Genomic DNA, 57,480 nt, shown 5'->3' on the forward strand with positions numbered 1-57,480 from the left:
CGGCGCGGGCGCGCTCGAGTTGCTCGGGACGCAGCGCGTTGGCGATCTCGTCGCGCTTGGCGGCAGCGTCCTTGTCGCCGGTCTTGGCGACGAGCGCGAACCATTTGTAGGACTCCTCCAGGTTCTGCTTCATGCCGACGCCCTTGGCGGCGAGGATGCCGAGATTGAACTGGCTGTCCTTCACGCCGAGATCGGCGGCCTCCTGGAACCAGTGCGCGGCCGATTCATTGTCGGTCACGCCGTCCGCGGCCATGGCGAACAGCACTGCCAGATTGTGCATTGCGCTGGCGTTGCCCTGCTCGGCGGCGAGCTGGTACCAGGTCTTCGACTTCTTGATGTCGCGCGGGACGCCGATGCCCTTCTCGTAGAAATTGCCGATGCGATACTCGGCCGGAGCGAAGCCGAGTTCCGCGGACTTTTCATACCATTTGGCCGCGGCTGCCATGTCTTCCTTGACGCCGCGCGCCTCGGAATAGCGCGAGCCGATCTCGAACAGCGCCTTGGCGTCGCCGGTGGCTGCGGCGTCGCGCAGTGCGACCGGGCCTGCATCGGCGGGAATGTCGAATTTGGCCGGGGCCGCGGGAGCGCCGGCGGGCACGACGGCGCCGGTGCTGTCATTGGCCATGGCCGGTGCAGCCACTGTCGGTTGGATACCGCTGTCCGCATCCGTCGTTTGCGCCCCGCCGGCGGCAGCGGAAGGTGCCGGAGAAGAAAGAGCCGCTGCGACGGAACCGGCGGAAATGGGTTCTGCCGAAGCCATCGCGTCGGAGCCTGCCGCACCCGAGCCGGCAGGCATGACGGGAGCCATCGCCGTCGGAGCCCGCTCCGCCGTCGGGCCAGCGTTCGTCGGCCCATCGCCGTCCGACGGCATGGCGAGCGCGGTCTGCGCCACCATGTCGTCCTCGGCCGCCGGAGCGGAGGGCTCGGCCTGCCTGACCTCACGGGCCGGTTCGCTGTTCGCTGCCGCCAACTGGGTTTCCGGCTTGGGCGGGCTCGCGGCGTCGACGGATGCGGTTTGCAGCGGCTGCGAGGCAACGGCCGGCGCGTCATTGCTTGCCACCTGGGCGGGATCAGCGAGGAACGCCTTGCCAAGCTGCAGGCCGGCAAGCGCCAGCATGATCGCAGCGGCCGCCATCAGAATCGGCTTGCGCCGCGCCTTGAGCAGGTCGCCGATCCTGAGCGCCTTCACCGGTCCCTTCATCGTCGACTGGCGCTTCAAGGCGTCGGCCTCGGCGGCGGCGGCCTGCGCCGCGCGGCGGGCCGCAGCGATGAAGTCCGATTTTGCGGCATCGCTGTCGCTGAGCTTTGCCGGTTGCCCGCGCTCGTCGCGCACGCGCTTCATGATGGCGTTGAGGTCGGGCGCGCCGGAGCCGGGCTCCAGTGGCCGGTTGGCCATTTTCGGGTCAAGCGGCTCGTCGAGATCGACGCTCGGGATTTCCGGACCCGGCATCGAGCCCGCCAGCGGCGGAACGTCTGCTTCCTTCTTGCCCTTGAAGGCGCGCGCCAAGCCGCCCAGCATCGATTTGCGGCGGCCGGTCGGCTCGCCCTTCCCGGCGATCGGATCGGAACCAAGCGCGGCCATGGCGGCGGCGGCCGCCGCCTCCGCGGGCGAGCGCGCACCCGGCCCGCGTGGCGAAGCAGGCTGGCTGCGCATGATCGCGGCGGCGCGGCCATCGAGATCGGCCATGTCCCCGGTCAGCGGCATGGGCTCGTCGATATCCATCGACGGAGCGTCCACGGCCATCTTGCCGGCTCGCGCACGGCGCTTGCCGATCGCTTCATCCGGGCGTGCGTCCAGGAGTTCGCTCATCGCCTCGGACGGTTCACCTGGTTCCAGCGAACCCAGCCTGTCGACGATCTTGAGCAGCGTGTCATGGATGGCCTCGAACGTTCTCGAGTTACGCTCGTCGGAACGGCGTGTCAGCGTCTCGAGTGTCTTCAGGTCCTGGGCAAGGCCGGAAACCGCCGACGTGTCGGCGCCTGAGCCGGCCAGCGAGCGCACCGCGTTCTCGGCCGCCTCGCGCGCCGCGCCAAGGATTGAGTCGCGCGTTCCCGCCAGCGCCTTCTCGATTTCATTGAGGCGTGGGCTGATGTCCTCGAACTCCGGCAGCGGTGCGCTGGGCCTGGACAGGTGGGCGGACAGGCTGGCGACTTGCGCCTCCAGGCTGCGGATCAGCGCCGGATCGATGCCGGCGACTTGCGCGGCGGACGAGTCCAGGCGGCTCGAAATGTCTTCGAGCCGGCTTTCCAGGCCACGGATCGCGGCTTCGCCGGCGGGGTCGGGAATGCGTGTTTCCATGCGCTTGGCGAGCGCCATGAAGCGGGCATCGATGGCTTCCATGATGCCGGCGCCGTCGACTTGCGGCATGCGCCGGTCGAGCCGGTCGGCAACCTCGTCCAGTCGGCGCTCAAGGTCGCGGAACAGCATGTTGCCCTGTTCGATGGCGTCGCCCTGGCGCCGTTCCATCATCGACGACAGCACGTCGAAGCGTTGCTCAAGCCCGTGGAAGATATAGTCGGCGTCGGGCATGACCGGCGCCCGGTCGATCTTGTCGGCGATGAGCGCGATCTGCTTGGCCAGCCGTTCCATCGCCTGCTCGGGCAGGGCGGCGCGGCCGGCGAGTTCGTCGACCCGGCTTGACAGCGTGTTCAGCCGGTCGACGACGGCGTTGCCGGGGTGGTCCTGCGCCACTTCCTCGATCTGCCGGGCGAGCGAATCGATCCGTTTCTCGATGCGCTCGAAGGCTTCATGGTCGAGCGTATTGGCCTGTGCCGCGACGGTCGAGGCGACGATGGCGCGGGAGATCTCGTCCAGCCGCTCGTCGATCATGGCCAGCGTGCTGCCGCCGCGATTGTCCTGCTGGCTGGCGAAATGATCCACGGCGCTGGCCAGCGTGCGGACCTTTTCCTCCAGCGAGCGCAGGGATAGCGATTCCGGCAGGTTGTTGACGGCGTTGCTGATCTGCTCCAGCCGATCGGTCAGGCCCGAAATGGCGGGGTCCGGTGAGCGGTTGCGCTGGTCGGCGTCGACGCGGTCCTCGAAGGCTGTCCAGCGACGATCGAAATCGTCCCAGCGGCGGTCGACCTTCTGCACGCTCTCCTCGCGCGCCAGCGTGTCGAGCGCGGCTTTGACCTGTTCGAGTTCGAGCCGCAGCATGTTGACGCTTCTGTCGTCGCTTTTTTCCGACAGCGTCTTGATGGCGCCGGAAAGCCGCTCGAATTCGAGGCCGAGTTCGGCGCTGCCCTTGCCCGAAGCGCCTGACTTGGCGTTTGCCAGCAGTGCGCGGTCGATGTCCTTGCGCAGCGCCTCGAATTCGCTCTGCAGCCCGGCAGTCATCTGGTGGCGCAATTCCTCGCGCATGCCGCGCAGCTCGCCGGCGATCTTGCCGACCATGGCAACGCTGTCTTCCTGGCCGCGGATGCGGTCGATATCGCGGGCAAGGTTCTGGTAGTTCTGGCCGACGGCCGGCGCCGGCATCGGGGCCTCCGGATGCGGCGCGGGCTGCGGATCCTGATACCAGCGCGGCCGAGCCGAAGGCTGTGCTGCGGGATAGCGCGGTTCGGCGCCATATTGGCGGGGATCGGGACGTGCCATCGTATCCTCGCGCGTCCTCTCCAGCCGCTGTTCAAGCGTCTCCAGCGAGCGGTTCAACTGCTCGAGCGTGGTCTGAGGCCTGCGCTGCCTGCCGGCGTTGAGTGTGTCGAGGTAGGACCGCTTGCTGTTCATCGGTGCGTCCGTCTTTCAGATTGGCCGGTTTGCGACCAGCTCCCCAAATCCTCGCCGGAACGAAGGCGACCGCACACGGTGGAAGACAAGCTTCCCGGGGTTCACCCGCGCTCCGAAAAACCGTGAAAAAATCGATACAGGATAAACACGGGTAGCCGACATGCGCACAATTCGCCCAACGTGGTAAACAACGCGTTAACCAAGCTTAAGAAGTTGCGACGAAGTTCGCGGTGAACCGGCCGCTGCGGCATAAAGCGCCGCCCGCACAACGCCCTTGCGTCATGAGAAGGCTATCGGTATAGAATTGACGTAAACGTAAAAGGCGCATCAAGCGTGCTGTTTGCGATTTGTTTGTCGAAACCACGGCTGGAAGCACGCCCCCGCTTTCAGTCAGGCATCGCTTGGTCCAGGACCGCGACGCCACAGACGGGGAAAGCCAGTGACCATGAAGCTTATCTCGGCCGGCGAGACCGCGGCCAATACCAACACTATATCCGTTGACTCGGGCGAGGACCTCGTCCGCATCGGCGAAATGGCCAAGAAATACGGCGTGACGCTGCGCACGCTGCGTTTCTACGAAGACAAGGGCCTGCTCAACCCGCAGCGCGACGGTTCAACCCGCCTCTACACGCGCCGCGACAGGGTTCGGCTGAAACTGATCCTGCTCGGCCGCAAGGTCGGGTTCTCGTTGCGCGACGTCAAGCAGATGATGGATCTCTATGATCCCACCGGCTCCAACACCAAGCAGTTGCGGCTGGCATTGGACAAGTCGGAGAAGCAGCTTGCCCGCCTCCAGAAGCAGCGGACGCTTATCGATGACGCCATCAGCGAGTTGAGCACGTCCATGGCTGCCGTCCGGCAGATGCTGGTCGAGCGCTCGGCGCCGCAGGCGAGCGTCGCCGGCTGATTTGGCCCGCCGCCTTGCGGCGCAACATCCATGATCGAAAAAAGCCGTGTGGCGAGTGCCACGCGGCTTTTTTCATTGAGGGTTCCACCACATGCACTGCATCGCCTCCGGTTTGCTGCAGTGCAGGAGAAATTTTGTCGCATCGGCTGAATTGACGTTTACGCAAACGTCAATTTTTGTTATCTCCCGCTGAACACGGGTCCGCATGCCGCCTGACAGAATTCAGGGGTTCGGATCAGGTTCGCAGGGTGGAGAAGAGCATGCCGATCTACAGGGCGCCGGTGCAGGATACGCTGTTCGTGCTCAACGAGGTGCTGGGCTACCAGCGCTATTCCAATCTCCCCGGCTTTTCCGATGCAACGCCCGACGTGCTGGAGGCGATCCTCGTCGAGGGCGCCAAGCTCGCGGAAAACGTCATGCATCCGCTCAACCGTGTCGGCGACATGGAAGGCTGTGTGCGCCATGACGATGGCTCGGTGACGACGCCGAGGGGCTTCAAGGAAGCCTTCGATCAGTATCGCGAGGGCGGCTGGATGGGGCTGGCGGCGCCCGTCGAGTTCGGCGGCCAGGGCCTGCCCTATGCCGTGCATACCGCCGTGGCCGAGTATATGGTGTCGGCCAATATGTCGCTGATGATGTATCCGGGCCTGACGCAGGGCGCGATCGCGGCGATCATCACCCATGGCACCGACGAGCAGAAAGCCAAATGGCTGCCGAAGATGGTCGAGGGCGCCTGGACCGGCACCATGAACCTGACCGAGCCGCATTGCGGTACCGATCTGGGCCTGCTGCGCACCAAGGCCGTGCCGAATGGCGACGGCACTTACAAGATCTCGGGCCAGAAGATATTCATCTCGGCCGGCGAGCACGACATGGCGGACAACATCGTCCACCTGGTGCTGGCCCGCATCGAGGGAGCGCCCGAAGGGGTGAAGGGCATCTCGCTGTTCATCGTGCCGAAGCTCAAGCTCGATGCTTCTGGCAATCCCGATGAGAGGAACACCGTCTCCTGCGGTTCGATCGAGGAGAAGATGGGCATCCACGGCAATTCGACCTGCGTCATGAATTATGACGAGGCGCAAGGCACGCTGCTGGGCGAGGCCAATGGCGGCCTCAAGGCGATGTTCACGATGATGAACGAGGCGCGGCTCGGCGTCGGCCTGCAGGGGCTTTCGCTGTCGGAGATTGCCTACCAGAATGCCGTCGCCTACGCCAAGGACCGCTTGCAGGGCCGCTCGCTGTCGGGACCGAAGGCGCCGGACAAGAAGGCCGATCCGATCATCGTCCATCCCGACATCCGCCGCAGCCTGATGACCATGAGGGCCTTCAACGAGGCCGGCCGTGCGCTGGCGCTGTGGACGGCGATCAAGTCGGACATCGCCCATCGCTCCGCCGACGACAAGGACCGCCAGGCGGCCGACGACTACACCGGGCTGATGACGCCGGTGGTCAAGGGCGTGCTCACCGACAAGGGCTTCGATCACGCCGTGATGGCGCAGCAGGTGTTCGGCGGCCATGGCTACATCGAAGAGCACGGCATGAGCCAGTTCGTGCGCGATGCCCGCATCGCCATGATCTATGAAGGCGCCAACGGCATCCAGGCGCTCGACCTCGTCGGCCGCAAGCTGGGTCTGAACGGCGGCCGCGCGGTGCAGTTGTTCTTCAAGGAAGTCGGCGAGTTCTGCGAAGAGAACCGCGCCGACGAGAAGATGGCCCCCTTCACCAAGGCATTGAAGAAGAGCCTCAACGATCTTCAGACGGCGACCATGTGGCTGCTGCAGAACGGCATGGCCAAGCCCGACAATGCCGGCGCCGCCTCGACCGACTACATGCATCTCTTCGGCCTCGTGGCGCTCGGCTATATGTGGGCGCAGATGGCCAGGGCCGCCCAAGGCAAGCCGGGCGCCAACGGCGCGTCGTCCTTCTACGACAACAAGCTGGTGACGGCGCGCTTCTTCATGGAGCGGATCATGCCGGAAACCGCGACGCGTCTCGCCCGCATCTCCAGTGGCGCCGATACGTTGATGGCACTGCCGGCGGAAGCGTTCTAGAAATGGTCCCTCTCCCTTTGAGGGGAGGGCGGTCCAGAGGGGCCGGGAGGGGGCGCCGCGACAGTGCGCGGATCTCAATTTCGATGGCAGACCTTGGGAGGAAGATCATCGCATGACCAACCCAGCCGAAATCCTTGGCCTGCCGAAGCCCGCCTGGGCGGCGGACGAGGTCGGCATGCTCTACGACATGGCGCACCGCTTCATGTCCGAAGAGATCGCGCCGCGTTACGACGAGTTTGAGAAGAACGAAATGGTCGACCGCGAGAGCTGGCTGAAGGCCGGTGCCGCCGGCCTGCTCTGCGCCTCCATGCCGGAGGAATATGGCGGATCGGGCGGCACCTTCGCCCATGAGAGCGCCATCATCGAAGCCATCGGCCATGTCGGCGTCGATGGCTTCGGCATCGGCCTGCACAATTCCATCGTCGCCCCCTACATCCTCCACTACGGCTCGGAGGAGCAAAAGAAGAAATGGCTGCCGAAGCTCGCCACCGGCGAACTGATCGGCGCCATCGCCATGACGGAGCCCGGCGCCGGCTCCGACCTGCAAGGCGTCAAGACGCGGGCCGAGAGGGACGGCAACCAATACAAGATCAATGGCTCCAAGACCTTCATCACCAATGGCCAGCTTGCCAATTTCATCATCGTCGTCACCAAGACCGATCCGGACAAGGGCGCCAAGGGCACTTCGCTGATCGTCGTCGAGACCGACGAGGTCGATGGCTTCGAGCGCGGCCGCAACCTCGACAAGATCGGCCTGAAAGCCAATGACACATCGGAGCTGTTCTTCAACGATGCGCGTGTGCCGACCTCCAACCTGCTCGGCCACGAGGAGGGACAAGGCTTCATCCAGCTCATGCAGCAATTGCCGCAGGAGCGTTTGCAGATCGGCACCGGCGCGATTGCCATGGTCGAGCGCGCGCTGGCGCTGACCATCGAATACGTCAAGGAGCGCAAGGCGTTCGGCAAGGCGGTCATCGATTTCCAGAACACCCAGTTCAAGCTGGCCGAACTGAAGACCGAGGCCACGATCGGCCGCGTCTTCTACAATGATTGCGTGGCGCGCCACATCGATGGCGGTCTCGATCCGGTGACGGCGTCGATGGCCAAGTACTGGCTTTCCGACCTGCAGGGCAAAGTCGTCGACGAATGCCTTCAACTGCATGGCGGCTATGGCTACATGAATGAATATCCGATCGCCCGCATGTTCCGCGACGCCCGCGTCCAGCGCATCTATGGCGGCACCAACGAGATCATGAAATTGCTGATCGGCCGCTCGCTCTGAGCATCGGTCGGCAAACCCAAGGAGCAGGAAAATGGCCGAAGCTTACGTCTATGACGCCGTTCGCACGCCGCGCGGCAGGGGCAAGAAGGATGGCTCGCTGCACGAAGTGCCGGCAGTGCGGCTCGCCGCCAGGACGCTGGAGGCGCTGCGCGACCGCAACGGGCTCGACACTGCAACTGTCGACGACATCATCTTCGGTTGTGTCGACCCGGTCGGCGAGGCGGGGTCGGTCATTCCGCGCGCCGCGGCCTTCGAGGCCGGCTACGCGACCTCGGCGCCCGGCATGCAGATCTCGCGCTTCTGCGCCTCCGGCCTCGACGCCATCAATTTCGGCGCCGCCAAGATAGCCCAGGGCGCCGATGAGATCGTCATTGCCGGCGGTGTCGAATCGATGTCGCGCGTCGGCATGGGCGCCTCGGGTGGCGCCTGGTTCATGGACCCTTCGGTCGGCCTGCCCGGCTGGTTCGTGCCGCAAGGTATTTCGGCCGACCTGATCGCCACAAAATACGGCTTCAGCCGGGACGATGTCGACGCCTACGCCGTCGAGAGCCAGAAGCGCGCGGCAAAATCCTGGGCCGATGGCCGCTTCAAGAATTCGGTGATTCCGATCAAGGATCAGAATGGCCTCACCATCCTCGACCATGACGAGCATATGCGCCCATCGACCGACATGCAGTCGCTGGCCTCGCTCAATCCCTCCTTCGTCATGCCCGGCGAAATGGGCGGCTTCGACGCCGTCGCGGTGCAGAAGCATCCGGAAGTGGAGGAGGTCAATCACGTCCACCATGCCGGCAATTCGTCGGGCATCGTCGATGGCGCGGCGGCCGTGCTGCTCGGTTCGAAGAAGGCCGGCAAGGCCATGGGCCTGAAACCGCGCGCGCGCATCCGCGCCTTCGCCAACATCGGCTCCGAGCCGGTGCTGATGTTGACCGGCCCCGTTGACGTCACCGAGAAGCTGTTGAAGCGCGCCAAGATGAAGCTGTCGGACATCGATCTGTTCGAGCTCAACGAGGCCTTCGCCTCCGTGGTGCTGCGCTACATGCAGGCCTTCGATATCGAGCACGACAGGATCAACGTCAATGGCGGCGCCATCGCCATGGGCCATCCGCTGGGCGCCACCGGCGCGATGATCTTCGGCACCGTGCTGGACGAGCTCGAGCGCCGCGATTTGAACACCGCGCTGGTGACGCTGTGCATCGGCGCCGGCATGGGCACCGCAACCATCATCGAACGCGTCTGACGGGGAGAGAAACGATGAGCTACACCAATTTCACCCTCGACATCGACGCCGACGGCATTGCGCTGGTCACCTGGAACATGCCGGACCGCTCGATGAACGTCTTCACCGAGGAGGTGATGCGCGAGCTGAACGCCATTGTCGACAGGGTGGCGGGCGACGCCGCCATCAAGGGCGCGGTCATCACCTCCGGCAAGGATACGTTCTCAGGCGGCGCCGACATCACCATGCTCCAGAAGATGCTGACGACCTTCGCGGCTGAAAAGGGCAAGGATCTCGAAAAGGCGACCAGGGCGCTGTTCGAAAACGCCGGCACCATGACCGGTCTGTTCCGGAAGCTGGAAACATCGGGCAAGCCGTGGGTTTCAGCAATCAACGGCACCTGCATGGGCGGTGCATTCGAAATGTCGCTGGCCTGCCATGGCCGCGTCGCCGCCGATTCCGACAAGGTGAAGATGGCGCTCCCCGAGGTGAAGATCGGTATTTTCCCGGGCGCCGGCGGCACCCAGCGGGTGCCGCGTCTCACCGACCAGCAGCAGGCGCTGCAAATGCTGACCTCCGGCCAGAACCTGTCGCCGCAGAAGGCGAAGGCGATGGGCCTGATCCACGAGGTCGCCGAGCCGGCCAAGCTGGTCGAGACTGCGAAGGCCATGATCAGGAACGGCCTCAAGCCGGTAGCGCCGTGGGACGAGAAGGGATTCAAGCTGCCCGGCGGCCCGGTCTATTCGGCGGCGGGCGCTAATCTGTGGCCGCCGGCCATCGCCATCCTGCGCCGCGAGACCTATGGCAATTATCCGGCCGCCGCGGCGATCCTGAAATGCGTCTATGAGGGCCTGTTGGTGCCGTTCGACACCGCGCTCAGGATCGAACAGCGCTATTTCACGGAGATCATGCAGACCAAGGAAGCGGCGGCGATGATCCGCTCGCTGTTCGTGTCGTTGCAAGAACTCAACAAGGGCGCGCGCCGCCCGGCCGGCGTGCCGGAAACCAGGTTCAAGAAGATCGGTATTCTCGGCGCGGGCTTCATGGGCGCCGGTATCGCCTATGTCACGGCCAAAGCCGGCATTCCGGTGGTGCTGCTCGACCGCGACATGGAGTCCGCCGAGAAGGGCAAGGCCCATTCGGATGGCCTGATCTCGGATCAGGTGAAGAAGGGCCGTGCCAAGCCTGAGGACAAGGACAGGCTCCTGTCGCTGATCACGCCGACATCGGACTATGCCGACCTTGCCGGCTGCGATCTCGTGGTCGAGGCGGTGTTCGAGGATTCCGCGGTGAAGAAAAGCGCTATCGAACAGGCGGAAGCGGCGCTGAAGTCGTCGGCGGTCTTCGCGTCGAACACCTCGACCATTCCGATCACCGCCCTGGCCAAGAATTCGGCGCGGCCGAAGAATTTCATCGGCATCCATTTCTTCTCGCCGGTCGACAGGATGATGCTGGTCGAAATCATCCTTGGCAAGAAGACCGGTGACAAGGCGCTGGCCACCGCGATCGACTTCGTGCGCGCCATCAAGAAAACGCCGATCGTCGTCAACGATACGCGCGGTTTCTACGTCAACCGCTGCGTCCTGCGCTATATGTCGGAAGCTTACAAGATGTTGATCGAGGGCGTTCCGGCGCCGATGATCGAGAACGCCGCCAAGGCCGCCGGCATGCCGGTCGGCCCGCTGGCGTTGACCGACGAGACGGCCATCGACCTTGCCCAGAAGATCATGAAGCAGACCATCAGGGATCTCGGCGAGAAGGCGGTCGACCCGAAGCAGATGGCGCTGATCAACACCATGGTCGACGACCACGGCCGCTTCGGCCGCAAGAACGGCAAGGGCTTCTACGACTATCCGGCCAAGCCGGCCAAGAAGAAGCTGTGGCCGGGCCTTAAGGAGCTCTATCCGCAGCTCAAGCCGGAGAAGGTCGACTATGCGGAATTGCAGCAGCGCCTGCTGGTCACCATCGCGTTGGAAGCGGCCCGGGTGATGGAGGAGGGCATCGTCACCGATCCGCGCGAGGCCGATGTCGGCTCGATCCTGGCCTTCGGCTTCGCGCCCTATACGGGCGGCGCGCTGTCCTACATCGACGGCATCGGCGCCGGGCAGTTCGTCAAGATCGCAAAGGGCTTGCAGAAGAAATACGGCGCAGAGTTCAAGACGCCCAGGCTGCTGCTCGACATGGCAGAGAAGGGCGAGACTTTCTACCAGCGCTTCGACCCCTACGCGAAGGGCGACGTGAAGCAGGCGGCCTGAGCGTGGTCGGAATCAAAGATGCCGCGGCGTCCCTGGCGCGTCCGAAAAGACGCGCCGCGCCGTAATGTATGTCTGGGGGCGCCTTGCGCGTATGATGGCCACGGCGGGCAGCCGTGGCTCCTACCAGATGGGTGACGAAAGCCGGTTGGCCTTTCGCTGCCTGCCGACGGACATCGATTTCAATCGCCATCTCAACAATGCCCGCTACATGATGCTGGCGGACCTTGGCCGCATCGATATCTTCATCCGCGCCGGCCTCATCACGCTGGCGAGAACGAATGGCTGGGCGCCGATGATCGGCGGGCTGCAATCGGCCTATGTGCGTGAGATCAAACTGTGGCGGCGTTTCGAAGTGGTGTCTTCGATCGAGACCTGGGAAGGCAGCCAGGTCATCGGCAAGCACCGTTTCGTCCTCGACAATGGCGAGACCGCCGCATTGATCATGACGACAGCCGGCGTCTACGACCGCGCCGCCCGGCGCTTTCTCGATATTGACGAGGTCGTCGCCGCGCTTGGCCGCTCCGCCCAGCCGCGTCCGCCCAGCGAAGCCGAGCGGGCGTTCATGGCCTCGCACCGGAACCTCCGCGAGCAGGCCAAGCGGATCGGTTGACCCGGGAACCGGAATTGGCGCGGCCAGCAGGAAGATGTGATGCGATGCCACAGCCGGTGGACAAACCTTCATTCGAAGACTAGAAAGGAAAGGCATTTTTTCCTTTTTGCAAGGAGAGCGGAATTGCTCTCGCATGACCGTGTTTGGGCCGCCATCGACGCTCTGGCCGAGCGGTATTCGCTCTCGGCTTCCGGCTTGGCGAAGCGGGCCGGCCTTGATTCGACTGCCTTCAACAAGTCGAAGCGACTGTCGTCGGACGGCAGGCCACGCTGGCCCTCGACCGAATCGCTGGCCAAGATCATCGAGGCGACGGGCGCTTCGCTCGACGAATTCACCGGGCTGATAGAAGGTCGGGCCGGCCACGGCGCGATGCCCGCCCGCGGGCGTGCCGTTCCGCTGCTCGGCTTTGCCCAGGCCGGCGCCGGCGGGTTTTTTGACGATGCCGGCTTCCCGGCCGGTCAAGGCTGGGATCTGGTGGAACTGCCGGCGCAATCGACCGAGAGTTCCTATGCGCTTCAGGTGCAAGGCGATTCAATGCTGCCGCTCTACCGCAATGGCGACGTGCTCATCGTCGAGCCGGCAGCCCTCATCCGCAAGGGCGATCGCGTCGTCGTCAAGACGACGGGCGGCGAGGTGATGGCCAAGGTGCTCGATCGCCAGACCGCCAGGTCGATCGCACTGGTTTCGCTCAATCCCGATCATCCGGACCGCGACATTCCCATGCGCGAGGTTGAATGGGTGGCGCGGATCGTCTGGGCAAGCCAATAGGGTGCGGGCTGGTGCGGCTTCCTCATCTTGTCCTTGCGGTTCTGATGGTCCCTGGAATGGCCGCGCTGGTAGTCGCCGGCGGCCGCGCGCTGAAGAGCGGCGAAGCTGCCGTCGCGGTGGAACAGATCGATCCGAGCGCCGATACGGTCTCTCAGCCAGGCACCGACGGCGTGCCGGAGGAGCCGGCCACATCGGCCATTGCCGCTCCGCCGCCCCCCGCCGCTAGCCCGCACTCGCGTGCGATCGATCCCCAAGTCGTGGCGCCGCCGGAGCTTCCCAGCAAGGAGCTGGAGCGGGTGGAGCCGCGCGCGCCGTTGAGCAAGCTGGCGCTGGCCATGCCGCCCAAGCCGAAAATGCCGGACGACTGGAAAGGGACGAAGCTGTTCCAGCCGGTCGCGCCCGCCGCCGGACTGATCGAGGCGAAGGGCTATTCTGTCGCGGTTTCCGGCGTCGACATTGTCGGGCAGGACGAGACCTGCACCTCGGACGGTAAATCCTGGCCCTGCGGCGTCCGCGCGCGCACGGCGTTCCGCGCCTTCCTGCGCGGCCGGGCGGTGGTCTGCGCCGTGCCGCCGGCAGTCGGCCGCGACCTGATCGCCGCCGACTGCCGGATCGGCAAGCAGGATGTCGGCCGATGGCTGGTCGAGAACGGCTGGGCGCGCGCCGCCAAAGGCGGCCCTTACGTCGAAGTCGGGGAAAAAGCGCGCAGCGAAAGGAAAGGCATTTTCGGATCGGCGCCAAGCCTTTCAGGCGTGCCTTCGATGCCGGCCGCGCGCGCCCCGGCGCCGCAAGCGCCGGGCTCGATCTTGGAAGAGGTCGGCGGCATTCTCAAGCCAGCTGACCAGCCAACGCCTTCTGAATGAGCCCGCGCGTCTCGGCGATGCCGTAGAGTGCCGCGAACGAGCCGAAGCGCGGTCCGCGCTCCTGCCCGATCAGCACCTGGTAGATCATCTGGAAGAAGGCGCCCGAAACGCCCGGACCACCTTCGGGGCTCTTCTTGGAATGATCCTGATAGCGTTCCACCTTGCGGGCGACGTTGAGCGCGGCGTTCTGGATCGCCTCGCCGTCCGAGCCCGCCGGCAGGGCGCCGAGCGCCTGATCCAACGCTTCCAGCGCCTCCCGCTCGACGTCGTCGGGCGCGCGGAAGGTCTTCGTCGGCTTCACGAAATCGTCGAAATAGCGGATCGCATAACCCGTCAGCCTGTCGAGCTCAGGGTGGGTCGCCGGCGTCACGCCCCGCACATGGCGCGAGATGAAGCCCCACAGCACGTCCTTATTCTGCGCATTGGAGGCGCTGACCAGGTTGAGCAGCAGCGAGAACGGCACGGGCATGTCGATGGCGGGCGGATTGCCGTCGTGCATGTGCCAGACCGGGTTGCCCAGCCGTTCCTTCCAGTCCTGCCTCCGATAGGCTGCAAGGAAGGTGTAATATTCGTCCACGGCCCGGGGGATGACGTCGAAATAGAGCTTCTTGGCCTGTCGCGGCCGCTGGTACATATAGAGTCCCAGGCTCTCCGTCGGCGCGTAGGTCAGCCATTCGTCGATGGTCAGCCCATTGCCCTTGGATTTGGAGATCTTCTGGCCGTTCTCGTCCAGGAACAGCTCGTAGACGAAATGTTCCGGCGCGTGCCCGCCGAGGATGTTGCAGATGCGGTCATAGACCACCGCATTGGTCTGATGGTCCTTGCCGAACATCTCGAAATCGACGCCAAGGGCCGCCCAGCGCATGCCGAAATCGGGCTTCCACTGCAGCTTCACCTTGCCGCCGGTAACCGGCAGCGTGGTCTCGGTACCGTCATCGTCGAAGGTGATGGTGCCCGCCCTGGCATCGACATGCTTCATGGGAACGTAGAGCACGCGGCCGCTCTTCGGCGAGATCGGCAGGAACGGGCTGTAGGTCGCCTGCCGCTCCTCTCCCAGCGTCGGCAGCATCACCGCCATGATCTGGTCGTAGCGTTCGGCCGCGCGCAACAGCATCGCGTCGAAGCGGCCGGTCTTGTAGTACTGCGTCGCGCTGGCGAACTCGTAGTCGAAGCCGAACGTGTCGAGGAAGCGGCAGAGCATCGCGTTGTTGTGGTCGGCGAAACTCGCATAATCGCCGCCGAAAGGGTTGGGCACCGAAGACAGCGGCTTGTGCAGGTGCGGCTCCAGCGCCGCGCGATCCGGCACGCTGTCGGGTATCTTGCGCATGCCGTCCATGTCGTCGGAAAAGCACAGCAGCTTGGTGGCGACCTTGTCCTGCGTGATGACGCGGAAGGCATGCCGCACCATCGACGTGCGCGCCACCTCGCCGAACGTGCCGATATGCGGCAGGCCGGACGGGCCATATCCGGTTTCGAACAGCACCGTTTGCGGGAGTTCGCGGCCCTTGTAGCGCTCGATGATCTTGCGAGCTTCCTCGAACGGCCACGCCTTGCTTTCGGCCGCCGCCGTCAGCACTTCGGGATTGAGATCGATGATGTTTGATCCCGCCATGTCACTGTTTTCCAAATTAGACGCCGGCAAAGCCGCAAGTGAGGATTTTCAACCGGTCTCTATGCGCGCCTGACCGGAGCGTCAACGAGCGCGGCGCTTTTTCCTTGCAGCGCAGGGAACGCGTTCCTACCTTCGCAGCCCGTATCGAGGAGTTGTTGAATGCCGACCCCGCATGAAGCGCTGATCTACCTGATGGTCATCACCTCCGCCTCCGACCGCGACATGACGGATGTCGAGCTGGCGCGGATCGGCGAGGTCGTCCGCTCATGGCCGGTATTCGAGGATTTCGACCACGACCGCCTGGTTGGCGTCGCCCAGGCCTGCCAGAAGAAGCTGCATGAAAAGGGCGGGCTGGAGGGTGTCCTGGCAAGCGTGGCCGAGGCCCTGCCGGAGCGCCTGCGCGACACCGCCTATGCAGCCGCTTTCGAGGTCGCGGCCGTCGATCTCGAAATGCGGATGGAGGAGGTGCGGGTGCTCCAACTCATTCGCCTCAAGCTCGATCTCGACACGCTGACCGTCGCGGCGATCGCCCGTGCGGCCAAGGCGCGCCTGCGCACGCTGACCTGAGCGGCGACACTCAACCGACCGGAAGAAACTGATCGGGACCGGATCAGAAAAAGCTGACCGGGACCGGATCAGAAGAAACTGACCGGAAAATAGCGCAGGTAGAACTCGGCGAACGTGCCTTTCAGCGAAATCTCCTGCAGCGCGTAGTCGAGAGCGGCGGCCAGCGCCGGGTCATCGGATCGGGCGGCGACGGCCATGCCCGAACCCAGATATTCCGGCGCCAGATAAGGTCCGCCGGCAAAGCGGCAGCAGCCGGCCGCATCCGAACCGCCCAGCCAGAAGGCGAAACGCATGCCGTCGCCGAAGGCGGCATCGATCTTGCCGGCCTTGAGGTTGGCGTAGAGGTCTTCCGGCCTGTCGAAGGTGACGACCTGAACGGTGTTGAAATAATCGCGCAGCATGCGCTCATGCGCCGAGCCTGATATCACGCCGACACGCTTGCCGCGCAGCTTGGCGAACAGCGGCTCGGTCAGCGCCTCGCCCTTCGGCATGATGAAGCGCGCCGGAAATTGCAGGTAGGACCGCGAGAAGGCGTATGTCTGGCGTGACTGCGGCGTCGCGGCGATGCCGGCAATGATCGCTTCGCCTTCGCCTTTCTCAAGCGCTCCTTCGAGCTCGGCCCAGGGCAATGCCTGGATCTGACATTTGTCGACGATGCCGAGCTCGGCGCAGATGGCGCGCGCCAGGTCGATGTGGAAACCGGACAGCTTTCCCGCGGCGTCCAGGAAGTTGAAGGGCGGGAAATCGGTGGTGGTCAGGAACCGCAGCCGCGGCAGTGCGGAGAGATCCGGTTTCGGTAGCCGCTCCTTGGCATCCCACAGCACCGGCACCTGCGGCTCGGCCGCGCGCGCGCGCTCACCCAACGCCAGCGACGCGATCAGCATCGACGCAAGGACGAGAGACCTCCGCTGGAACGCCATGATAAACTTCCACCGCACCTGTGTTCGCATCGGTTCTGGTACGAAAATAGTACAGGCACAATGCTTTTTGATTTCAACGCGTCGATTTCAGGATATGCTTTAGCAGGTTTGCAAACAGCGGTGGCTGCCCGGGTGGGGACCAGGGTCGAGAACCACAACCACAAGGCAACGCTTTGCAATCCCTGGTCGGTGGCGAAGTGCCAACAAGGCACGGATCATCGATTTCAACGAGGCAACATGGGGTTTGATGTTGCGATGGGTCAGTTCGATCGCACGCTGGAATACATAGATCACCTGCAGCAAGCCGGAACGGCGGCTGCGGTTTGCGAGAGGCTGTTGGGCATAACGTCGGATTTTGGCCTGACCGCTCTGATGGCGGGCACCGTACCGCAACCGGGCACGCCGACCGGCCAGCAAAAGCAGCATGTGCTGCTTTGCGACTGGCCTGTCGAATGGTTGGAGCGCTACGTGGCGCGCAACTATGTCGATCACGACCCGATCGTCAGCCACATGAAACAGTTGCAGGCGCCGTTCCAGTGGCGGGAAGCGGCCCAGGGCGTTAGCATCGACAGAAGCAGCGGCGAAGTGATGGGCGACGCCGTCGTGTTCAAGCTGCGCGACGGGCTGGCCTTCCCGCTGATCACGCTCGACGGCCAGATCGTCATGGTGTCACTGGGTGGCGAGGCCGTGGAACTGTCCGCCGCCGAGTTCGGCCTGGTGTCGCTGGTGTCGACCTATGCGGTGGGCCGCGCCATGCAGCTTCACACGAAGGCCAGCAAGACCATCGATAGCGTAGAGCTGACACCGCGCGAACGCGAATGCCTGCAATGGGCCGCCGTCGGCAAGTCCGAATGGGAGATTTCGCAAATCCTCGGCATCTCGGAACACACGTCGGAGAAACACCTCCTTAACGCCAAAAGCAAACTCGGCGCCGTCAACCGCGTACAGGCAGTCGCTGAAGCGATAAGGCGCGGCTATATTAGTTAGGTCGGCCGGGTCGGCCTAGAAATTCCTGCCTACGTGATCGCGTAATTTTCTTGCGAGGGCACGGCCGTATCTTCCTCTTGAACAGGAGACGGCAAAATGATTTTTTCCCTTACAACAAAAGAACTGATGGAACATCCCGATCTGTGGGAGGCCGTGCATCGGCTGCGCTACAGGATTTTCGTCGAGGAAATGGGGTGGGAGGACCTGCGGCGCCCCGATGGCTTCGAGATCGACCAGTTCGATCATGACGAAGCGGTGCATCAGATCGTCATCAGAGGCAACGAGGTCGCGGGCTATCAGAGGATGTTGCCGACCACGCGGCCACATCTCTTGACCGAGGTGCTGGCCGATCTTTCCGTGGGAACGCCGCCGTCGGGTCCGAACATCTGGGAACTGACCCGCTATGCAGTGGCACCCGGCTTTCGCGACGGCCGCCGAGGCGTTTCGACCGTCGGTACCGAGCTCATTGCCGGCTTCGTCGAGTGGGGGCTGAAGCGCGGCGTCGACAAGGTGATCATCGAGTTCGAGCCGATGTGGGTGCTGCGCGCGCTGCAGCTGCATTTCCTGGCCACGCCGCTGGGCTATCAGCGCACCTATGGCAACCAGCAGGTCGTCGCGACGCTGCTCACCTTCAATGAGCACACGCTGGATGTGGTGCGTTCGCGCCGCAATCACCACGCTCCCGTTCTGGCCAGGGGATATCCCGATATGTTCGGGCAAAGGCGGGCGTCATGAGATCGGAAACGGCCATGAACGCGCACCCGCAACCCGAACTGCGCAACCACACGCTGATCGTCACCGTATCGTCGACCGACGGCCGGCCGGTGCTCGACAGAAGGGCCTATGAAAGCCTGGCAAGGACGTTCCACGAAGCCGCCGACAATGACGACGTTCGTGTCGTCGTGCTGCGCGGCCTGGCGGGCTGCTTCTGCCTCGGCGGCGATTTTTCCGAATTCCTCGACGCTACCAAGCACCAGAAGCTGATCGCCGCCGTCACCGACATGTTCCGCACGCTGGCGACGTTCCCCAAACCCATACTGGCCTGTGTCGACGGCGATGCGGTCGGCGTCGGCTGCACCATCCTGTTCCATTGCGACATGGTGATCGCGTCCGCCGAAAGCACGTTCCGGGTGCCGTTCGTCGATTTCGGCCTGGTGCCGGATGCCGCGACCAGCATCCTGGCGCCGCAGAAGCTCGGCTACGCCGGCGCCTTCCGCTTTTTCTGCCTCGGCGACACGCTGCGCGCCGACGACGCCAGGGCGCTCGGGCTGGTCGCCGAGATTGTCTCCGAAGGCAGCGTCGAGGAGGCAACCCTCGGCCGGGCAAGGCAGCTCGCCAGGAAGCCGGTCGCCGCGTTGCTGCAGACGCGGGGCCTGCTCAAGGGGAACCCCGCGGAACTTTGCGAACGCATCGATCAGGAGATCTCGCTGTTCCAGCAGGCGCTGCAGGACGACACCACGCTGCGGCGGCTGCAGCGGATTGCCCGGTTGGCGGCCTGAGCGTCGCGCCGAAGGCGTTGCGCCACGCGGTCCAGTGCCGCGTGGCGCAGGCACCGTCAGTCCTGTTTTGCCAGGAATGACGGCCCTTCGCCGATGATTTTCTTGTCTTCCTTGCCGATGATGTCGAGGTCGCGGCCGTCATAAGGCAGCGACAGGAGGATGCGCCGCATCACCGCCAGCCGCGCGCGGCGCTTGTCGTTGGCACGCACGATGATCCACGGAGCGAATTCCTTGTGGGTGCGCTCGAACATGGTATCGCGCGCCCTGGTGTAATCGTCCCACTTGGTAATGCCGGCAATGTCGATCGGCGAAAACTTCCAGCTCTTCAGCGGACTGTGGCGGCGATCGTGAAATCGCTCGAGCTGCGTTTCCCGGCCGATGTTCAGCCAGAATTTGAAGAAGTGGATGCCGTCATTGACGATCATCCTTTCGAAGTGCGGTGTCTCGTCGAGAAACTTCTCGTGCTGTTCTGGCGTGCAGAAGCCCATCACCGGTTCGACGCCGGCGCGGTTGTACCAGGAACGGTCGAACGTGACGAATTCGCCCGCGGTCGGGAAGTGGTCCGCATAACGCTGGTAGTACCATTGCCCCAGCTCGGTCGGCGTCGGCTTGGTCAGCGCCACGTTGCGTGCCGTGCGCGGATTGAGGTACTGGCGCAGGACGAAAATCGTGCCGCCCTTGCCGGCCGCGTCGCGGCCCTCGAACAGCGCCATCATCCGCTTGCCTGTCGACTGCAGCCACGCCTGCGCCTTGACCAGCTCGATCTGCAAGGCCTCGAGCGTCTCGTCATACTCGTCGCTCTTCATCTTCTTGTCGTAGGGATAGCCGCCCGCGGTCAGCTTGCGCTCCTCGACCCAGTCCGGCAGTGCCGGATTCTCGATGTCGAACTCCCGCTCCTTGCCGTTGATCCTGAGCTTCAGCGGCCCCTGGGTCGGCGCGGCGGTGTTTTCCTTGGCTTTTTTCATCGAGGCGAACCTTTCCAGCTTACGGACTCGTGCTATTGAGCCATTGCAGTGCCGCGCGCCGCTTCAGACGCAAAGGGCGCTGCACTTTTGGATTTTGCGCATGATCCTTTCCGAAAATCGATTCTGATTTTTCGGCGTCATGCGCCAGGCCGGTCCAGCGAAATTGCCGGACCGGGAGCGGGGCGCAGGCGCGAATGGCGGACCAGGGCGCAGACGAGAAGGGTATGGCGCAAGCGCTTGCCGCGCGGCTGTGGAACAGCCGATGGTTGCTGGTCGCCGGTCTTGTCGCGGTCATGGCGGTTTATGCCTTTGCGGGCATTTCCGCCTATGTGCTGCTGCCGGCGCTGGCTTTGCTGCTGGTGGCGGCGATGATACCGGCTGGAGCCACGCGCCAGCACGGCGAAAGCGGCGCGGCGATCGAGGCCATCGGTCTGCAACGCCTGTCCGGCGAATATCTGGCGGCGGCCGTCGCCGACCCCTTGATCATCTTCGACCATGCCGCGGCGATCGTTCATGCCAACGCCGCCGCCTTCGCCGCCTTCGGCGGCATCGCGCCTGGCGTATCGTTGTCGCTGAAATTCCGGGCGCCGGAAATGCAGGCTCTTCTGGACGGCGTGCTGTCGGGCGAGGTCGCGTCGGATGTCATCGATTACACCGAGAGGCTGCCGGTCGAGCGGACTTACCGGGTCAGTGCCTCCTCCGTCGGTCACGGCACTGATCTCTACGTGATGGTGTTCAAGGACCAGAGCGAAGCGCGCCGCATCGACCGCATGCGCGCAGATTTCATCGCCAATGCCAGCCACGAATTGCGCACGCCGCTCGCCTCGATATCGGGTTTCATCGAAACGCTGCGCGGACCGGCCCGCAATGACCCGGCGGCGCGCGAGCAGTTCCTGCAGATCATGCAGAACCAGACCGGCCGCATGGCACGCCTGATCGATGACCTTTTGTCGCTGTCGCGGCTGGAGATGAAGCCCTATCTGCGGCCGGGGACCGAGGTCGACCTGCGCCAGACCGTCGACAGCGTCATCGATTCGCTGGCCCCGCTGGCGCGGGAAAACGGCGTCGTCATCGAGCGGGATTTCGCCGACGGCCCTCTCGACGTGCCGGGCGACCGCGACGAACTGTTCCAGGTCTTCGAGAACCTTCTGGAAAACGCCTGCAAATATGGGCAGTCGGGCGGCCGCGTGGTGGTGTCGATCGAGCGCGGCGACGCCGAGGGCGAAGCGGGCATCGACGTGACGATCAGGGATTTTGGCCCCGGCATTCCCGAGGAGCACATTCCGCGCATCACGGAGCGCTTCTATCGCGTCGACGTCGAGAGCAGTCGAACCCAGAAGGGCACAGGCCTTGGCCTGTCGATCGTCAAGCATATCCTGACGCGCCACAACGCCAGGCTCTCGATCAAGTCCGAAGTCGGCAAGGGCGCCGCCTTCTCGGTTCATTTGCCGGCGGCCTGAGCCGCCCTAGTTTCCAAGGTGCCATTTCTTTTTTCTGTCATCCGGTTAGCGTATCAGCGGGGATTCGAGGAAACGACTCAAAATCAGATCATCCGTGGGAAGGCATCCGGTCATGCAGTCCGTGCACATAGTCAGCGCCTATGACGAGGAGCTGAAAGATCTGTCGAAGCGCATCGCCGCCATGGGCGGACATGCCGAACGCATGGTCGAACAGGCGATCTCCGCCTTGGTCAATGCCGATCCCGGCCTTGCCCAGAAGGTGATCCGCGACGACGCCGTCCTCGACGAAGGCCAGCGCGAAATCGACGACAGGGCAATCATCATCATCGCCCGGCGCCAGCCGATGGCGACGGACTTGCGCGAGATCGTCGGCGCGATCCGCATCTCGGCCGATCTCGAGCGGGTCGGCGATCTCGGCAAGAATGTCGCCAAGCGTGTGGTGGCGGTTGCCGACGGGCGCCAGCCGACCAGCCTGTTCCGCGGCCTCGAAGCCCTGGCCGACCTGGCGTTGACCCAACTCAAGGAAGTGCTCGACGTCTACGCCTCGCGCTCGGTCGAAAGGATCGGCTTCGTACGTGACCGCGACGACCAGATCGACGCCATGTACACGTCGCTGTTTCGCGAATTGCTGACCTACATGATGGAAGATCCGCGCAACATCACGCCCTGCACGCATCTGCTGTTCTGCGCCAAGAACATCGAACGCATCGGTGACCATGCCACCAACATTGCCGAGACGATCTACTATATCGTCACCGGCGACCAGATGCCTGCCGACCGGCCGAAGGGCGACAAGACGGACAAGATCGGCCTTTCCGCAACGCAGCCGATCAAGTGAACGCACTTTCTCTCGAACGCTTGGTCGTATTGCGCTAGACTATCCCTGAGGCAAGCCTGCTGGTTCCCAGCAAAGGCAGTGCTTCGGGAGGCTGCGATGGAATATGTCCGGGACTTCAAGCCCGCGCCGCCGACATCGGCCGTCATCGCCTCCAGCGTCTACACAGCCGGGCGCCGCATCGCCGACATCCCGATCGAGGAAGCCGGCACATGGGCCAGGAAAGCGGGACACGTCGTGTGGATCGGGCTGCTTGAACCCGACCGCGAGCTTCTGCTGCGCGTGCAGGCGCAATTTCATCTGCATGAGCTCGCAATCGAGGATGCCGAGCATCCGCACCAGCGGCCGAAGATCGAGCAATATGGCGATGCGCTGTTCATCGTCGCCCGCACCGCGCAGCTGATCGAGGGCCGCGTCACCTTCGGCGAGACGCATCTGTTCGTGGGCAGCGGCTACATCGTCAGCGTCAGGCACGGCCCTTCGACATCCTATGCTGTGGTGCGCCAGCACTGGGAAAGCTGCCCGCATTCACTGGCCAAGGGCGAGGATTTCGTCCTCTATGCCATTCTCGATTTCATCGTCGACAACTACATGCCGGTGCTCGAGCAGATCGAGGATGAGGTCGAGGCGATCGAGGACCGGGTCCTGCTGAAGCCGATGACCGGCCCCGATATCGAACGCCTTTATATGCTGCGCCGCGATCTGTTGCGGCTGCGCAATGCCGCACTGCCGCTGGTGGAGGTCTGCCGCCGGCTGACCAGCGCCGACCTGCCGCAGATCCATTCAGCCATGCACCCGCTGTTTCGCGACGTGACCGACCATATCCGCACTGTCCAGGAAAAGATCGACAGCTTGCGCGAAGTGCTGGCCTTCGCCTTCGAGGCGAGCCTGCTGGTGGGCCAGAGCCAGGAAACGGCGATCTCCAAAAAGCTCGCCTCATGGGCGGCAATCCTGGCCGTGCCGACAGCCTTCGCGGGCATATACGGCATGAATTTCAGCGACATGCCGGAACTGAAGATGGAATACGGCTACCCGATGGTGCTGCTGGCGATCGCGCTGATCTGCAGCTTCCTCTACTGACGGTTTCGCAAGAATGGATGGCTGTGAGAGTAGGGCAGTAGGGCAGTAGGGCAGTAGGGCAGTAGGGCAGTAGGGCAGTAGGGCAGTAGGGCAGTAGGTTAAGAGCACGCTCGGGAGCGCAAATTCAAAACAGACTGCCCTACTGCCTTAGTCCCCTTATCTGTTCCGCCTCCGCTCCGCTGCCGGCTGGAACGCCACGCGGGCATGGTATTTACAATAGGGGCCGGTTTCGGCGGCTTCGTTGCCGCAGAAATTGAAGTCCTCCGACAGCGGATCGCCGTTCGGCCATTTGCAGGTGCGCTCGGTGAGTTCGGTGAGCTGGAGATGCCGCGAGATCGGCACCACCACATTCTCGACCGGCCGGATATAGTGGCGGGCCACCGGCTCGGCATCGAACTGCGCTTGCAGCGCCGTTGCTCCGATCGATGTCGTGACGTGGCGGGTCGCACTCGCGGGGCGCGACACCGATTTCTGCGCGCCCGACCCTTGCGCCGTCTTCTTCTGGCGTGCCGGCGCTGCCGTGGCGCGCCCGCGGCCCGACAATTTCAGCCGGTGCACCTTGCCGATGACGGCATTGCGGCTGACCCCTCCAAGCTGGGCAGCAATCTGGCTTGCGCTCAGACCCTCCGACCACAGTTTTCTCAAGAGTTCGACCCGCTCGTCAGTCCAATTCATGACCGCGCTCCTGCTAAGCGTACGGCAATCGGAATCCATTCCCGGCCCAGCACCACTGCTGGGGCAGACACCACATATATCTGGTGATTAGGTCCGCCGCACGAAATCTAGTTATTTCCCGACTACAACTACCTTATGCGCTGACTCGGTGACAAGAGTCCGAAGTGCAACACGAATCGGTTTTTTCGGTTTTCCCCAACTTGCCAGCTCACTTATGAGCCGGCGTCCCGTCGGGAGGCTTGCCGCGCGCCACTACGCGACGTTTTCGTTGACTTCATGGCTGAAAAACCCGATAAGCCGCAAAGGCCGCCGCTTTGGCGGCTTTTTTGATTTTCCGGTTCCGGAGACGCATATAATGAGCGGTTCGGCGCTTTTCGAGACCTTTGCTCGCGCACCCCTGGCCTTCGATCACGGGGAAGGCACTTGGCTGGTTACCGACAAGGGCGAGCGATATCTCGACTTTGCCGGCGGCATAGCCGTCAATTCGCTGGGCCACGGCCATCCGCATCTGGTCGCGGCGCTCACCGAGCAGGCTGCCAAACTCTGGCACGTCTCCAATCTCTACGAGATCCCGGGGCAGAGCCGGCTCGGCGAGCGGCTGGCCGACGCCACCTTCGCAGACAAGGTGTTCTTCACCAATTCTGGCGCCGAGGCGCTGGAATGCGCGATAAAGACGGCGCGGCGCTACCATTTCGTCAAGGGGCATCCCGAGCGCTTCCGCGTCATCACTTTCGAAGGCGCCTTCCATGGCCGCACGCTGGCGACCATCGCGGCCGGCGGCCAGTACAAATATCTCGAAGGTTTCGGCCCGAAGGTCGAGGGTTTCGACCAGGTCGGCTTCGACGATATCGACGCCGCCGAAAAGGCGATCACGCCGGAGACCGCGGCGATCCTGATCGAACCGGTGCAGGGCGAGGGCGGTATCCGCCCGGTGCCGACACAATCGCTGAAGCGGCTGCGGCAGCTCTGCGACCAGCACGGCCTGCTGTTGATCTACGATGAGGTCCAGTGCGGCATCGGCCGCACCGGCAAGCTGTTCGCGCATGAATGGTCGGGGGTCGCTCCAGACATTATGGCCATCGCCAAAGGCATTGGCGGTGGCTTCCCGATGGGCGCCTGCCTTGCCACCGACGAGGCGGCTGTCGGCATGACCGCGGGCGTCCACGGCACTACGTTCGGCGGCAACCCGCTGGCCATGGCGGTCGGCAATGCCGTGCTCGACGTGGTGCTGGAGGAGGGCTTCCTGGCGGATGTGCAGCGCAAGGCGCTGTTGTTGAAGCAAGGGCTGGCAGGGGTGGCCGACGAATTCCCCGAGGTCATCGAGGACATCAGGGGCACGGGGCTGATGCTGGGCCTCAAATGCGCCATGCCCAACGGCAAGGTGAACATGGCGCTGCGCGACCAGCATCTGCTCGCGGTTCCGGCCGGCGACAACGTCATTCGCCTGCTGCCGCCGCTCACCGTCACGGACAGCGAGATCCATGAAGCGCTGGAGCGCATTCGCGCCGGCGCCAAGGCCCTGTCCGAGGCCATCGCCGCTGAAGCCGCGAAGTAAATTCGAAAGCTCCTGATGTCACTTCGTCATTTCACCGACCTCTCCGCCGTTTCCGAAGGCGACCTGCGCTCCATGCTGACCGACGCAGTGGAGCGCAAGGCGCGCCTCAAGGCGGGCGAGCGCTCGAAACCGCTCGAAGGCAAGGTGCTGGCGATGATCTTCGACAAGCCGTCGACGCGCACGCGCGTCTCCTTCGATGTCGGCATGCGTCAGCTTGGCGGCGAGACCATCATGCTGACCGGCACCGAGATGCAGCTCGGCCGCTCCGAGACCATCGCCGACACCGCCAAGGTTCTGTCGCGCTATGTCGATGCCATCATGATCCGCACCACGTCGCATGAGCGGCTGCTGGAGCTGACCGAGAATGCGACCATCCCGGTGATCAACGGGCTCACCGACGATACCCATCCTTGCCAGCTGATGGCCGACATCATGACCTTCGAGGAGCATCGCGGTCCGGTCGCCGGCAAGACCATCGCCTGGACCGGCGACGGCAACAACGTGCTGCATTCGCTGCTGGAAGCCTCGGCGCGGTTCCGCTTCAACCTCAACGTCGCCGTGCCCGAAGGCAGCGAGCCGGCGCAGAAGCATGTCGACTGGTCAAAGGCGCATGGCGGCAAGCTCTCCTTTACCCGCTCGCCAGAGGAAGCCGTCGACCAGGCCGACTGCATCGTCACCGACTGCTGGGTGTCGATGGGCCAGGAGCACCGCGCCCGCGGCCACAACGTGTTTTCGCCCTACCAGGTCAACGCCAAGCTGATGGCCAAGGCAAAGCCCGACGCGCTGTTCATGCATTGCCTGCCGGCGCATCGCGGCGAGGAAGTGACGGACGAGGTCATCGACGGTCCGCATTCGGTGGTCTTCGACGAGGCCGAGAACCGGCTCCACGCCCAGAAGGCCGTGCTTGCCTGGTGTCTTGGGGCCTGAAGTGGACTTGAAGTGTCTTGGCGCTTGACGTGCCGGGGAACTTGATCTCCGGAGGCGCGATGCCTATCTGCGCGGCATCACGCAAATCAAGCGCGTTTAGACGCATGCTCCCCAAAGGGCGGCATGGCCGCGCCCTGGAGCTTTGTCATGCTGGAAACCCATCAAGTGGCTGAACATCACCCCAAACTCGGCGAATTCGGTTACGCCGGCGATGATCACGTTGTGCCCTTCGAGGTCGGCCCGCTCGATGTGCGCGGCCGCACCGTTCAGCTCGGGCCGATGCTCGATGCGATCCTTGGCCGCCATGATTATCCCGAGCCGGTCGCCCGGTTGCTGGCGGAAGCCTGTGTGCTGACGGTGCTGCTCGGCACCTCGCTCAAGTTCGAGGGCAAGTTCATCCTGCAGACCCGCACCGACGGCCCTGTCGACATGCTGGTCGCGGATTTTTCCACGCCCTCGGCGCTGCGCGCCTATGCGCGCTTCGATGCCGACCGGCTGGAGGCGCTGATTGCGGCCGGCGAGACCTCGCAGCAAACGCTGCTCGGCAATGGTGTGCTGGCGCTGACCATCGACCAAGGTGCTCACACGCAGCGCTACCAGGGCATCGTCCAACTCGACGGCGAGACCCTGGAAGAGGCCGCGCGCACCTATTTCCGCCAGTCGGAGCAGATCCCGACCGATCTCCGGCTTTCGGTCGCCAAGCTTTTGACGCCCGGCCCCGGCGGCGCGCGCGAGCAGTGGCGGGCGGGCGGCATCCTGGCGCAATTCCTGCCGCAGGCCTCCGAGCGCATGCGCGTTCCTGACCTGCCCGGCGGGGATGGCGATCCGCGCGAGGAGATCCACGATCCCACAGACAATTCCTGGCAGGAATTGCTGGCGCTGCTCGGCACCATCGAGCCGACCGAACTGATCGATCCGACCATCGGCGCAGAGCGGCTGCTCTATCGTCTGTTCCACGAGCATGGCGTGCGCGTCTTCGGCGGCGTTCCCGTCGCCGATCAGTGCTCATGCTCCCGCGACAAGATCCGCGGCATCCTCGAGGGCTTCTCCGCGCAGGAGATCAAGGACAGCACCGAGGACGGTGGGATCCACGTCGCCTGCGAGTTCTGCTCGACGCAATATGACTTCGACCCGGCGGAATTTACGACGCAGTAGGGTTCCACCTTCTCCCCGTTCTACGGGGAGAAGGTGCCCGAAGGGCGGATGAGGGGCGGCGCTGCCCCTCATTCCTGCCGGACATTTCTCGCCGTATAGTGACGGGGAGAACGACGCTGTCGCCGATTTCGCCTCGTCTAATTCACCGTCCGCCTTGTCCCCGGCAGGTCGAGTGAGAAGGCGGGGATGGCGATGTCGAATGTCTCGCCCCGCTCGTTGCGCATGGTGTAGTGACCGACCATGATCCCCGACGGGGTCGAGAGCGGACAGCCCGACGTGTATTGATAGCTGTCGCCGGGATTGAGTTCGGGCTGATCGCCGACCACGCCGGCACCTCGCACTTCCTCGACCCGGCCGGCGCCGTCGGTTATGTGCCAATAGCGCGACAACAGCTGCACGAATTCGTCGGACTGGTTGTCGATCGTTATCTGGTAGCCCCAGACATAGCGGTTTTCCGAAGGATCCGAGCGGTCCTCGAGATAGAACGGCCTGACCTGCACTTCGATGTTGCGCGTGACGGCGCGGTACATGAGCGGCTCCAAAACAAATCCGGTGTGGAACATTCGGCGCTCTTTGCGGTTCGATCAACCGTGCGCGTCCGAGTTGCTGTCCCTGAAGGGCAGGTGCCGACAAACAATGTCATTTGAGTGACACATGACAATGATGGTGTGCACCAGCAATGCCGGGCGACTCGGGCGCTCTGTCGAACTGTCGAAAACGGCCGCCAAGCGGGCCGGGTTTTCTGGAGTGACCGGATATCGATGGAACTCGCTCTCATAACCGGCTCGCTTTCGATCGCTCTCATCGCCTCAAATCTCGCCAGCATCCTGCTCGCCTGCTCGCGCCTGAAACGGCGCGCCGCCATCGCGCCGCCGGCCGGCAAGCCGCTGCCTGTCTCGATCGTCATCCCGGCGCGCGGCGTCGAGCCGTTTACCCATGAGACGCTTGAGCGCGCTTTCTCGCTCGACTGGCCGCGCTACGAACTGATCTTCTGTGTCGCCCATGCCGACGACCCCGCGGTCAAGCCGATCCGCGCCGCGATTGCCCGCTTTCCAGCCGTGCCGGCCCGCCTGCTCACCGGCGACGACCGCGTCAGCGCCAACCCGAAACTGAACAACTGCGTCAAGGGCTGGGAGGCAGCGCGCCACGACTGGGTCATTCTCGCCGATTCCAACGTGCTGATGCCGAAAGACTACGTCCAGCACCTGATGGCGGCATGGCGGCGGGACACCGGCCTGGTTTGCTCGACGCCGATCGGTTCGCGGCCCGACGGCTTCTGGGCAGAAGTCGAATGCGCTTTCCTCAACACGCTGCAGGCGCGCTGGCAATATGCCGGCGAGGCGCTTGGCCTCGGCTTTGCCCAGGGCAAGAGCATGTTGTGGAACAAGCAGATGCTCGACGCCAATGGCGGCATCCGTGCGCTCGCCGCCGAGATCGCGGAGGATGCCGCGTCGACCAAACTGGTCAACAGGCTCGGCCTGCGCGTCAATCTCGTCGCTTCGCCCTTCGAGCAGCCGCTCGGGCAGCGCATGCCGGGCGAGATCTGGTCGCGCCAGGCCCGCTGGGCGCGCCTGCGCCGCGTCACCTTTCCGCTGTTCTTCGCACCCGAGATCCTGACCGGCGTGGCGGCTCCGCTCGTGCTGGCATTGATCGCCGCGGCCAGCGCCGGCGTCAGCCTGCCCATGACAGCGCTTTGCGTGCTGGCGCTCGCCTACCTGCCGGAATGCATGCTCGCCTCGGCAAAGGGCTGGTATCTGTCGCCGCGCATCGTCACCGCGATGATCGCACGCGACCTGATTTTGCCCGCGATCTGGATGCGCGGTTGGCTGGGCGGGGCCGTCGACTGGCGCGGCAACGCCATGACCATCGGCACCCAGGCGGCCGAGCTCGAAGAGACGCCCTCCCGCGCTTGATGTCGGCAGTTCAGCTTGATGTCGAGGAAGGTTATCGTATATACAAAAATTGTTGAACTAGGCTCTATTTTTGTGTATACAATAACCTATGGAGCGCCCCGACGGCGATGCTGTTCGAGTGGGATGAAAACAAGGCAAAGACAAACAGGGCCAAGCATGGCGTGGATTTCGCGATCGCTCCGTCCTTCGATTTCGCCAATGCCGTTATCCGGCTCGATGACAGCGAGGATTTTGGCGAGGATCGTCTTGTTGCCATCGGTCTGATCGAGGCTGGCGTTTATGTGATGGTCTATGTCGAGCGAAGCCATGCGATCCGGGTAATTTCGCTACGCAAGGCAACGAGACAGGAGATTACGGACTATGTCGAAAACCTCTAAGACGATCGTTCGCCGCGAGGCTACTCCTCCAAAGCAGTCGCGCGCTGATGCTTTGGGGCTCGCCAGAAAGGCGCTTGGCGCGAGGACCGACGAGGAAGATGCTGCGATCACTGCCGCCGCCGAGGCCGATCCGGATGCGCAGCCGACCGATGCCGCTTCGCGCCGCAAAGTTGGCCGACCGCCGCTTGCGCGACCCAAACGTGCGGTACAGTTGCGCCTCGACGCCGATGTTGTCGACCGTTTCAGGGCCGGTGGTGATGGCTGGCAGACGCGCATGAACGAAGCGTTGCGCAAAGCGGCAGGTCTGTAATCCTCGGTCTGCCACCAGTCCTCATCGGGCCTTCAACGCCTGCGCGATGTCGTCCAGCAAATCGTCGGTATCTTCCAACCCGACCGACAGCCTGAGCGTGCCGGGTCCGATGCCGAGCTCGGCGCGCGCTTCGTCGCTGAGGTTCTTGTGCGTCGTCGTCGCCGGATGGGTGATCAGGCTTTTGGCGTCACCGAGATTGTTCGAGATCAGGACGATGTCGAGCGCGTTCTGCAAGGCGAAGGCACCCTGCTTGCCGCCCTTGACGTCAAAGCAGATCAGGGTGGAGCCGCCCGACATCTGCTTCTTCACGACGTCAGCCTGCGGATGGTCGGCGCGCCCGGGATAGATCACGCGGGCGATCTCCGGCTGCTCGGCCAGAAAATCGGCGATCTTGCCGGCGCTCTCCGTCTGCTGGCGCACGCGCAGCGGCAGCGTTTCCAGGCCCTTCAGCAGCGTCCAGGCATTGAACGGCGACAGGCTGGGGCCCGTATGGCGGAAATAATCGTGCAGGTTCTCGTCGATCCACTTCTTGTCCGACAGGATGACGCCGCCGAGACATCGGCCCTGGCCATCGATGTGCTTGGTCGCCGAATAGACCACGATATGCGCGCCGAGCTGCAACGGCTTCTGCTGCAGCGGCGTGGCGAAGACATTGTCCACGACCAGCCGCGCGCCGATCGAATTGGCAAGCGAAGCGACGGCGGCGATGTCGACCACCTCAAGCGTCGGGTTGGTCGGGCTTTCCAGGAAAAACAGCTTGGTGTTGGGCCGAACCGCCTTTTCCCAATTGGCGATGTCGGTGCCGTCGACCAGCGTCGCCTCGATGCCGTAACGCGGCGCCAGCGTCTCGACCACCCAGCGGCAGGAGCCGAACAGGGCGCGCGCCGCAACGATATGATCGCCGGCCTTGACGCTGCACAGGAGTGCTGCCGTCACCGCCGCCATGCCGGACGCGGTGGCGCGCGCGTCCTCGGCGCCTTCGAGCGCGCACATGCGCTTCTCGAACATGTCGACGGTCGGATTGGCGTAGCGCGAATAGATGAAGCCCGGTTCCTCGCCCTTGAAGCGGGCTTCGGCGGCTTGGGCCGTTTCATAGACATAGCCCTGGGTCAGGTACATCGCCTCGGAAGTTTCACCGAAGCCGGAACGCAGGGTCCCGCCATGCACGAGTGCGGTCTGAGGCTTCCAGTTGCGCGTCTTGCTCGTCATCGTCCTATCCAAACATAAAAAAACCGGCCGCGAAAAAGTCGCAACCGGTCCATGCGGCCTTGCGGCCCGACGGTCCTTTAGCGACTTGTTTAACGTGGCTGCAAGCCGACCGGCCAAATCACCACGGGATAACGACCCTTTAGACCCGCGCCACGCTTGCGTCAATTGCCGGCTTCATTAAGAGACTTGTACCAGCAGAGCGGAGCCAGACTTTGCGGCAGACAGGAATTCTTCCCGATCAGGACATTGCGGCGCTGTTCCAGTCCGGCGCGCTGAAGTCGTCGCGTGCGCTCGACGCCGACCAGATCCAGCCGGCCAGCCTCGATCTGAGGCTCGGCGACAAGGCGTGGCGGGTGCGCGCGTCCTTCCTGCCGGGTCCCAACCACAAGGTCAGTGAAAAACTCGACCGGCTGAAGCTGCACGAGATCAGCCTGGCCGACGGCGCCGTTCTGGAAACCGGCTGCGTCTACATCGTGCCCCTGCTCGAAAGCCTGGCGCTGCCGGCGGAAATTTCGGCGTCCGCCAATCCCAAGAGCTCGACCGGGCGGCTCGATATCTTCACCCGCGTGATGACCGATCGCGGCCACGAGTTCGACAAGATCGCCGCCGGCTATCATGGTCCGCTCTATCTCGAAGTCAGCCCACGCACCTTCCCGATCGTCGTGCGCGCCGGCTCGCGCCTTTCGCAGATACGCTTCCGCACCGGCAATGCGCTGCTCTCGGAAGCAGAGTTGCATCAATTGCACCGGGCCGAAATGCTGGTCGCCACCGAACCGCCGAACATCTCCGGCGGCGGCATCGCATTGTCGATCGATCTCAACGGCGACAGTGACGGGCTGGTCGGCTATCGCGGCAAACACCATACCGGCCTCGTCGATGTCGACAAACGCGCGGCGCAGGAGATCGTCGACTTCTGGGAGCCGATCCACAAGAGCGGCGCCGGCGAGCTGGTGCTCGATCCGGACGAGTTCTACATCCTCGTCAGCCAGGAAGCGGTGCATGTGCCGCCGCTCTACGCGGCCGAAATGACGCCCTTCGATCCGCTGGTGGGCGAGTTCCGTGTCCACTATGCCGGCTTCTTCGATCCGGGTTTCGGCCATTCGGCGGCCGGCGGCACCGGCAGCCGCGCCGTGCTCGAAGTGCGCAGCCATGAGGTGCCGTTCATCCTCGATCATGGCCAGATCGTCGGCCGGCTGGTCTACGAGCATATGCTGAAGCGGCCGCAGGCGCTTTACGGCACCGAGCTCGGCTCGAACTACCAGGCGCAGGGCCTGAAGCTGTCCAAGCACTTTCGCGCCGCGCCCTGAACGCTCATCACCGTCAGGCAAGATACTTGCCTGCGCCGGCTCGCCATGCTTGGCTGCCTCGCCGGCCGCCAACGTGGCGGCGCTCAAGGGGAATGAAAATGCAGATTTCGAAATGGATAATATCGGCGGCGGCCGCCGCCATGCTGACGCTTGGTGCCGGCGCCCTGTCGGCGCATGCGGCGGAGAAAATCAAGATCGGCACCGAGGGAGCCTATCCGCCGTTCAACACCATCACGCCCGACGGCAAGGTCGAGGGCTTCGACATCGACATCGCCAACGCCTTGTGCGCGCAGATGAAGGTCGAATGCGAGATCGTCACCCAGGACTGGGACGGCATTATCCCGGCGCTGCAGGCCAAGAAGTTCGACGCCATCATCGCTTCGATGAGCATCACCGAGGAGCGCAAGAAGCAGGTCGCGTTCACCCACAAATACTATACGACGCCGCTGTCGCTCGTCGCCCTGAAGGACAGCGACATCGCCTCGACCGAACCGGCGGCACTCACCGGCAAGACGGTCGGCGCCCAGGCGGCGACCACGCAGGCCAACTACGCCCAGGACGTCTATGGCAAGGCCGGCGCCGAAGCGAAGCTCTATCCGACCCAGGAAGAGGCAATCACCGATCTCCAGAACGGCCGCCTCGACGCCGTCCTTTCCGACAAGTTCGTGCTGATGGACTGGATGAAGAAGGCGAGCGACGGTTGCTGCAAGATGGTCGGCGACGTCAAGGGCACCGAGACCGAAGCCGGCATTGCCGTGCGCCTCGAGGATACGGCGCTGCGCGACAAGCTCAACGCAGCCATTGACGCCATCGTCGCCGACGGCACCTACAAGAAGATCCAGGACAAGTATTTCGATTTCGATATTTATTGAGATCTGAGACGCTTCTTACCTTCTCCCCTTGTGGGAGAAGGTGGCCTCGCGAAGCGAGGTCGGATGAGGGGTGTTCCAGGGAACGCCAACGCCTCACTCCGGCCAGCACCCCTCAACCGTCTCGGCGCTGCGCGCTGATCCACTGCCCTGGGGCGAGCCACGGGTCTCGCCCCGTCCTTCGGATCCCACAGGGGAGAAGGAATGATGGCCACCCTCACAGCGCCTTCACCGCCACCTTCACCGGCTTTTCGATTTCGAGCGGGTTGCGCAGCGGCAGGCCGAAATCGCCGGCCTCGATCTCGAACACGTCGCCGGCCTCGGTCTTGATGCCGTCGGCGAAGGACAGGGTCGCGGTGCCGAACATGTGCACATGCACGTCGCCCGGCTGGCGGAAAGCCGAATATTTGAAATGGTGGTGTTCGAGATTGGCGATGGTGTGCGACATGTTCGCTTCGCCCGACAGGAACGGCTTTTCCCACATCAACTTGCTGTCGCGCCAGATGCGTGAGGAGCCCCTGATGTCGGCGGGCAGGTCGCCGACCAGGATCTCCGGTCCGAAGGAAGCGTTGCGCAGCTTGGAATGGGCGAGAAAGAGGTAGTTCACGCGTTCGGTCACATGATCGGAAAATTCGTTGGACAGCGTGAAGCCGACCCGGAACGGCGCGCCGTCGTCGCCGATGACATAGATGCCGGCAACCTCGGGCTCCTCGCCGGCATCCTTGGCGAAGGCCGGCGACAGGAGCGCGGCACCCGGCGCCACGGCCATCGTGCCATTGCCCTTGTAGAACCATTCCGGCTGCACCCCGATCTGGCCTTTCGCGGGTTTGCCGCCTTCCAGCCCCATGCGGAACATCTTCATGGAATCGGTGAGCTGCTCCTCGCCGTCGGTGCTGAGCTTCTTGTGCATGGAATCGCGCGTCGCCGCCGAGCCGAGATGCGTTAGCCCCGTGCCGGTCAGATGCAGATGCGCCGGATCGGGATGATTGATCGGCGACAGCAGCCGCCCCTTCTTGTAGGCGGCGTCGAGATCGACGGTCTCGCCGAGCCCCTTGCGTTCGATCAACGCGGCAAGGCCCACGCCGGTACGAGCGGCTTCCATCGCCAGCGAATAGACGCTGCGCGCGCCGTTGATGATCCGGGTCTTGCCGCCTGTGCGGGCAACGACACGGATGGTCTCGGCGTCGTCGAGAATCTGCGAGATCAGCATGATCAGTCCTCTCTCATATGTCTTGGCATGGCTGCCTTCTGGCAAACCCTGACCTGCGCGGCTCGGACTGGCCGTGCCACGGGTTGAACTCTTCGTCCGGATTGCGCTCGCGAGCCCGGTCCCTGAAGGACTTCTTCAAGCCGGCGAATTGCCGGCAGCGCCGCGACCGTATGCCTCCTGCTTGCCTCGCCTGAAACCTGTTCAGGCCTTGTTCTTGTTGTAGACGTCGAAGATCACGGCGCCGAGCAGCACCAGGCCCTTGACCACTTGCTGCCAGTCGACATTGACGCCCATGATCGACATGCCGTTGTTCATCACGCCCATGATAAAGCCGCCGACCACCGCGCCGATGACCTGACCGACGCCGCCCATCGCCGAGGCGCCGCCGATGAACACCGCGGCGATGACGTCGAGCTCGCTGCCGAGGCCTGCCGCCGGCACGGCCTGGCCAAGGCGTGCCGCGATGATCAGGCCGCCAAGCGCCGACAGCACGCCCATATTGACGAACACGTAAAGCGTCAGGCGCTCGGTCTTGATGCCCGACAGCTGCGCGGCCTTGGCATTGCCGCCCATCGCATAGATGCGGCGGCCGATCGTCATGCGCTTGGTGACGAAGACGAACAGCGAGATCAGCAGGCCCATGACGAGCAGCACCACCGGCAGGCCCCGATAGCTGGCGAACTGGTAGACCAGGAACAGCGCCAGCGCGCTGCCGACCAGCGTCTTGATGACGAACAGGGTAAAGGGCTCGGCCTCATAGCCGTGGCGTTCGCGTTTGCGTCGCGTCCGTAGCCCGAAATAGGCATAGGCCAGCACGGCGATCAGGCCCAGCACGATCGTCGTCATGTGCAGCGTCAGACCGCTGCCCATAATCGTCTTGCCGGCTGCATTCACCGTTGGCGGGATCAGCGTCAGCGGTCCGATGACATCTGGAATGAAGCCGGAGCTGAGCGCCTTGAACTCGGGCGGCAGCGGTCCGACCGAAGATCCGCCGCCGAGCAGCGCCTGGCATATGCCGCGGAAGATCAGCATGCCGGCCAGCGTCACGATGAAGCTCGGTATTCGATGGTAGGCGATCCAGTAGCCTTGCGCCGCGCCGATCAGGCCGCCAACGATCAGGCAGACGATGGAAACCACCAGCGGGTTGCTGAATATGCCGAGAGGCCAGATCACCATCATCATCGCCGCCAGCGCACCGATGAAGCCGGCCACGGACCCCACGCTGAGGTCGATATGGCCCGATACGATGACCAGCAGCATGCCGAGCGCCATCACGATGATGAAGGAGTTCTGCTGCACCAGATTGCTCAGGTTCACCGGCTTGAACAGCGTTCCCGAGGTGGTGAACTGGAAGAACACCATGATGGCGATCAGCGCCAGGATCAGGCCGTATTCGCGCAGGTTCGTCGCCAGCGCCGATACGGCGATGCGTGGACGCTGCCCTACATCTTCGGCGACGTTGCTTTGCGGGGCGGGGGCGCTTTCCGTGCTCATGCTGCTTTTCCTTCTCCCCGAACGATGGCGCGCATTATTCTTTCTTGGCTTGCGTCCGCCGCGGGCATTTCGCCGACGATGCGGCCTTCGTTCATGACATAGATGCGGTCGGTGATGCCGAGCAGTTCTGGCATTTCCGACGAGATGACCACGATCGCCTTACCTTCGGCCGCAAGGCGCGCGATGATCGTATAGATTTCATATTTGGCGCCGACATCGATGCCGCGCGTCGGCTCGTCCAGGATCAGCACTTCCGGGTCGGCGAACAGCCATTTCGACAGCACCACCTTCTGCTGGTTGCCGCCGGAAAGATTGCCGGTCATCTGATAGACGCTGGAGGCGCGGATGTTGGTCTGCTTGCGATAGTCGTTGGCGACGGCAAGCTCGCGCAAATCGTCGATCACGCTGTGGCGCGACACGCCGCCGAGATTGGCCAGCGTAATGTTGTGCTTGATATGGTCGATGAGATTGAGGCCGTAGGTCTTGCGATCCTCGGTCACATAGGCAATGCCGTGTTCGACCGCCCTGCTCACAGAGGAGACGTCGATCGGCTTGCCCTTGAGCAGCACCTCGCCGGTGATGCGGCGCCCATAGGAGCGGCCGAACAGGCTCATGGCGAATTCGGTTCGCCCGGCGCCCATCAGCCCGGCAATGCCGACCACCTCGCCCTTGCGCACATTGATGTCGATGCCCTTGATCACCTGCCGCTCGGCGTGGAGCGGGTGATAGACCGACCAGTTCTTCACCTCGAACACGACCTCGCCGATATCGGGCTCGCGCGGCGGATAGCGGTCGTCGAGCGAACGGCCGACCATCGAGGTGATGATGCGGTCTTCCGAGATGTCCTTCCTGGACAGCGTCTCGATGGTTCGCCCGTCGCGGATGACGGTCACCTTGTCGGCGACCCGGTTCACCTCGTTGAGCTTGTGCGAGATCAGGATCGAGGTCATGCCTTGTCGCTTGAATTCGAGCAGAAGGTCGAGCAGCGCCTGGCTGTCCTTTTCGCTGAGCGACGCCGTCGGCTCGTCGAGGATCAGGAGCTTGACCTCCTTGCTCAGCGCCTTGGCGATCTCGACCAGCTGCTGCTTGCCGACACCGATATTGGTGATCAGCGTCTTGGGGTCCTCCTTGAGGCCCACCTTCTTCAGCAGGGCGCTGGTGCGCGCCTCGTTGGCATTCCAGTCGATGACGCCGTATCGGGCGTGTTCGTTGCCGAGGAAGATGTTTTCGGCGATCGACAGCATCGGCACCAGCGCAAGCTCCTGGTGGATGATGACGATGCCCTTGCGTTCGCTGTCATGAATGCCTTTGAACTGGCATTCCTGGCCCTGAAAGATGATCTGGCCGTCATAGGTGCCGGAGGGATAGACGCCCGACAGCACCTTCATGAGCGTCGATTTGCCGGCGCCGTTCTCGCCGACCACGGCGTGGATCTCGCCTTCCTCGACCCGAAGGTTGACGTTCGACAGCGCCTTGACGCCGGGAAACGTCTTGGTGATGTCCTGCATCTCCAAAATCGTCGAGGCCATGGGTAAAGTGCTCCTGCGAGACCCGCAACAATACCGGGGTCGCTGGTGAACGAAAAGGGGCCCTGCGTTGCGCAGGACCCCTGGCTATACAACCGAATTTACTTCAGTTCGTCGGCCTTGATGTAGCCGGAGTCGACGACCAGGGCCTGGTAGTTCGATTTGTCGACCTCATGCGGCGTCAGCAGGATCGAGGGAACGACCTTGACGTCGTTGTTGTAGGTCTTGGTGTCGAGGCCTTCCGGCTTGCCGCCCGAGAGCACCTTGTCGACGAGCTCGACGGTGGCCTTGGCCAGTTCGCGGGTGTCCTTGAACACGGTCGAGTACTGCTCGCCCGAGATGATCAGCTTGACCGAGGCGGTCTCGGCGTCCTGGCCGGTCACGATCGGCCACGGCTGAGCCTCCGTGCCGTAACCGACGGCGCGCAGCGAGGCGGTGATGCCGCGCGACAGGCCATCATAGGGCGACAGAACGCCATCGACGCGGCTGCCGTCCGAATAGTTGGCCGACAGCAGATTGTCCATGCGCGCCTGGGCGGTGGCGGCGAGCCAGCGCAGCGTGCCGACCTTGTCCATGCCGGTCTGGCCGGACTTGATCTTGATCGAACCGTCATCGATCAGCGGCTGCAGGACGGAAATCGCGCCGTTGTAGAAGAAGAAGGCGTTGTTGTCGTCGGGTGAGCCGCCGAACAGTTCGACGTTCCACGGCTTGGTATTCGGGAAGCGCTCCTTGAGGCCCTTGACCAGCGAATTCGCCTGGATCACGCCGACGCCGAAATTGTCGAACGTGGTGTAGTAGTCGACATTGGGCGTCTTCTTGATCAGGCGGTCATAGGCGACGACGACGACGCCGGCGTCAGCGGCTTTCTGCAGCGCATCCGACAGGGTGGTGCCGTCGATCGAGGCGATGATCAGCGCCTTCGGACCCTTGGTGATTTCGTTTTCCAGCTGGCTGAGCTGGTTGGGGATGTCGTCCTGCGCATATTGCAGGTCGACCGTATAGCCCAAAGCCTCGAGCTGGGACTTGACGGCATCGCCGTCGTTGATCCAGCGCTGCGAGGTCTTGGTGGGCATCAGCACGCCGACGAGACCCTTGTCGGCGGCGTGCGCCGAATAGGTCATGGCAGCGATGCCAAGGGCCGCGACGGCGGCCAGCGTCTTGATGATCTTCACAATTACTCTCCCTGGTTGATGGACGCGACACCTCGGGGCTTCGCGGGCCGCGCAGGCGAGCAGGAGCGCAAGCGCCGCTGTCGTCTATCGATCTCCGGTATCCTCCCAATCGGCCCTGGGACTGATTTCAATCGACACGATTTTCCTCGTCATCGACTGGCACGCCCCAGGACGCGCGAAGGGTGTGTCCCTTTGCCATAACTGTCAAATGCGATCTTTGATGATTGCTATACCGAAACTGGTATACGTTGACGCTGAACTCAGGGCATTGGGAGCGAAGGGAAATCCATGGCAACGTTGCGCAATCCTGGCGGGATTTCAGAAGGTTACGAGGTGCTCCCCGGTGACGGCGAGACCCTGCTGCGCAGCGGCCTCAGCCTGCGCCATATGCGCATGATCGTTGCACTGGACGATCACGGCCGGGTCAGTTCCGCCGCCCAGGTCATGAATATCTCACAGCCGGCGGCCTCCCGCATGATCGCCGAGATGGAAGCCGTGCTGGACGTCACGCTCTGCGAAAGGCTGCCGCGCGGCGTCACCTTGACGCCCTATGGCAAGGCGCTGGCCAGGCGCGCGCGCTCCATCCTTTTGGAGATGCGCGAGGTCGATCGCGAGATCTCCGAACTCAAGGCGGGCAAGGGCGGCTCGGTGTTCCTTGGGGCGGTGACGGCGCCCGCGATCGAGCTCGCGGTGCCGGCGATCCGGGAAATCCGCCGCATCTACCCGCGCATCGAGATCACCATGCAGGTCGAGACCTCCAACGTGCTGGCGCGCGAGTTGATCGCGTCGCGCCATGACTTCATCATCGCGCGCATCCCCGACGATCTCAACCCGCGGCTGTTCGAGTCCCGTGTGATCGGCGTCGAGAAAGCCTGCCTGATCGTGCGCCGGGGCCATCCGCTGACCGAGGGCAAGGCGGTTCGGTTGGAGGAGACCGCGGCCTATGACTGGGTTTTCCAGTCCGGCGGCTCGCCGCTGCGCCAGGCCATGGAGAGCAATTTCCTGAACCGCAACATCGCGCTGCCGGACCGCATCCTCAACACCAGTTCGCTGCTCCTCACCCTGGTCATGGTCGCGCACTCCGACGCCATCGCGCCGGTCTCGGTCCAGGTGGCGAAATTCATCCAGAATCCCGAAGGGCTGGCCGGCGCCATCGACGTCGTGCAGACCGAATTCGACATCGAGGTTCGGCCTTACAGCCTGATCACAGTGAAGAACCGTGCGCTGTCGCCGGCGGCGAAGATGCTGCATGATTTCATCCTGCGCGAAGTGGGGTGACCGGAACAAAAACCAGGTAAGTGCGTTCAAAGGCCAATCGGCGTTCGCGCCGGAGCTCGTTTTGAGCCGGGGAACGATGCGCCGATGATAAACAACTCGGGAGATTTTGATGGAACGTCGGTTGTTTCTTACTGGAATGCTTGGCGTCGCGGGGGCAGTTGCTTTTGCAGGCCTGGCCAGGCCTGGCAGAGCAGTTGCCGGGGTCCCGAACGGCAACGGAATCCTTGACGAACTCGACAAGGACGACCTCGACAGGGCTGATGCGGCCGTCTTCGAAGGAGACGATCAAGCCGAGGTGGAGCAGATCTCGCATCGCCGGTGGCATCGCCGGCACCGTCGTCATGGGCGCCGCCGCGCCTGGCGCAGGGTCTGCCGCAGCTATTGGCGCCGCGGTCGCCGCCATGTCCGCTGCTGGCGCAGGCGCGTCTGGGTCAGTGTTTGGCTCTAAAGCGATACCGGGAAAACGGCTGGAGCGGTTTTCCCGGAATTGCGCGAGAAACCGGTAGTTGGAGCGGCTTGGTAAGGGCTCAAACCCTTGGCGCAGACTGGAGCGGGTAGCGGGAATCGAACCCGCGCGTTCAGCTTGGGAAGCTGACAGGCTACCATTACATCATACCCGCGCAGCAGCCTCGTTACCATGAGGGCTGGCCATCGGGCAATCGCAAAGCGGCTCACTTTTCACACGGTACCGTCCCAGCGACCGGCGCGCCGCATGCCGGTTCCGTCTGCTATCTCACTTTCGCGATCTCGGTGCCGGCTGCAAAGCTCGGCCAGTATCTCGAGATGGCGAGTGCTGCGCCCGCCGAAGAGAAGTGACCATAGTCGAAATAGAGAAATTGCTTGTTGCCGGCATCGGCATACGAGCAGCCTGCGGCGTCGCACAGATAGGTCAGCGGGTCTATGAAGTCAGCGCCTTTGACAAAGGGCAGAACCCGCTTGTTGATGTCCGGATCCATGGCCATCGGCCAGGACATGTTCGCGGCATCTCCTCGTCTTGCGAAGAAGGCGATTTTCTGGACGTCGGCGATGAATTCGGGAGACTGGCCGATGACGTAGACCTTGACGCCCATCTGGCGAAGCCGGTCGATCGTCTTCTGGAGACCGCCGAAGCCCCTGACCTCGTAGTCGGTCCATCGGCCACTCAGGATCACGGCCTGAATGTTGGCTTCGCGGATGATCGACATGGCCCGCTCGTTGAAGCTGGTACAGGCAGGTCGGGCATAGGAAAAATAGGTCAGGTCCGGGGGGCAGCCGGCATAGGTGTATTGGATGACGTTAGCCTGGATTTTCTGGGCGTTGGCTTCAAGTCCCGAGACATAGTGGGCGGCGAAGGAATCGCCCCACAACAGCACATTGGTGGCAAAGCCGCTCGTTCGGGTGCAGGCGGCAAGGTTCCAGTCCTCGATCCGGTTCGAGCCTTCGTTGAAGCAGATGCCGTTGCGCCAGTCGCCAACCTGGATCCGTTCCGTTGAAAAATTCGGGAAGCGTTCCGGAAAACCGTTGCCGAGCGCCCCGGCCACGCCGCCGACGCAGAGCAGGACGATTGCCGTCGCGGAAAAGGCGAAGATAGGCAGCGGTGCGGTGTAGGCCCGTTTCCGCCGAAACGGCTGCTCGACATATTTCCACGAGAACGCCGCCAGGGCGAAGCTTGCCACGGTCATGGCGATGATCGTCGGCACGCCGATGGCTTTCAGCGAAACGTAATGGACGAAGGAATTGATCGGCCAATGGACGAGGTAGAGCGAATAGGAAATGAGGCCGATCCAGACCAGCGGCGGAAACTGCAACGCCCGCGTGGCGATGGTTGCCGGCCCCTGTTCGCCCGCCCTTTCGTGGCCGGCATAGATGAGCAGGGCGGTGCCGATGCAGGGGAACAAGGCATTGTAGCCCGGAAAGGGGTCGCTCTCTGAAATCGTGACGAAGCCGAAGGCGACCATGGCAAAGCCGGCGAGGCCGATCAGTTCCATTGCCGGCCGGCTGGCAAGTGCCGGCGGCTTTCTCAGCATCAGCATGGCCCCCAGCGCCAGTTCCCAGATGCGCGTCGGCAACAGGTAGAAACCCGCCGTGGGCGCCATCGAGGTCGCCATGACCGCCAAGGCGAAACTGCCGATCGCGATCGGCAGCAATATCGTCAGCCAGCCTTTCGAGGCATAGCGATAGATCAGGTACACCAGTATCGGCGCGAAGATGTAATATTGCTCTTCGACCGAGAGCGACCATGTGTGCAGCAGCGGCCGCAGCTCGGCGTCGATCGAGAAATAGTTCGTCGTCTTCCAGAAATAGATGTTCGACCAGAAGGTCGAGGCCGCGATGACGCTGAGGCTGAATTCGTGCAGGTCCGATGGCAAAAGGATGAACCAGGCGGCAGTGCCTGCGAGCACGATGACGAAGGTCAGCGCCGGCAGGATGCGCCGCGCGCGGCGCCAATAGAAGCGGCCGATCGAAAACTGGCCGCGTTCGAGATCGTCGAGCAGGCTGCCGCTGATCAGATAGCCCGATATGACGAAGAAGATGTCGACGCCGGTGAAGCCGCCTGGGATGGCGGACAAGCCGAAATGAAAGAGGACGACAGGCAGCACCGCTATGGCCCGCAGGCCGTCGATGTCGCGTCTGTAGTTCATGCGGCCGGTTCGCGCGCCATGGCCGGCGGCAGTCGTGGCGCACCCGGTTCACCGGCCCATGCGGCGGCATTGCCGCGATGCGAGAAAGCCTTGATTCTCGATCCCACTTTGTTCGTCCTCTCCGGTGCAATTTGCTGCACCGCAACATCGGTGTCAAGGCGAATGCTGGAGGGCCGAAGCCGGTTTGGGCTGGCGCCGCGGATCAGGCGCCGGGCAGGTAGATCACGGCGTATTCGTCCGCGTAGGCCCGCTTCCAGCCCAATTCCTCGAAGAAGGGAATGCGGGTGTCGCCGGCCGCCAGCAGCGCCCAGCCTATGGCGTATTTCTTCAGCCGGGCCTCGAGCAGTGGTTTGCCGTCGCTGTGTCCGGTCGCGTCGTCGGTTTTCGTGAACCCGTCCAGGAACAGCTGGTCCGTCCTGCCGTCGATGTAGGTCTTGATCCCATGGAAGATCAGCGTGCCGCCGAAATTGTAGGAATTCAGCACGTTGCCGGACAGGCGCTGATCCCTTGCGAAGGCGAGTGCTCCGCTGGCGGACGTCTTCGGGCTCGGCGCGATCTGTTGGACACTGCCGAGGACCGAGACCGCGCCGATCAGCAGGACGGCCACCGCGCCTGAGATTGCGTAGTAATGCCTGGCGAAGAAATTTTCCAATCCGTCACGCTTTTGCGCCAGCCAGGTCGCGGCTGAAAGTGCGGGATATTGCTGTGCGACCTCAGCCATGATCGCCAGCGGAACCAGAAGGAAGAACAGATACATGAACCGCTGGTGACTGAGATAGGCATGCAAGGTGAAGACGATGAACAGTGCCTTGGCCCAGCCAATCCGCAGCCGTGACACCAACAGCCCGAAAAGCGCCAGCAGCATCACGGCTTCCTTGACGAGCTCTTCCTGGGCGTTGAAGGGCCGCCACTCCAGGATAAGCGGCACCGCTTCATTGCCATAGGCGACGGTAAGCGTCGCCAGGATGGCCTTGACGCCATAGGGATGGACCAGGCTGACCACTGGGCAGAGCAGGCCGAACGCGACCCATTTCGCCAGGAGAACCGGTTTCGACAGGCCTGTGCGCGACAGGAGATACAGACCGGCAAGACCGGCGATGACGAAGCTCAAGGTGAATGTGGCATGCAGGTTCGCCCACAACACGACGAGCGCGAGCAGCCACGGGGATGGCGCTCTTTCTTCCTGCGCCGCGCGAAACAGCATTGCCGTCCAAATGACGATGATCGGCAAAGTGAAGACGTGGGGGCGCGCGGTATAGATCGGGGCGACAAGGAAAGCCGCGACGAAAGCCAGCACCACCGCTAACACCGGCTTCAGCCATGCGCTGAGGAACCATCCCATCAGGAAGACTGTCAGGCCGATCGTGGCGATGATCAGCGTGACGACGCCATTCCAGCCACCGGCGCCATAGGCGAGCGCCAGAAGCACCTGCCCCAGCCATTCCTTGGCGATCCAGGGCTGGCCGGCGAAGGTATAGGAATAGGGGTCGACGGTCGGAAATGTCCGGTTCGCCAGGAAATCCAGCCCGACCTTCACCTGCCACCAGCTGTCAGGATCCAGAAGGAGGGAGTTGGCATGCCTCATCAGCACGTAGGCAACGGTGCAGGCGCAGAAAAGACAGAACAACAGCCTGCTGCGCTGTGCATCCTCGAGCGACGGCGTAGCCATCGCGATTGCCGTGGCTTGGTTCATGTCGCGGCTCCCGGCCATTTCGCGTTCGTTCCGGTCGAGAGGTCCCGTTGCGGCCGGTCGATCGTCGCCTTAGCCACGCGCGGCTCTCTTCACCATTTCCTGGAGGCGGTGGACAGGCAGGTCCTGGTTTTCGACGGCCACATCGCTTCGCGAAACGATCTCGTTGACGAAATAGAGCGGCCGCCGCTTCGTCTCCATGTACATCCGGCCGAGATATTCGCCGAATATGCCGAGCACCAGAAGCTGAACACTGCCCAGGATCAGCATGATCGCGGCAAGGCTGGTCCAACCCGGCAGCACGTTTCCCAGCGACCACTCGAGCAGCGTATAGCCGAGCACGACCATCCCCAGCACGCCGGAAAGCATTCCCAGAAGCGAGGCAAACCGCAACGGCGCGATGGAAAAGCTGGTCATCGCATCGACAGCCAGGAGGACCATCTTCTTGAGCGGATAGTGGGTGGCGCCGGCGAAACGCCGTTGCCGCTCATAGGAGAAGGCGGCCTGTCTCAGCCCAATCCAGCTCACCATGCCGCGAATGAACCTGTAGCGCTCCGGCATGGCGTTCAGATGGTCGAGGGCGCGGCGGCTCATCAGCCTGAAATCACCGGTGTCCGGCGCGATCTCGACGTCGACCATCCGGCGCAGCAGCCGGTAGAACATCGACGCGGAAGCCAGCTTGAACCAGCCTTCGCCATCACGCTTGGCCCTTTGACCGTAAACGACATCGAAGCCTTCATCCATCTTGGCCATCATCGCGCCGAGCAGTTCAGGCGGATCCTGGAGATCGGCATCGAGAATGAGGATGCGCTGGCCCCGGCAGAACTCCAGCCCCGCGCTCAGCGCGATCTGGTGGCCATAGTTGCGGGCAAGGTCGATGGCGACGACATGGTCGTCCTTTTGCGCCAGTTCGAAAACGGCCTCGCGGGTGCCGTCGGTCGCCCCGTCGATGACGAGCACGATCTCGTAGGAAGGGTTTTGCGCCAGGCAAGCGGCGGTGACGCGTCGGTGAAGCTCAGCCACGCCGTCCCGCTCGTTATAGCACGGCACGACAACCGAAAGCATGACCGCGCGGCGCGCGCCGATTTTTTCCGCTTCCATCAAAGCCTGGCTCCCGCTCCAGGAATGGCAATAGCGGCAATTGGTTAGAAAACAGATAAGCCGGCCGCGATCAGCCGCCACCGGCTGCTCGCCTGCCATGCGCCTATGGTCGCCGGCTTGGTACCAGGGCACGATCCGCGTTAACGAGTTCCTTCGGAGCCTTCGACTGCGCGCTGTTGACGGAGCCTTGAACGGATAAACCCGCCTGTGCGGCGGGTCCCTGGCGCAACTCAGCACCATAGCCAAATATCTACCATAGTTGCCCTCACCCCGTCAAGGAAAAAATTCCTATCATGAAAAGCCGGCGGCACCGCCGGACCGGCCGTCATAGGCTTTGTCAGCCAGGTTCAGAGCCTTGGCCCGCCCGGCTTGAAGCGGGGCGGCCAAGTGCGTATTTCTGATCCTGTCGCCGAATCGGGCGATCAGAGCCGGAGACAGGTCTTGTCCGCATTGACGCGCTTTCTCGGCGACACCCCGCTCAGGGTACTCCTGAAGTTGCTGGTGGTGTCGTTCCTCGTCGGCCTCGTCATGACCGCCTTCGGCTGGTCGCCGATGGACGTGCTCTATGGCATCCGCAAATTCTTCCTGGATCTCTGGAATCTGGGCTTCCATGCCATCGACCGCTTCCTGGGTTATATTCTGCTGGGTGCGGCGATCGTGGTTCCGGCGTTCATCCTGCTCAGAATCGCCAACTACAGGAAATAGCGGTCAGGCGTAGTCCGCCGCCGCCTCGAACAGAATGGCATGGCGCGCCGCGAGCGCGGCCACGTCGGTCGAATAGCCGCCGCCGATGACGCCGCATAGCGCGATGCCGCGCGAGCGGAAGTGACCGATCACCATGGCGTCGCGGGCGCGAAGCCCGTCGTTTGAAAGCGCCAGCGTGCCGAGCCGGTCCTCGGCATGGACGTCGACGCCGGCATTGTAGAAAACGATGTCCCAGCGCGCATGGGCGGACAGTTCCGGCAAGATGGCGGCCAGCCTTTCGAGATAGGCGGCATCGCCCGTGCCGTCGGGCAGTGCGACATCGAGGTCGGAGGCGATCTTGCGCGCGGGGTAGTTGCGCTCGCCATGCATGGAGAAGGTGAACACGCGCTGATCGCCAGCCAGGATATCCGCCGTGCCGTCGCCCTGATGCACATCCAGATCGACCACGAGTATGTTCCGCGCCGCGCCTTCGGCAAGCAGCACCAGCGAAGCGACGGCGACGTCGTTGAAGGTGCAGAAGCCCGCGCCCTGCGCGCGGCGCGCATGATGGCTGCCGCCGGCGGTGTTGCAGGCAATGCCGTGGCGCAAGGCCAGCCGGGCCGCCAGTACTGTGCCGCCGGTGGCGAGTTGGGCGCGCAGCGAGACGCGCGGGCCGACCGGAAAGCCGATCTCGCGTTCGATCTTTTCCGGCACCGAACAGCTGATGACCTGGTCGACATAATCAGCCGCATGGGCACGCTTCAGCCATGGTGCGGGTGCCGCTTCCGGCATGCTGAGCGCCCCCTGCACGGCCAGTCCGCGTGCGCGCAAGGCTTCCATCAGCAGCGGATATTTGCTCATCGGAAAGCGATGGTTGACGGCGAAGCCGGCGTCGTAGTCGGGATGATGGACGATCTGGAGGGACATGGACCGGATCCGGCGGCTCGCGCCAGACCGGAATTTCGGTTGGCCGCCATGGCAAGGATGGATTGCGCGGTGGCCGGAAAATGGGGCACACCGGCTGTTCGATCAAGCCGCAATCAGCAAGGCAGCAATTCTTTGGAGAAGGGTGCAATCCCAGCCGACGCCGGATCCCCAATCGTTCCCGGATCCTTTGTCGTCACCAACCGCACGGTGCTCGTCATCGCCGTGCCGATGACGCTCGCCTACCTGACGACGCCGCTGCTCGGCATGGTCGATACGGCTGTTGTCGGACAGCTCGGCGACGCCGCCTTGCTTGGCGGCCTGGCGGCAGGCGCGCTGGTCTTCGACGTCGTCTTCACCACCTTCAATTTCCTGCGCTCCGGCACCACCGGTCTGGTCGCCCAGGCTTTCGGGCGCAACGACGCGCTGGAGGAACAGGCGGTGTTCTGGCGCGCCGTGCTGATCGCTGTTGTCGCCGGCGTCGTGCTGGCTGCGCTTTCGCCGCTGATCGCGGCCGGCGGGCGGTGGTTCATGGATGCCGGGCCGCGCGTCAGCGAGGCGATGGGCGTCTATATCGGCATCAGATTGCTCGCGGCACCATTCTCGCTGATCAACTACGCCATTCTAGGCTATGTCCTCGGCCGAGGCGAGGGCGGTCTCGGGTTGGTTCTGCAGCTGGTGCTGAACGGCATCAACATCGCGCTCTGCATCCTGCTTGGCCTGGAGCTTGGCTGGGGCGTCGCCGGCGTTGCCTGGGCAACCGTCACCGGCGAATTCCTGGCCATGTTGCTCGGCCTCGCCATCGTCATCAGGCGGTTCAGGGCAAGCCCGCCCGTGCCACGCCAACGCCTGCTCGATATTAGCGCGTTCCTGCGCATGCTGTCGCTCAACCGCGATATCATGATCCGCTCGTTCTCGCTGCTTGCCGCCTTTGCGCTGTTCACCCGCCAGGGTGCGCAATTCGGCACGGTCACGCTGGCCGCCAACGCCGTGCTGATGAATTTTTTCCTCGTCGCAGGCTATTTCCTCGACGGTTTCGCCACCGCGGCGGAACAGCTCGCCGGCCGCGCCGTCGGTGCGCGGGCTGAGCACCCGTTCCGGCGCGCGGTGCGGTTGACCCTGTTCTGGGGTTTCGGATTGGCGGGCGCCGCAACCCTGGTGCTGCTGCTGGCCGGTGCCAATCTGGTTGCCGTCGTTACAACGTCGCAGGAAGTCCGCTCGGTGGCCGACACCTACCTGCCCTGGGCGGCCTTCACCGCACTGAGCGGCGTGCTGGCTTTCCAGATGGACGGCGTCTTCATCGGCGCGACCTGGTCGCGCGACATGCGCAACATGATGCTTTTGTCTTTCCTGGCCTTCGCCGCCGCGCTGATTACGCTGGCGCCCGCTTTCGGCAATCATGGCCTGTGGGCGGCATTGCATGTCTTCCTGCTGGTGCGTGGCCTCAGCCTGCTGGCTATCCTGCGGTTGCGGCTGCGGACGGCATTCAGTTGAGCGGCCTTGAAGCCCATTGGTCGAGATGGCGGTCGCGCAAATCGCTGATGGAGTTGAGCCGTTCCGTGTCGGCGAAACGCGCCATGCCGGCGGCGATGCGTCCCGGCAGCGCCGGCCCGGCATAGATCATGCCGGTGTAAAGCTGGACGAGATCGGCGCCGGCGCGGATCTTCTCCAGCGCCGTTTCGGCGGAGTTGACCCCACCCACGCCGATGATGGCCACGTCCGGCCCCAGCAGCCTGCGCATACGGGCCAGCACGATGGTCGAGCGCTCGAATAATGGCCGGCCGGAAAGCCCGCCGGTCTCGCTTGCCGCGCCGCTGGAGCGTAGCGCCGGGCGAGAAATGGTGGTGTTGGACACGATGATGCCGTCTATGGCCTTCTGGGTGACCTCGGCGGCGATGTCTTCCAGCTCGGCTTCGACCAGGTCCGGCGCAATCTTGAGAAACACCGGCGGCTGCCTTGCCGCCGCCGCGCGCGCGGCCATGACGCGCGACAGGAGCTCGCCAAGCTGTTCGCGCGCCTGCATGGTGCGCAGGCCGGGCGTATTGGGCGAGGAAATATTGACGGTGAGATAGCTGGCGTAGGGCGCGAAGCGGATGACGCCGCGCTCATAGTCACCGACGCGGTCGGCGCTGTCCTTATTGGCGCCGATGTTGACGCCGACGATGCCGGGGCGCCCTTTGCGGCCGACCAGGCGTTTCTCGGCGGCCGCATGGCCTTCATTGTTGAAGCCGAGCCGGTTGATCACCGCTTCATCCGCCGGCAACCGGAAGATGCGCGGCTTCGGATTGCCAGGCTGCGGCAGCGGCGTCACCGTGCCGACCTCGGCAAAGCCGAAGCCGAGGCCGAGAAGCGCATCGGGCACCTCGGCATTCTTGTCGTAACCGGCAGCCATGCCGAGCGGATTGGGGAAATCGAGGCCGCAGAGGCTGACCTTCAGCCGCGCATCTCGCGCCGTCCGTGCGCCGACCGGCAGGCCACAGCGCAGCGCCGCGATCGACAGGCCATGCGCGGTTTCCGGGTCGAACGTGAAGAGCAGCTTCTGGCCAATCCGGTCGAGCACGCTCATTCGGCCTCCAGCGCCGGGAACTGGTGGGTGCCGTCGGCGCCGAGCGGCAGCGGCCGGACCCACAGCACGGCTTTCAGGTCGAGCACGCCGTAGAGGTGCGGAAACAGCGCGCCGCCGCGCGAGGCTTCGTATTTTAGCGCATCGCCCAGGCTGGTCCCGTCGATGGCGACCAGCAGAAGCCCCGCCTGGCCGGCAAAATGCTTCGCCGCCGTCTCTTTGACCTGTGCCGCCGTGGAGAAATGGATGAAGCCGTCGGCGACATCGATCGGCGCACCGGTGAAGCGGCCGTTCGCTTCGGCCTCGCGCCAGGGCCCTTCCGGGGTTATCTTGTAGATAATCTGAGACATGGTTGCGCTATAGTCCGAACCAGCCGTGCGGGGAAGGCCGTGCCAAGCGTCTTCCCCATTTCCGGCGCAAACATGCGATATCTCAGGCTTTGGCCATGGAGGACAACATGCGTCTGCAGCACATCTTGATCCCCGCCGCGCTCGTTTCGCTGGTCGCGGCGTCCGCCTTTTCCGAGGAGACCGACCGCTATCGTCTGGAGAAATCCGCCAACGGCTATGTCCGCATGGACACGCAGACAGGCGCGATGTCGATCTGCGAGGAGCGCTCCGGCCAACTCGTCTGCAAGATGGCGGCCGATGAACGCGCTGCCTTCCAGAACGAGGTCGATCGCCTGCAAACTTCGATGAAAGCCATGGACGAGCGCGTCACCAGGCTCGAGAATTCGCTCTCGGCCCGCCTCGAATCGACATTGCCGAGCGAGGAGGATTTCAACAAGACGATGAGCTACATGGAGCGTTTCCTGAAGGGCTTCATGGGCATCGTCAAGGATATGGACAAGGACAGCGGCGACGGCGCCAAGCCCAACTCGCAGAAGACCTGAAGACAGGCCGTCTGGGGAAATCCGGTGCGCCGGCTTTGCTGCTTGAAAACAGCGCGAAGCGCCTCATAATCGTTGCATCAGGTCCCGAGAAAACAGAAGACCATCAAGGGATCCGGGGAGGGATATTTGCCATCAGGCTATTCTTTCGTGATCGCCGACGATCACCCGCTGTTTCGCGGTGCGTTGCGCGAAGCGCTTGCCGGCATCGGCAATGTCACCGCTATTCACGAAGCCGGCGATTTCGAAAGCGCCAAGGCGCTGGTCGTGGCCAACGAGGAGGTCGATCTGGTGCTGCTCGACCTGTCGATGCCGGGCGCGAGCGGCCTTTCCGGCCTGATCTCGTTGCGCGGCATCCATCCGGCGGCGCCGCTGGTAGTGGTCTCCGCCCATGACGACCCGGCGACCATCCGGCGCGCGCTCGACCTCGGCGCGTCCGGTTTCATCTCCAAATCGGCCAGCATGGAGGAAATCCGCGACGCCGTGCGATCGGTCCTTGCGGGCGATATCGCGGCACCGGCCGGCATCGATCTCGGTGTCGAGCGCGACCCCGAAATATCGGACCTGATCAAGCGCCTGCAGGCGCTCACGCCGCAGCAAACCCGCGTGCTCGGCATGTTGGCGGAAGGCCTTCTCAACAAGCAGATCGCCTATGAGCTCGGCGTCTCCGAGGCGACGATCAAGGCGCATGTCTCGGCGATATTGCAGAAGCTCGGCGTCGACAGCCGCACCCAGGCGGTGATCCTGCTGTCCAAGATCGGCAGCGATCCGCTGCAGCCGGTGAGCTGAGCGCCCGAGCCTGCGGATGGTTATGTGGATATCGGATCGGCGAGCAGTTTCTCGGAAACGCCTCGCCCGTCAGCAGAGATACAAGCCATGCCGACGCGACGGCCGACATGTTCTGCGCCTATCTCGAAGCCTGGGCGCTGTCGGCGGGGCCGAAATGAAGCAAACCTGACAGTTACTCCGCCGCCGGCGCCAGCGGCCTGACCCTGGCCATCATAGAGCGCAGCACGGCCGGTTTGAGCGGCTTGTTGATCACCGGGACGTCGAGCCCGGCCGCCGCCGTGCGTACCTCGTTGGAACGGTCGGCGGTGACCAGCACGGCGGGCAGGTCGTCGCCGTGGATCGCTCGCAGCCTGACAATGGCGTCGAGGCCGGTTTCGCCATCGAGATGATAGTCGGCAAGGACAATGTCCGGGTGGCGGATCGCGATATCCAGGTTCGTTGTGCCGGACACGGTCTCGACGGCGCAGCCCCAGCCTTCGAGCAGCAGCCGCATGCCTTCGAGGATGCGGGCGTCGTTGTCGATACACAGCACGCTCAGTCCGGACAGCGAAGCCGCCGCGCGGGCCGGCGCCCTGGTTTCAACCTCGCGTTTCGGTTCCTGCACGGCCGCCACCGGCAGGATGACGGAAAAGCGCGTGCCCTTGCCCGGGTTGGAGAAAATACGGATTTCAAGCCTCAGCACCCGCGCGATGCGATCGACGATCGAAAGGCCGAGGCCGAGGCCTTCGGCCTCGCGCGCGCCTTCGTCCAGCCGGGTGAATTCGCGAAACACCGTGTTCAGCTTGTCGCCGGCAATGCCGATGCCAGTGTCGATCACCTGGATTTCCGCCAGTTCGCCGCGCCGCCGCACGCCAACCAGGATGCGGCCGTGACGTGTGTATTTGATGGCATTGGAAACGAGGTTCTGGATCAGGCGGCGCAACAGGTTGCGATCCGTCATCACTGTCAGCGACGAGGGCATGATCGTCAGCTTGAGTTGCTTTTCCGCGGCAAGCGGCCGGAAATCGTTGCCGATCTGGCGCAGCAATGCGTCTAGGTTGAAGGCCGTGTCGTCCGGTTTCATGGCACCGGCATCGAGGCGGGAAATGTCGAGCACGGCGCCCAGAATGGTCTCGACCGATTCCAGCGAGGAGTCGATGTTGACCGCGGCCTTGCCGGCCGGGCCCTTGCCGGCCTTTTCGATCAACGACGAGCAGTAGAGCCTGGCGGCGTTGAGCGGTTGAAGGATGTCGTGGCCGGCCGCGGCGAGGAAGCGCGTCTTGCCCAGATTGGCCTCCTCGGCAAGCATCTGCGCCTGCGCCAGTTCCTCGTTGACCCGGGTCAACTCCTCGTTGACCCTGGTCAGTTCGATGGTGCGGGTCTTCACCCGCTGTTCCAGCGACTCGTTCGCCCGCTTCAGCGCCAGGTCCTGCTCGACGCGGCCGGAAATGTCGGCATAGGTGGCGACGATGCCGCCGTCCGGCATCGGGTTGGAGCGCAGCTCCAGGATCCGGCCGCTGGTCTTCAGTTCCATCTGCCAGGGGCTGACGAAGCTGGTCAGCCGGTTGAGCATCGTCACCCGCTGGTCGGTCGGGATATCGCCGCGCTCCGCCAGATGGCGCAGGATCTGGTCGAGCGAGACGCCGACCTGGCCCATGTCGTCGGGCAGGTCGAACAGCTCGCGGTACTGGCGGTTCCAGCAGATCAGCCGGAAATCCCGGTCGAAGACGGTGATGCCCTGTTCCATCTGGTCGAGCGCGATCTGCAACAGGTCGCGATTGTGTTGCAACGCTTCCGTGGCGTCGTCGAGCAGCCGGAAGGCATCCCTGGATTCGCGGTCGTGGCGGCGAAACAGCAGCGACAGGATCAGCCGCGCCGACGAAGAGCCGACGGCGCTGGCCAAAAGCTGCTCGGAAAAGCGGATGACGTCCATGCTGGCTTGCTCATTGCCATGCAGGATGACGTTGGTGGTCTTTTCGAAGGACTGGAACGACCGCTCGGTGCGCTGCACGCCGAGATAGCGCGCGATGGTGTCCTTCAGGTCGTTGACGGTGACGGCGGTACGGAAACGGCGCAGGCTGGGCATCGGCCCGGCTTCGCGCGGCACGAAGATCGACGCCTGGATGCGCTCCAGCGGCACCGCGGCGCGCGACAGCGAGCCCAGCACGAAAAACAGTGCGTTGATCGACAGGCTCCACAGCACGCCGTGGTTCAACGGCTCCGCAACGGTGCCGAACAGCGCCTGCGGCCGCAGCGCTTCGAAGCCGAACAGGCCATGCACCAATATGCCGGTTTCGGGCGCGACGAGCGATGGCAACAGCAGCGTGTAGCCCCAGATCAGGATGCCGGCGACCATGCCGAGGGCCGCGCCCCTGCCATTGGCGCCGCGCCAGATCAGCCCGCCGATCAGCGCCGGCGCGAATTGCGCGATCGCCGCGAACGACATCAGGCCGATCGACGACAGCCGCGCGCTGTCGGTGCTCTCGCGATAGTAGAGGAAGGCGATGAAAAGCATGATGAAGATCGATGCCCGCCGCACGTTGAGGATGAGCGTAGACCAGTCCTCGTTTTCGGAAGACGTCGTCCTCAGCAGCCGCCGCACGAACAGCGGGATGATGAGGTCGTTGGAGATCATGATCGACAGCGCCACGCTCTCGACGATGACCATGGCGGTGGCCGCCGACAGGCCGCCGATGAAGGCAGCCATGGCCAGGAAATCGTGACCGCCGAACAAGGGCAGCGACAGCACATAAAGGTCGCTGCTCGTCTTCGTGCCAACCAGCGACAGTCCGGCGAAGGCGATCGGCAGCACGAATAGGTTGATCGCCACCAGATAGAGCGGAAACACCCATGTCGCGGTGCGCAGTTCCGCCTCGCTGCGGTTCTCGACGATGGTGACGTAGAATTGCCGGGGCAGAAGGATGATGGCGAAGCCACTCAGGCAGGTCAGCACCAGCCAGGTGGCGAGCGACGTCGAATAGCCCATCGCCTGCCGCACCTGGTCGTTTTCGGCCAGCTTGCCGAACATGTCGCCGGGCCCGCCGAAGATCAGGAAAGTGACCATCAGGCCGATCGCCAGGAAGGCGGCAAGCTTGACCACGGTTTCGACCGCCACCGCCAGCACCAGCCCGTCCTGGTGCTCGGTGGCGTCGGCGTGGCGCGTGCCGAACAGCACCGCGAACAGTGCCAGCAGCATGGCGACCACCAGCGAGATGTCGCTGACGAAAGGATCGAACGAGGGCGGCGAGCCGGTGTAATGCTCGACCATCAGGCTGACAGAACCGGAGATCGCCTTCAGCTGCAGCGCGATATAGGGCACCGCGCCGATGGTCGCGATCAGCGTGGCGATGGCGGCCACGGTGAAGCTTTTGCCATAGCGCGCGCCGAGGAAGTCGGCGATCGAGGTGATCTTCTCGGTCTTGGCCAGCCGCACGAGACGGTTGAGCAAGGGAAAACCGAACACGAACACCAGCACCGGGCCGGTATAGATGCCGAGGAACTCCAGGCCGCGCTCGGAAGACAGGCCGACAGAACCGAAAAACGTCCAGGAGGTGCAATAGATGGCCAGGCTGAGCGCGTAGATGAACGGACGTGCGCGACCGGGCCCGGAGCTGGCCGAGCGGCGGTCGCCAAGGCTGGCGATGGCGAACAGAAGCGTCACATAAGCGATCGCGATGACAACGATGAACAAGCCCTGCACGGCTCGCGCTTCCTCCCTGGCCGGCTCGACGCCCGCTCACCGCACGCAACCACAGCTTGGAAGCTGAGTCCATCGCGGCGTTCGGCGCATGGACGTCTGATGATGCGGGTAAAAACAAACCGGTGCCTTGGCCCTTTTTCCGGTTTTGCAACCGGAGGTTTTTGCTATTGTGGGCTTGGCCGGCGCTGGAGAACGCGGCCGATCATGGCAAGGAGGGTCGAAATGCTGAAAGAATTCCAGGAATTCATTTCCAAGGGCAATGTGATGGACCTGGCCGTCGGCGTCATCATCGGCGCTGCTTTCGGGAGGATCGTCGATTCCCTTGTCAACGACATCATCATGCCGATCGTGGGCGCGATTTTCGGCGGGTTGGACTTCAACAACTACTTCTTCGGACTGTCCTCGAACGTCCACTCGGGCACGCTGGCGGAGGCAAAGAAAGAGGGCGCCGTCTTCGCCTATGGCAGCTTCATCACCGTCGTGCTGAACTTCCTCATCCTCGCATTCATCATCTTCTTGATGGTCAAGGCGGTGAACAACCTGCGCAGGCGCCTGGAGGCCGAAAAGCCCGCGCCTGCCGCCGCGCCGCCGCCTGCCGATGTGCAGCTTCTGACCGAAATCCGCGATCTGCTCGCCAGGAAGTAGAGGCATCAGGTTCTTCTGGACCAAAACCCCGGTCGTTCACGGCCGGGGTTTTTTGCTTTCGCCCGTAGTAGAACAGCCGGCATGCTGTCGCTATTCGAACGGACCCGCCCATGACCCTGATCCAGAACCTGCGCCCCGAGGCCTTGGCTGCGCCCGAAAGCGGTATCGTCGCCGTCGTCAACTATGGCAGGCTGCGCGACGGCTTGATCCCGCTCTGGGCCGGCGAGGGCGATCTGCCGACGCCGTCCTTCATCACCGATGCCGCGTCGAAGGCGCTGGCCGGTGGCGAGACGTTCTACACCTGGCAGAGGGGCATCCCCGATCTGAGGCAGGCGCTTGCCCGCTATTACCACAGGCATTTCGGCAAACACTTCGCCGAGGACGAATTCATCGTCACCGGCTCGGGCATGCATGCGATCCAGCTTGCGCTCGACGCGCTCGCCGGTGCCGGCGACGAGGTGATCTATCTGTCGCCCGCCTGGCCGAATTTCGACGCCGCCGCCGCCATCGCCGGTGCCGTGCCGGTGCCGGTCACGCTCGATCAATCCGGCAATGGCTGGTCGTGCGATGTCGAGAAGATCGCGGCCGCCATCACGCCCCGGACCAGGGCGCTGTTCATCAACACGCCGTCCAATCCGACCGGCTGGACCGCCGACAACGAGACTTTGCGTGCCATTCTCGATCTCGCCCGGGCAAATGGCCTTTGGATCATCGCCGACGAGATCTATTCGCTGTTCCACTATGGCCAAGGCCGCGCGCCGTCCTTCCTCGACATCGCGACCGCAGAGGACCGCATCCTGTTCGTCAACAGCTTCTCCAAGAACTGGGCGATGACCGGCTGGCGCGTCGGATGGATCAAAACCCATCCGAGTTTGCAGCAGGTGTTCGAGAACCTGATCCAGTATTCGAATTCAGGTGTCGCCCAGTTCATGCAGCGCGGCGCGGTCGCGGCGCTCGATGAAGGCGATGTCTTCGTCGCCGAACAGGTGGAGAGGGCTAGGAAGGCGCGCGATCTGGTCTGCGGCATTCTCGGCGCCACCGACCGCGCTCGGTTCACCGTGCCGCAAGGTGCTTTCTACCTGTTCTTCAGGGTCGACGGCATTACCGATTCGCGCAGCGCCGCCTTCGAGATCGTCGACAAGGCCAATGTCGGCCTGGCGCCGGGCACGGCTTTCGGCCCGGGCGGCGAAGCCTTCCTCAGGCTGTGCTTCCACCGCCGCCTCGACCAGCTCGAGGAGGCGGCGCACCGGCTTGCGAAGTGGATGACAGCTGTTTGAGAGATTGACGAAGCCCGAATTGAAAGTCGCTCCG

Annotated in this window: 49 protein-coding genes, 1 tRNA gene and 1 riboswitch; of the genes, 30 read left to right on the forward strand and 20 right to left on the reverse strand. The window is 63.7% G+C overall.

The genetic code is table 11. The features are described 5' to 3' along the window. A partial coding sequence (locus LB545_RS24655; RefSeq protein ID WP_224705988.1) for a peptidoglycan-binding protein occupies positions 1-3,727 on the reverse strand: 3,727 nt, incomplete at its 3' end. A gap of 445 nt (positions 3,728-4,172) precedes the next feature. Here LB545_RS24655 and LB545_RS24660 point away from each other — a divergent pair. The 8 genes from LB545_RS24660 to LB545_RS24695 all read left to right on the forward strand — a co-directional run bounded on the left by LB545_RS24660 (position 4,173) and on the right by LB545_RS24695 (position 13,682). Then, a complete protein-coding gene (locus LB545_RS24660) occupies positions 4,173-4,634 on the forward strand; it encodes a MerR family transcriptional regulator (RefSeq protein WP_140497287.1) in 462 nt (153 codons plus the stop codon). Positions 4,635-4,894: 260 nt separating this feature from the next. Further along, on the forward strand, positions 4,895-6,685 hold the full coding sequence (locus LB545_RS24665; RefSeq protein ID WP_140560872.1) for an acyl-CoA dehydrogenase: 1,791 nt from the start codon (positions 4,895-4,897) through the stop codon (positions 6,683-6,685). Between the two features lie 112 nt (positions 6,686-6,797). Next, positions 6,798-7,967: an acyl-CoA dehydrogenase family protein gene (locus tag LB545_RS24670; protein WP_140496673.1), complete on the forward strand. Its 1,170-nt coding sequence runs from the start codon at positions 6,798-6,800 to the stop codon at positions 7,965-7,967. 31 nt (positions 7,968-7,998) lie between these two features. Then, positions 7,999-9,207, forward strand: a complete 1,209-nt coding sequence (locus LB545_RS24675) for an acetyl-CoA C-acetyltransferase (RefSeq protein ID WP_224705989.1) — start codon at positions 7,999-8,001, stop codon at positions 9,205-9,207. Positions 9,208-9,221: 14 nt separating this feature from the next. After that, positions 9,222-11,441 (forward strand): 3-hydroxyacyl-CoA dehydrogenase NAD-binding domain-containing protein, encoded by a 2,220-nt coding sequence (locus LB545_RS24680; protein WP_224705990.1) that lies wholly within the window; start codon positions 9,222-9,224, stop codon positions 11,439-11,441. A gap of 64 nt (positions 11,442-11,505) precedes the next feature. Further along, positions 11,506-12,051: a thioesterase family protein gene (locus LB545_RS24685; protein ID WP_140624808.1), complete on the forward strand. Its 546-nt coding sequence runs from the start codon at positions 11,506-11,508 to the stop codon at positions 12,049-12,051. 123 nt (positions 12,052-12,174) lie between these two features. Next, complete coding sequence (locus LB545_RS24690) at positions 12,175-12,819, forward strand: helix-turn-helix transcriptional regulator (protein ID WP_140496665.1); 645 nt, start codon at positions 12,175-12,177, stop codon at positions 12,817-12,819. Positions 12,820-12,830: 11 nt separating this feature from the next. Beyond that, positions 12,831-13,682 (forward strand): thermonuclease family protein, encoded by an 852-nt coding sequence (locus LB545_RS24695; RefSeq protein WP_411971093.1) that lies wholly within the window; start codon positions 12,831-12,833, stop codon positions 13,680-13,682. Here LB545_RS24695 and LB545_RS24700 read toward each other — a convergent pair. Next, positions 13,648-15,294, reverse strand: a complete 1,647-nt coding sequence (locus LB545_RS24700) for a lysine--tRNA ligase (protein WP_140523947.1) — start codon at positions 15,292-15,294, stop codon at positions 13,648-13,650. The genes LB545_RS24695 and LB545_RS24700 overlap by 35 nt on opposite strands. A 159-nt stretch (positions 15,295-15,453) precedes the next feature. On the opposite strand from LB545_RS24700, the gene LB545_RS24705 reads away from it, so the two are divergent. Next, positions 15,454-15,861, forward strand: a complete 408-nt coding sequence (locus tag LB545_RS24705; RefSeq protein WP_140496659.1) for a tellurite resistance TerB family protein — start codon at positions 15,454-15,456, stop codon at positions 15,859-15,861. A gap of 68 nt (positions 15,862-15,929) precedes the next feature. Here LB545_RS24705 and LB545_RS24710 read toward each other — a convergent pair whose 3' ends face one another. Further along, entirely contained in the window at positions 15,930-16,781 is an 852-nt protein-coding gene (locus LB545_RS24710) for a transporter substrate-binding domain-containing protein (RefSeq protein WP_140496656.1), read from the reverse strand. A 60-nt stretch (positions 16,782-16,841) separates the two neighbouring features. Between LB545_RS24710 and LB545_RS24715 the strand changes: the two genes are divergently transcribed. The 3 genes from LB545_RS24715 to LB545_RS24725 all read left to right on the forward strand — a co-directional run bounded on the left by LB545_RS24715 (position 16,842) and on the right by LB545_RS24725 (position 19,267). Further along, a complete protein-coding gene (locus LB545_RS24715; protein ID WP_224618212.1) occupies positions 16,842-17,768 on the forward strand; it encodes a helix-turn-helix transcriptional regulator in 927 nt (308 codons plus the stop codon). Positions 17,769-17,864: 96 nt separating this feature from the next. Further along, entirely contained in the window at positions 17,865-18,503 is a 639-nt protein-coding gene (locus tag LB545_RS24720; RefSeq protein WP_140496654.1) for an acyl-homoserine-lactone synthase, read from the forward strand. Between the two features lie 14 nt (positions 18,504-18,517). Then, the gene (locus LB545_RS24725; RefSeq protein ID WP_140496652.1) at positions 18,518-19,267 is read left to right on the forward strand and encodes an enoyl-CoA hydratase-related protein; all 750 of its coding nucleotides are present in this window, start codon (positions 18,518-18,520) and stop codon (positions 19,265-19,267) included. Positions 19,268-19,323: 56 nt separating this feature from the next. On the opposite strand, the gene ppk2 is transcribed toward LB545_RS24725, so the two are convergent. After that, positions 19,324-20,232 (reverse strand): polyphosphate kinase 2, encoded by a 909-nt coding sequence (ppk2, locus tag LB545_RS24730; protein WP_140580395.1) that lies wholly within the window; start codon positions 20,230-20,232, stop codon positions 19,324-19,326. A 194-nt stretch (positions 20,233-20,426) separates the two neighbouring features. On the opposite strand from ppk2, the gene LB545_RS24735 reads away from it, so the two are divergent. The 3 genes from LB545_RS24735 (at position 20,427) to LB545_RS24745 (ending at position 23,607) form a co-directional block, all read left to right on the forward strand. Further along, positions 20,427-21,692 (forward strand): ATP-binding protein, encoded by a 1,266-nt coding sequence (locus LB545_RS24735; protein ID WP_224705992.1) that lies wholly within the window; start codon positions 20,427-20,429, stop codon positions 21,690-21,692. Between the two features lie 112 nt (positions 21,693-21,804). Continuing rightward, the gene (gene phoU / locus LB545_RS24740) at positions 21,805-22,530 is read left to right on the forward strand and encodes a phosphate signaling complex protein PhoU (RefSeq protein WP_140496645.1); all 726 of its coding nucleotides are present in this window, start codon (positions 21,805-21,807) and stop codon (positions 22,528-22,530) included. A 96-nt stretch (positions 22,531-22,626) separates the two neighbouring features. Continuing rightward, positions 22,627-23,607 (forward strand): magnesium and cobalt transport protein CorA, encoded by a 981-nt coding sequence (locus LB545_RS24745; RefSeq protein WP_224705993.1) that lies wholly within the window; start codon positions 22,627-22,629, stop codon positions 23,605-23,607. Positions 23,608-23,763: 156 nt separating this feature from the next. On the opposite strand, the gene LB545_RS24750 is transcribed toward LB545_RS24745, so the two are convergent. Continuing rightward, the gene (locus LB545_RS24750) at positions 23,764-24,282 is read right to left on the reverse strand and encodes a GcrA family cell cycle regulator (RefSeq protein ID WP_140496642.1); all 519 of its coding nucleotides are present in this window, start codon (positions 24,280-24,282) and stop codon (positions 23,764-23,766) included. A 355-nt stretch (positions 24,283-24,637) separates the two neighbouring features. Here LB545_RS24750 and LB545_RS24755 point away from each other — a divergent pair, with 355 nt between their 5' ends. The 3 genes from LB545_RS24755 (at position 24,638) to LB545_RS24765 (ending at position 27,919) form a co-directional block, all read left to right on the forward strand. Then, entirely contained in the window at positions 24,638-25,837 is a 1,200-nt protein-coding gene (locus tag LB545_RS24755; protein ID WP_140523959.1) for an aspartate aminotransferase family protein, read from the forward strand. A 15-nt stretch (positions 25,838-25,852) separates the two neighbouring features. Next, positions 25,853-26,764 (forward strand): ornithine carbamoyltransferase, encoded by a 912-nt coding sequence (gene argF, locus LB545_RS24760; protein WP_140496638.1) that lies wholly within the window; start codon positions 25,853-25,855, stop codon positions 26,762-26,764. Between the two features lie 123 nt (positions 26,765-26,887). Further along, the gene (locus LB545_RS24765; RefSeq protein ID WP_140513251.1) at positions 26,888-27,919 is read left to right on the forward strand and encodes an Hsp33 family molecular chaperone; all 1,032 of its coding nucleotides are present in this window, start codon (positions 26,888-26,890) and stop codon (positions 27,917-27,919) included. 137 nt (positions 27,920-28,056) lie between these two features. Here LB545_RS24765 and apaG read toward each other — a convergent pair whose 3' ends face one another. Further along, a complete protein-coding gene (gene apaG / locus LB545_RS24770) occupies positions 28,057-28,449 on the reverse strand; it encodes a Co2+/Mg2+ efflux protein ApaG (protein ID WP_140496634.1) in 393 nt (130 codons plus the stop codon). A gap of 231 nt (positions 28,450-28,680) precedes the next feature. On the opposite strand from apaG, the gene LB545_RS24775 reads away from it, so the two are divergent. The 3 genes from LB545_RS24775 to LB545_RS24785 all read left to right on the forward strand — a co-directional run bounded on the left by LB545_RS24775 (position 28,681) and on the right by LB545_RS24785 (position 30,519). Beyond that, a complete protein-coding gene (locus LB545_RS24775) occupies positions 28,681-29,832 on the forward strand; it encodes a ceramide glucosyltransferase (protein WP_140560867.1) in 1,152 nt (383 codons plus the stop codon). A gap of 107 nt (positions 29,833-29,939) precedes the next feature. Next, positions 29,940-30,209 carry a BrnT family toxin gene (locus tag LB545_RS24780; protein ID WP_140513255.1) on the forward strand — a complete coding sequence of 90 codons (270 nt, stop codon included), beginning with the start codon at positions 29,940-29,942 and terminating at the stop codon, positions 30,207-30,209. Continuing rightward, positions 30,193-30,519, forward strand: a complete 327-nt coding sequence (locus LB545_RS24785; protein WP_140496628.1) for a BrnA antitoxin family protein — start codon at positions 30,193-30,195, stop codon at positions 30,517-30,519. Before LB545_RS24780 ends, LB545_RS24785 begins: the two co-directional genes overlap by 17 nt. A gap of 21 nt (positions 30,520-30,540) precedes the next feature. Here LB545_RS24785 and LB545_RS24790 read toward each other — a convergent pair whose 3' ends face one another. Then, positions 30,541-31,728, reverse strand: coding sequence for an O-succinylhomoserine sulfhydrylase (locus LB545_RS24790; RefSeq protein ID WP_140560866.1), 1,188 nt, complete (start codon positions 31,726-31,728; stop codon positions 30,541-30,543). Between the two features lie 57 nt (positions 31,729-31,785). Further along, positions 31,786-31,863: riboswitch (SAM riboswitch) on the reverse strand. Between the two features lie 77 nt (positions 31,864-31,940). Here LB545_RS24790 and LB545_RS24795 point away from each other — a divergent pair. Together LB545_RS24795 and LB545_RS24800 are read left to right on the forward strand one after the other, a co-directional pair. Further along, entirely contained in the window at positions 31,941-33,035 is a 1,095-nt protein-coding gene (locus LB545_RS24795) for a 2'-deoxycytidine 5'-triphosphate deaminase (RefSeq protein WP_140496624.1), read from the forward strand. A gap of 98 nt (positions 33,036-33,133) precedes the next feature. Beyond that, complete coding sequence (locus LB545_RS24800; protein WP_140496622.1) at positions 33,134-33,907, forward strand: ABC transporter substrate-binding protein; 774 nt, start codon at positions 33,134-33,136, stop codon at positions 33,905-33,907. 214 nt (positions 33,908-34,121) lie between these two features. On the opposite strand, the gene araD1 is transcribed toward LB545_RS24800, so the two are convergent. The 4 genes from araD1 to chvE all read right to left on the reverse strand — a co-directional run bounded on the left by araD1 (position 34,122) and on the right by chvE (position 39,306). Then, on the reverse strand, positions 34,122-35,114 hold the full coding sequence (gene araD1 / locus LB545_RS24805) for an AraD1 family protein (RefSeq protein WP_140550479.1): 993 nt from the start codon (positions 35,112-35,114) through the stop codon (positions 34,122-34,124). Between the two features lie 201 nt (positions 35,115-35,315). Beyond that, complete coding sequence (gene mmsB, locus LB545_RS24810; RefSeq protein ID WP_140496616.1) at positions 35,316-36,608, reverse strand: multiple monosaccharide ABC transporter permease; 1,293 nt, start codon at positions 36,606-36,608, stop codon at positions 35,316-35,318. Beyond that, entirely contained in the window at positions 36,605-38,137 is a 1,533-nt protein-coding gene (gene mmsA / locus LB545_RS24815) for a multiple monosaccharide ABC transporter ATP-binding protein (RefSeq protein WP_140496613.1), read from the reverse strand. Before mmsA ends, mmsB begins: the two co-directional genes overlap by 4 nt. A 98-nt stretch (positions 38,138-38,235) precedes the next feature. Next, positions 38,236-39,306, reverse strand: coding sequence for a multiple monosaccharide ABC transporter substrate-binding protein (gene chvE, locus LB545_RS24820; RefSeq protein WP_140496611.1), 1,071 nt, complete (start codon positions 39,304-39,306; stop codon positions 38,236-38,238). Positions 39,307-39,594: 288 nt separating this feature from the next. Between chvE and LB545_RS24825 the strand changes: the two genes are divergently transcribed. Further along, on the forward strand, positions 39,595-40,584 hold the full coding sequence (locus LB545_RS24825) for a LysR family transcriptional regulator (protein ID WP_140513261.1): 990 nt from the start codon (positions 39,595-39,597) through the stop codon (positions 40,582-40,584). On the opposite strand, the gene LB545_RS24830 is transcribed toward LB545_RS24825, so the two are convergent. From LB545_RS24830 to LB545_RS24850, 5 genes are all read right to left on the reverse strand, one after another. Then, positions 40,562-40,927 (reverse strand): hypothetical protein, encoded by a 366-nt coding sequence (locus LB545_RS24830; protein ID WP_181181867.1) that lies wholly within the window; start codon positions 40,925-40,927, stop codon positions 40,562-40,564. The genes LB545_RS24825 and LB545_RS24830 overlap by 23 nt on opposite strands. A 203-nt stretch (positions 40,928-41,130) precedes the next feature. Next, positions 41,131-41,204, reverse strand: a tRNA-Gly gene (locus tag LB545_RS24835). 108 nt (positions 41,205-41,312) lie between these two features. Next, complete coding sequence (locus LB545_RS24840; protein WP_140674007.1) at positions 41,313-43,205, reverse strand: acyltransferase family protein; 1,893 nt, start codon at positions 43,203-43,205, stop codon at positions 41,313-41,315. Between the two features lie 202 nt (positions 43,206-43,407). Beyond that, on the reverse strand, positions 43,408-44,898 hold the full coding sequence (locus LB545_RS24845; protein WP_224705994.1) for a hypothetical protein: 1,491 nt from the start codon (positions 44,896-44,898) through the stop codon (positions 43,408-43,410). Between the two features lie 69 nt (positions 44,899-44,967). Further along, positions 44,968-45,996, reverse strand: coding sequence for a glycosyltransferase family 2 protein (locus LB545_RS24850; RefSeq protein WP_140513269.1), 1,029 nt, complete (start codon positions 45,994-45,996; stop codon positions 44,968-44,970). A 441-nt stretch (positions 45,997-46,437) separates the two neighbouring features. Here LB545_RS24850 and LB545_RS24855 point away from each other — a divergent pair, with 441 nt between their 5' ends. Beyond that, a complete protein-coding gene (locus tag LB545_RS24855; RefSeq protein ID WP_140496599.1) occupies positions 46,438-46,701 on the forward strand; it encodes a DUF6460 domain-containing protein in 264 nt (87 codons plus the stop codon). A gap of 3 nt (positions 46,702-46,704) precedes the next feature. On the opposite strand, the gene LB545_RS24860 is transcribed toward LB545_RS24855, so the two are convergent. Further along, entirely contained in the window at positions 46,705-47,607 is a 903-nt protein-coding gene (locus LB545_RS24860) for a histone deacetylase (RefSeq protein ID WP_224705995.1), read from the reverse strand. Between the two features lie 132 nt (positions 47,608-47,739). Here LB545_RS24860 and LB545_RS24865 point away from each other — a divergent pair, with 132 nt between their 5' ends. Beyond that, a complete protein-coding gene (locus LB545_RS24865) occupies positions 47,740-49,098 on the forward strand; it encodes an MATE family efflux transporter (RefSeq protein ID WP_411969769.1) in 1,359 nt (452 codons plus the stop codon). Here LB545_RS24865 and LB545_RS24870 read toward each other — a convergent pair. Both LB545_RS24870 and LB545_RS24875 read right to left on the reverse strand, forming a co-directional pair. Further along, positions 49,091-50,170, reverse strand: coding sequence for a quinone-dependent dihydroorotate dehydrogenase (locus LB545_RS24870; protein ID WP_140580377.1), 1,080 nt, complete (start codon positions 50,168-50,170; stop codon positions 49,091-49,093). The two genes, LB545_RS24865 and LB545_RS24870, sit on opposite strands and share 8 nt — an antisense overlap. Then, positions 50,167-50,517, reverse strand: coding sequence for a DUF952 domain-containing protein (locus tag LB545_RS24875; protein WP_140496591.1), 351 nt, complete (start codon positions 50,515-50,517; stop codon positions 50,167-50,169). Before LB545_RS24875 ends, LB545_RS24870 begins: the two co-directional genes overlap by 4 nt. Before the next feature lie 107 nt (positions 50,518-50,624). Between LB545_RS24875 and LB545_RS24880 the strand changes: the two genes are divergently transcribed. Together LB545_RS24880 and LB545_RS24885 are read left to right on the forward strand one after the other, a co-directional pair. Further along, positions 50,625-51,059, forward strand: a complete 435-nt coding sequence (locus tag LB545_RS24880) for a hypothetical protein (protein ID WP_224705996.1) — start codon at positions 50,625-50,627, stop codon at positions 51,057-51,059. A 126-nt stretch (positions 51,060-51,185) separates the two neighbouring features. Beyond that, positions 51,186-51,845, forward strand: a complete 660-nt coding sequence (locus tag LB545_RS24885) for a response regulator transcription factor (protein ID WP_140513279.1) — start codon at positions 51,186-51,188, stop codon at positions 51,843-51,845. A 172-nt stretch (positions 51,846-52,017) separates the two neighbouring features. On the opposite strand, the gene LB545_RS24890 is transcribed toward LB545_RS24885, so the two are convergent. After that, on the reverse strand, positions 52,018-55,524 hold the full coding sequence (locus LB545_RS24890; RefSeq protein WP_224705997.1) for a NahK/ErcS family hybrid sensor histidine kinase/response regulator: 3,507 nt from the start codon (positions 55,522-55,524) through the stop codon (positions 52,018-52,020). Between the two features lie 222 nt (positions 55,525-55,746). On the opposite strand from LB545_RS24890, the gene mscL reads away from it, so the two are divergent. Together mscL and LB545_RS24900 are read left to right on the forward strand one after the other, a co-directional pair. Next, positions 55,747-56,169 (forward strand): large conductance mechanosensitive channel protein MscL, encoded by a 423-nt coding sequence (mscL, locus tag LB545_RS24895; protein ID WP_140658092.1) that lies wholly within the window; start codon positions 55,747-55,749, stop codon positions 56,167-56,169. A gap of 110 nt (positions 56,170-56,279) precedes the next feature. Continuing rightward, positions 56,280-57,446, forward strand: a complete 1,167-nt coding sequence (locus LB545_RS24900; protein WP_224705998.1) for a pyridoxal phosphate-dependent aminotransferase — start codon at positions 56,280-56,282, stop codon at positions 57,444-57,446. Positions 57,447-57,480 lie beyond the last annotated feature (34 nt).

This window comes from Mesorhizobium sp. BR1-1-6 (assembly GCF_020165355.1).
Classification (GTDB): domain Bacteria; phylum Pseudomonadota; class Alphaproteobacteria; order Rhizobiales; family Rhizobiaceae; genus Mesorhizobium.

Bases quoted from the DNA above. Each gene is read 5' to 3' on its own strand.
- araD1 (WP_140550479.1), bottom strand. From the start codon at position 35,114: ATGCTGATCTCGCAGATTCTCGACGACGCCGAGACCATCCGTGTCGTT.
- LB545_RS24800 (WP_140496622.1), top strand. From the start codon at position 33,134: ATGCAGATTTCGAAATGGATAATATCGGCGGCGGCCGCCGCCATGCTG.
- mscL (WP_140658092.1), top strand. From the start codon at position 55,747: ATGCTGAAAGAATTCCAGGAATTCATTTCCAAGGGCAATGTGATGGAC.
- LB545_RS24765 (WP_140513251.1), top strand. From the start codon at position 26,888: ATGGCCGCGCCCTGGAGCTTTGTCATGCTGGAAACCCATCAAGTGGCT.
- ppk2 (WP_140580395.1), bottom strand. From the start codon at position 20,232: ATGAAAAAAGCCAAGGAAAACACCGCCGCGCCGACCCAGGGGCCGCTG.
- LB545_RS24875 (WP_140496591.1), bottom strand. From the start codon at position 50,517: ATGTCTCAGATTATCTACAAGATAACCCCGGAAGGGCCCTGGCGCGAG.
- LB545_RS24665 (WP_140560872.1), top strand. From the start codon at position 4,895: ATGCCGATCTACAGGGCGCCGGTGCAGGATACGCTGTTCGTGCTCAAC.
- LB545_RS24750 (WP_140496642.1), bottom strand. From the start codon at position 24,282: ATGAATTGGACTGACGAGCGGGTCGAACTCTTGAGAAAACTGTGGTCG.
- argF (WP_140496638.1), top strand. From the start codon at position 25,853: ATGTCACTTCGTCATTTCACCGACCTCTCCGCCGTTTCCGAAGGCGAC.
- LB545_RS24685 (WP_140624808.1), top strand. From the start codon at position 11,506: ATGTATGTCTGGGGGCGCCTTGCGCGTATGATGGCCACGGCGGGCAGC.
- LB545_RS24755 (WP_140523959.1), top strand. From the start codon at position 24,638: ATGAGCGGTTCGGCGCTTTTCGAGACCTTTGCTCGCGCACCCCTGGCC.
- LB545_RS24710 (WP_140496656.1), bottom strand. From the start codon at position 16,781: ATGGCGTTCCAGCGGAGGTCTCTCGTCCTTGCGTCGATGCTGATCGCG.
- LB545_RS24745 (WP_224705993.1), top strand. From the start codon at position 22,627: ATGGAATATGTCCGGGACTTCAAGCCCGCGCCGCCGACATCGGCCGTC.
- LB545_RS24850 (WP_140513269.1), bottom strand. From the start codon at position 45,996: ATGGAAGCGGAAAAAATCGGCGCGCGCCGCGCGGTCATGCTTTCGGTT.
- LB545_RS24880 (WP_224705996.1), top strand. From the start codon at position 50,625: ATGCGTCTGCAGCACATCTTGATCCCCGCCGCGCTCGTTTCGCTGGTC.
- LB545_RS24660 (WP_140497287.1), top strand. From the start codon at position 4,173: ATGAAGCTTATCTCGGCCGGCGAGACCGCGGCCAATACCAACACTATA.
- LB545_RS24825 (WP_140513261.1), top strand. From the start codon at position 39,595: ATGGCAACGTTGCGCAATCCTGGCGGGATTTCAGAAGGTTACGAGGTG.
- LB545_RS24845 (WP_224705994.1), bottom strand. From the start codon at position 44,898: ATGAACCAAGCCACGGCAATCGCGATGGCTACGCCGTCGCTCGAGGAT.
- LB545_RS24720 (WP_140496654.1), top strand. From the start codon at position 17,865: ATGATTTTTTCCCTTACAACAAAAGAACTGATGGAACATCCCGATCTG.
- LB545_RS24840 (WP_140674007.1), bottom strand. From the start codon at position 43,205: ATGAACTACAGACGCGACATCGACGGCCTGCGGGCCATAGCGGTGCTG.
- LB545_RS24705 (WP_140496659.1), top strand. From the start codon at position 15,454: ATGCCGACCCCGCATGAAGCGCTGATCTACCTGATGGTCATCACCTCC.
- LB545_RS24870 (WP_140580377.1), bottom strand. From the start codon at position 50,170: ATGAGCGTGCTCGACCGGATTGGCCAGAAGCTGCTCTTCACGTTCGAC.
- apaG (WP_140496634.1), bottom strand. From the start codon at position 28,449: ATGTACCGCGCCGTCACGCGCAACATCGAAGTGCAGGTCAGGCCGTTC.
- mmsA (WP_140496613.1), bottom strand. From the start codon at position 38,137: ATGGCCTCGACGATTTTGGAGATGCAGGACATCACCAAGACGTTTCCC.
- LB545_RS24675 (WP_224705989.1), top strand. From the start codon at position 7,999: ATGGCCGAAGCTTACGTCTATGACGCCGTTCGCACGCCGCGCGGCAGG.
- phoU (WP_140496645.1), top strand. From the start codon at position 21,805: ATGCAGTCCGTGCACATAGTCAGCGCCTATGACGAGGAGCTGAAAGAT.
- LB545_RS24775 (WP_140560867.1), top strand. From the start codon at position 28,681: ATGGAACTCGCTCTCATAACCGGCTCGCTTTCGATCGCTCTCATCGCC.
- LB545_RS24830 (WP_181181867.1), bottom strand. From the start codon at position 40,927: ATGACGACGGTGCCGGCGATGCCACCGGCGATGCGAGATCTGCTCCAC.
- LB545_RS24700 (WP_140523947.1), bottom strand. From the start codon at position 15,294: ATGGCGGGATCAAACATCATCGATCTCAATCCCGAAGTGCTGACGGCG.
- LB545_RS24715 (WP_224618212.1), top strand. From the start codon at position 16,842: ATGCTTTTTGATTTCAACGCGTCGATTTCAGGATATGCTTTAGCAGGT.
- LB545_RS24860 (WP_224705995.1), bottom strand. From the start codon at position 47,607: ATGTCCCTCCAGATCGTCCATCATCCCGACTACGACGCCGGCTTCGCC.
- LB545_RS24735 (WP_224705992.1), top strand. From the start codon at position 20,427: ATGGCGGACCAGGGCGCAGACGAGAAGGGTATGGCGCAAGCGCTTGCC.
- LB545_RS24780 (WP_140513255.1), top strand. From the start codon at position 29,940: ATGCTGTTCGAGTGGGATGAAAACAAGGCAAAGACAAACAGGGCCAAG.
- LB545_RS24900 (WP_224705998.1), top strand. From the start codon at position 56,280: ATGACCCTGATCCAGAACCTGCGCCCCGAGGCCTTGGCTGCGCCCGAA.
- LB545_RS24785 (WP_140496628.1), top strand. From the start codon at position 30,193: ATGTCGAAAACCTCTAAGACGATCGTTCGCCGCGAGGCTACTCCTCCA.
- mmsB (WP_140496616.1), bottom strand. From the start codon at position 36,608: ATGAGCACGGAAAGCGCCCCCGCCCCGCAAAGCAACGTCGCCGAAGAT.
- LB545_RS24670 (WP_140496673.1), top strand. From the start codon at position 6,798: ATGACCAACCCAGCCGAAATCCTTGGCCTGCCGAAGCCCGCCTGGGCG.
- LB545_RS24680 (WP_224705990.1), top strand. From the start codon at position 9,222: ATGAGCTACACCAATTTCACCCTCGACATCGACGCCGACGGCATTGCG.
- LB545_RS24790 (WP_140560866.1), bottom strand. From the start codon at position 31,728: ATGACGAGCAAGACGCGCAACTGGAAGCCTCAGACCGCACTCGTGCAT.
- LB545_RS24725 (WP_140496652.1), top strand. From the start codon at position 18,518: ATGAACGCGCACCCGCAACCCGAACTGCGCAACCACACGCTGATCGTC.